The following is a 57671-nucleotide window of genomic DNA, read 5'->3' as shown; positions in this document are numbered from 1 at the left end:
GTTCGATGGCAGTATTGCGACCAGCTGCAGCTGTCCCTTTATTTACCTGATGGAAAAACAATCGTATGGAAGGATATTTTGTTGCAAGTTCTTTTAATACTCGAACTGTAGAGTCAGTAGAAAGATCATCTACAATAAGAATCTCATCTCCTTCTTCAAAGTTCTGATCAAAAATAGATTCAACGGTTTCGACTATCGTATCCTGGCAGTTATAGGCAGGAATAACAAAGCTGATATTCATATATAGGTAAGACTGTTTTACAAAAATTGCTGTAAAAGTGGGGATTGCCACTGAATAAACAAAGCCCCGAAAATATTTTCGGGGCTTTAGCAGTTGACCAGCAAATTTGTAGGGATTAAAATTATTCCCTAAATCATAACTCCAGTTTAGAAAACTCGTTTCTATTTACCTCCTCCGGGGCAATTTTTTTGTAAAAACTGAGTGTATAAAGTAACTAAGTGTCTTCCAGTTCCTTCTCCTTCATAAATGCCATGTGTACGATTCGGATAAGGCATAACTTGAAACTGTTTATTATGTTTGATCAACTCATTGATCAGCAATTCCGCATTTTGATAATGAACATTGTCATCACCTGTACCATGTATATACAGAAGATTTCCCTGAAGATTTTTAGCATAAAAGATAGGAGATCCTTTTATAAAATCATCCTGATTTTCTTGTGGAAGTCCCATATAGCGTTCCTGGTAAATATTATCATAGGAAAGCTGATTAGCAACAGCCGCAACAGCAATACCCGTTTTAAATATTTCAGGATATTGAAACAAAAGGTTTAAGGTAGATGATCCTCCGCCACTCCATCCCCAGACAGCTACACGTGCAGGATCAACATAAGGCAACTGGAGAATTTTCTTGGCAGCCATAGCCTGATCCTTAATATTTATACGACCAATTTGTCGATAAATAGCTTTACGCCACTGACGTCCTTTAGGGGCAGGTGTTCCTCTGTTATCAAAAGAGATATAGATATACCCATCATTAGACATATTGCCTCCATATAAAAAGTTTCGCTGACGCCCCCAAACATCAGTAACTGTTTGAGATGCAGGTTCACCATATACATGAAAAACAATAGGATATTTTTTGCTGGCATCAAAGTTTGCTGGTTTTACCATCCATCCATCCAGCTCTACACCTTCTTCTGTAGTGACTTTGATAAATTCAATATTAGAAGTTTTTTTTGCATCAGCAGAAATTTTTTTGGTAATATCCGCAGAAGCGTCTAAAGGCTTGTGAGTTGGTAAAGAAATCCATTCCTGGGCAGGACGAGTATAATAGTTTGAAAACTGATGGAATGCATATTTCCCATTGGGAGAGATTTCATATTCATGAGTTCCCTCTTCGATAGCTGGCGATACCTGTTGCGCTTGCCCTTTACCTGTAATAGTTACTTTGTACAAGTATTGCTGAGTGGCATTCTTAGGAGAGGCCATAAAGTAAATCACACCAGTTTTTTCATCAATCTGTTTTATTTGAATCACATCATAGTTACCAGCAGTGATCAAAGATTCTTTTTTACCATCTCTGGATATTCGATATATATGTCTCCAGCCGTCTTTCTCACTTACCCATATAAATTCTTTTCCACTATTAATCCATTCCCAGCCACTAGGATCATCATCATTCCAGCGAGATTTTATATCAATCCAAGCCTCATCTGTCTCTGTATAAATCGTAGAAGCAGTTCCTGTTTGTACATTACAGTATATCAGTTTACTGGCATTCTGCTTACGATTTAACTGTTGTAAGATAACTTCAGAAGCACCAGCCCATTCCATGCGTGGAATATAATGTTGTCTGGAATCACCAGGAACTACCATCCATGTAGTCTTACCAGAAGTAACCTCTACCACACCAATCCGGCAGGCAGATGGCATCTCACCAACCTTAGGATATTCCACAGGGATCACCTGCGAATAAATAGAATCCGTTGTGTTAAGCATGTAATAATCCCGGATTGTATTGGCATCAATCTGCCAGAAGGCAATTCGTTGCCCGTCCGGACTCCAGCGAAACCCATCTCTACAACCAAATTCTTCTTCATACACCCAGTCAAATGTTCCATTAATCAGTTTACGAGTCCCATTAGTAGATGTCAGAGCGGAACTCTTTCCTGTAGCAATATCTTCTACATATACATTGTGTTCACTTACATAGGCAACTTTAGTTCCATCAGGAGCAAACTTGGCAAACATTAAAGAAGACTGAGGACGATCTTTTCCAATCTGAGTGAGTTGCTTTGATTTTAAGTCTATGATCCAATAATCACCACGTGTTTCATAACGCCATACACGTTTTGTATTGGTAAAAATCAAAGCTTTCTGCCCGTCTTCTGATAATGTGAAGCTTTTTACAGCAAGTGGTACAGTCATACCTGTTGGAACCAATTGTTCTTTAGTTACCAATACAGTTTGTCCACCTGTAGCCAGATTGGTTAAACTTATCTGTGAATCTTCATAATCATAATAGCCATTCCCATCTTTAGACCATTGCAGCGACTGTCCTACCTGCCCCTGAATTTGAATAACTGAGAAAAAAAGAAATAGAAACAAACCTACACTTCTTCGAAAAAGAATCATATACAGCAATAAAAGTTGAAAGTTGATGAAAAGTATACTGGTGCGTAAATTACGAATAAACCTATAATAACAAGATGATGAAATGGGAAGGGCTAATTTATGGAAGTTTGAATATCTCTTGCAAACGCCTCTATGTTTACGTTTATTTCTGCAGGTTAATTTTCTGCATTACACTAAACACAGTATCAATTTTCCATTCAAGCAACTGCTCTCTAAAATGATGATTGAGCATTTTATCTATCGAGTTTCGCTCCTTGCGAGAAAAGAACTTTACTTTATATGAATTTGTCCTGACTCCATTAGCTTGACGATATACCAGCAAATGCTGCTTTTTAGGTGTCATTAAGGTATCTGCATCTTGCTGAATACGTTCAATACGTTTCTTATTGTTACCAAACAAAACTTCAAAAATATTCAGGTCCAGATACAGGTCTGCGGGTCCGTTCATAGTATAAGAGCCACTTAGTTTAAATTCAGATATATTATTATCCAGCTTTACTCCGGGAGTAAAGAATTTATCTTTGCTAAAAAGAAAATGTGCATGGACATCATTAAAGTACATATGCTCTGTTTTTTTCTTTTTCACAAAACGCAAAGCCTGTTGAAGAGGCTCTACATTGATTAATTCCATATTGCGAATCAAAGCACTGGAATAGAGAGTAGTTTGAGACAAACGGGGAGCAAACGAATTATCCAATTTGGTATGGACAGACAAATTACAATCAACATCTCCCCGTATATTATGACTATGAAGCAAATCTAGATTTAATTCATCTGCAGCCTTAAATAAACTATACAGATTTATCCGTTGCAGCTTTGCCCGCAAATGCACAGGCACTTCTTTGACTCTGTTACTCCAGTTAATAGTTCCCTGTAAGGCTATTTTCCCATCAAATGCCTTAATTCCAAAATCATCAACAATGGCATGAGTTCGGTATATACGTGTTTTAAAAGCTAACTCATATCCATTCAACTGATAATAGTGCAGTCTGTCAGATTCTACTTCAAGGTCCACCTGATAGTTTGTTGGAAATATAACCCATGGTTGATAGTTGGAATGAGGTTTTACCGAAGATATATTCTTCTCAGCCTTACCAGAAATGCGGCGTGGTAGTAAATGTCCAATTGCAGCAATCTGTTTCATCAACTTTTCAAGGTTCAGGTAGTTATATGTTAACTTAAGAGAAAAAAGAGGATCTAAAATCTGAATTGAGTTTGTTGGTTGTGATAGTAAACGAAATCGTCCACTTCCAGATGCTTTTCCATTCAAAGTCGTCTCGAATTTTAGGTCTGATATATTCACATGCTCATTGTTCTTTTGAATCTGCATCGTAAGCTTTTGAATATTCTCCTCTCCTGGTAATCGTAATTGGCTAACAGACAGAGTTACCCCTATATCTGCCCCTTGAATCAATGCCTGTAAATAAGGTGATAGTTCTTTATTTGCAGAAGGATTATAAGGTAAAGAAGAAAGAAAGTTTTTCTTATTTGATAATCTTTGTCCAATTGCACTTTTCAAATCAAGTTCATCAATTTGAATAATTCCTTTTAAGTTGCTTTGGTTAAGCTTGTTTAAATCATTCGGTAAATAAAGCTCTCCCTCAAACTTTCCTTTCTTCCAACTACCTGCCAGATGAGTGAAGTTTAAAGCAGTTTTTGTACTTTGTAAATGTGAGTTAAGATTATGTATGGTATCATTTCCGACTAACAATTCATTACACTGAACCTTTATATCTGTCTGAATAAATGGAGGAAGCAGAGTTGTATGTTGTATCAGGTTAGTGATAGACGAATGAGCAGTATGTACAAGAGTTTTCTTTTTATGGGGTAAGGCCAAAGATGACGCAACAAATAATCCTTGAAACCATTCTGTATTAACTTGTTTGGCATTTACTATGGCCACTACATTAACAACAGGATGAAACCCAACTATGTATGCTAAAAGATTTTGTATTGTTCCAGAAACTGAAACAGGCTGATTATTAATACGACCGTGCAAGTTCTGTATTTGTAATAAATTATTGGCAAACTGCATATCAGCATTTACATGAGTTGCCTGAAAAGTATTATGTCCAACCCAAGAACCATTTTGGATCGTCAAAGTACCATTCCATTTAAGTTTTTTTGAAAAATAACCAGCTATTGGAGAATGAAGAGGTCCTTCCAGAGCCATATTACCTCTAATACTACCTTGGTAAGAAGATGGATTGGGTATATCAGCAATTGTAGCCAGTACAGGAATAGCAAGGTGTCCCTGTACTGCTAATTTGATAGATGGATAGTCAAAATTTGTTACCTGTAAATTACCATCTAGTGTATTAGAATCCGTTTGACAACGAAATGAAGAAATTCGAATATAGCTGGTACGAGGTGTTTGATCTTTTCCATTATCAAGTTCACCTCTCAGATCTATATGTTTCAGCTTAACAAGGCTTTTTGACCATGCTATATTTCCATCTGTAACCACAAAAGCTAAATGTGTATGCGGACGTAAAGTAGGGCTACTTTTTCCGGTAATGGAGTAGTGAAATTTCACCTTGCTGTTGCTGGATACCTGAGCAAGATAATGTTTAAGTTTACCAGGTAACGCTTCATTCAATAATTCTGTTAATCCTAGCTGGCCCTGCAAATCTATAGCGAGTAAAACCCCTTGTTTACTGCGCTTATGAGTCCCCATTATCGAGATTGTATCCTGATGTACCTGTATAGCACTCTCATATAGAGTACCTTTTTTTTGTTTTACATTGTATACATAGTGAGCTGTAGCTGTAAATGGCCATCCCTGAAAAAGTGTTATACTCTGATTCTTTATATATTCTGATTCTCCCTGAAGTGTGCCTTTTACTAAGAGACTATCACCTGCATAACTTGCAGATAAAGAGGCATTTTTAACAAGAACAGAGAATGCACTTTGCTTATATTTATTCAGTGTGCGCACTTGCACATCTGAGATCTCAATTTGAGGAAATTCAAATCGAGCGGGAGTGGCAATAACTGATCCGGAGGTTTTACGCTTTTTGAAACGAAATCCCGTTTTATGTCCTACTGAATCAATCTCCTGATAAAAACGGATTCCTTTTAGTTGAATATTCCGGAGGGGAACTGTATCCCTCTTAATATCCTGTAGATTAACTGTAAATTTTGCCTGCTTAACTCCCAGTACCTGTAATGGAACAGAAAATGTTGTATCAACAACAGATAATTGTTCAAAAGTAAAAGTCACATGCGGAAAGTGAGAAAATAATGAAATACGAGTAGTGAAGTGTTGCAGACGCAGATCCGAATACAAAGCAAATTGTTTCCTTAAATAGGAAGCAGCTCTTTCTTCATAAAAGCGAGGTAATGTCCATAATAGAACAGCAAGGAGAGTTGTCAGAATTAACAGACAGTAAAAAAATATCCGAAAACCTTTGGCAACTGTCATAAAGATTCCTGTGATAGAGTATCCGCTTCAGGAAGCAATATCATTCAATAAAGATGAAACATACATTTTACATTCAGTATTTAGTGTCCTTTATTCATACTATAGAAACACGTACATACAGAATCTGTTGATATTTATAACGTATTACTTATACATAAAGATACAAATCACTCTCCTATCTTCTGATTAATCCCAATAACGAAAGATAGGTAATTTGACTAATAAACATAAAAAAGGATCATCTCACAATACATGATAAATATCAATTGAGAGATAATCCTTTTTATTTATTACCAATGGGAAAAGATTAATTCTTTTTATTCAATATACTCTTTAATTCATTGAGTTTAAGCAATGCTTCAATAGGTGTCAGTGTATTTACATCCACCTTTTCCAATGTATCTGCTACTCGTTGTAATGTAGGATCAGCTTCAAATAAAGTAAACTGGACATTATTTTTAGGTACTTCCCGAACACGCTCTTCAGCCTGTTGACGAATTTTGTCTGTCTCCAGATGATGCATGATTTCATTAGCCCGTAACACTACATTTTGAGGCATACCCGCCATCTGAGCTACATGAATACCAAAGCTGTGTTCACTACCTCCTTCTTTCAATTTACGCAGGAAGACTACTTTATTCCCAACCTCTTTTACGGATACGTTGTAATTTCTTATACGTGGAAAATCCTCAGCCAGTTGGTTGAGTTCATGATAATGGGTTGCAAACAGCGTTTTAGCCTTATACTTAGGATGGTTATGCAAATACTCTACAATAGACCACGCAATGGATATACCATCATATGTACTTGTACCTCGTCCAATCTCATCCATCAATACCAAACTTCTTTCACTAAGGTTATTCAGAATACTGGCTGTTTCTGTCATTTCTACCATAAACGTAGATTCACCACGAGACAAATTATCAGAAGCCCCAACCCGTGTAAATACTTTGTCTACAAGGCCAATAGTTGCTTCTTCTGCAGGAACAAAACTTCCCATCTGAGCCATTAATACAATCAAGGCAGTCTGACGTAGTAAAGCAGACTTACCAGCCATATTAGGACCGGTAATTACAATAATTTGTTGTGTTTCGTCATTAAGCAGTATGCTGTTAGGTACATAACTTTCTCCTAAGGGTAGTTGCTGCTCAATAACAGGATGACGTCCTTCTTTGATATTTACTTCTTTATTATCACGTATCTGTGGTCGTACATAACGGTTCTTTACAGCTACACGTGCAAACGAAAGTAAACAATCCAGCATAGCTAATCCAAATGCATTTTGTTGGATCTGAGCAGTATACTCACTGGCAGCCAATACCAGTTCATTGAACAATTGTTGCTCAATCTGAAAAATCTGGTCTTCTGCATTCAGAATCTTCTCTTCATATACTTTGAGTTCTTCTGTTATGTAGCGTTCTGCATTGACAAGTGTTTGTTTACGCAACCAAGTGTTTGGCACTTTATGCTTATGGGCATTACTTACCTCCAGATAATAGCCAAACACTTTATTATAGGATACTTTCAGTGAAGTAATACCTGTAGCTGCAATTTCCCGTTGCTGAATCTGCAACAGGTAATCTTTTCCTGAGAAGGCTAACTTGTGTAATTCATCCAATTCGGCATTTACACCTTCTTTTAACATCCCACCCTGATTCGTAACAGCAGGAGCATCTTCACGCAATTCTTTTTCAAGTCGTTCTACCAATGGCAAACAAGGATGCAGCCTGTCAGCCAAACGTTTTAGCTGAGGTAGTTCGCTGTTAGCTAGCCAATCCTTAATAGGGCTAATCTGAGTAAGAGATTTCTTTAACTGACATAGATCGCGTGGATTTGCCCTGCGAACAGCTACACGGGAAATAAGCCGTTCGATATCACCTACTGCTTTCATATGTTTCAATATCTCTTCCTGTAAGTCTTCATTCTGTACAAATTCACTCACTACTTCCAGACGTTCTTCTATCAGTTTCTTTTCTTTCAAAGGTAATACCAGCCATTTACGCATTAACCGGCTCCCCATAGGAGTAACCGTCTGGTCTAATACCTGAATTAAGGGTACTCCTCCCTCCTGCTGTGGATGTACAAGTTCCAGATTCCGGATTGTAAACTTATCAAGCCATACATATCGTTCTTCATCCAGACGGGCTATATGGGCAATGTGTTTAAGATTTTTATGTTCTGCTTCTGCCAGATAATGAAGTACACTTCCTGCCGCAACAATCCCTTCTGAAAGATTCTCAATTCCAAATCCTTTCAGTGAGGTTGTCTTGAAATGTTGTGTCAGTGTATTATATCCATGATCATGTGTAAATACCCAATCCTCCAGCGCATAGGTAATATATTTATCTCCGAATGCCTCAAAAAACTGGTTCTTCTGTGGCTTACAATAAAGAATCTCAGCAGGTAAGAATCCTTGTAGTAATTTTTCGATGTAATTCAGATCCCCCTGAGTGGTAAAGAACTCTCCGGTTGAAGCATCCAGAAAAGCTACACCAACTGCATCTTTAGCAAAGTAAACTGCGGATAGATAGTTGTTGCGTTTTGTATCCAGCACATTATCGCTAAAAGCTACACCAGGAGTTACCAACTCCGTTACACCACGTTTTACGAGCCCCTTGGCATATTTTGGATCCTCTAACTGATCACAGATAGCTACCCGCTGTCCTGCCCGTACCAGTTTTGCCAGATAACCTTCCAAGGCATGATGAGGAAATCCAGCCAGTGGTACTTCCGAAGCTGCGCCATTCGATCTTTTTGTAAGAACAATATCTAAAATCTTACTTGTTTTAATGGCATCATCGCCAAATGTCTCATAAAAATCCCCCACTCTGAATAATAGCAATGCTCCCGGATATTTTACCTTAAACTGGTTATATTGCTTCATCAGAGGTGTTTCTTCTGTCTTCATATTATAGGTATAGTGATTACAAGTGCAGGAACAGCAAATGCTGTACGTAATTTTTATCGTTCCATTTGTATGCTTGAAATATTAAACAGAAACTTGCAGTCTAATTATTCTTTACTTGTATGCGTAAGCTTTCAATGGATGAGCTTAACCGACCTTCGGTTGAAGCCTTCAAAAATACAAAAAAAAATCCCTTCATCCTCCTTCTTGACAATGTTCGTAGTGCTCACAATGTAGGCTCAGCCTTTCGGACTGCAGATGCTTTTGCAGTTGAAAAGATCATGTTATGCGGAATCACTGCTACTCCTCCTAACCGGGAAATTGCAAAAACTGCATTAGGGGCAACCGAATCTATTGCATGGGAGTATTCTGAAACCAGTGAAGAAGCAGTGAAAAGATTAAGAGATGAAGGCTATCTTATTGTAATACTGGAACAAACCGAAGGAAGTATAAATCTAAATCACTTTACGATTTCCTCTGATAAAAAGTATTGCTTTGTTTTTGGAAATGAAGTCTTTGGGGTAGACGAGAAATTACTTCCATTGGCAGATGTCAGTGTTGAAATTCCGCAATTCGGTACCAAACATTCATTAAATATCTCTGTCAGTGTTGGTATTGTGCTATGGGAGTGTTCTCGTCAGTTGTTATCCTAACACTACTTGACAGCAAGTTATAAGATCAAATAGAAGAAATAATATACCAATGAAGATAAAAATTACATAAATTAAGCACATTAGTTGATTAATATCATTTGCTTAACAAAGTCCTAATCAATAGATTTGCTTCGGTACATTTAGTAAAACAGCAAAGTCATTCTTCATTTAAAGCATATCCTTATGAAATCCAAGAAAGCTGGTAAAAAAGACATCGCAGCAAAAATTCTAGATAAAATTCAGGAAGTTGTAGCGGAAATCCACCCTAAAGTAGCCAAAGATATTAAAAAGTCTATTGAGAAAAGTGCAGTTAAGATAGCAAAGAAGGTTAGCAAAGGAGCAAAGAAAGTTAAGAAAGCAGAAAAGGCGGCAGAAGCTAAAATTAAAAAATCTATTAAAGCTGCCCAAAAAGCTGCCGTCAAAGCAGAACCTAAAAAAGAAACAGTTGCCAGTACACCTGCTGTGAAAACACCAGCTCCAACTGTAAAAGCAGAGAAACCTGCAACTGTAGCGCCTGTTGCAAAAGAGGTAAAAACAGAAAAGCCAGCTACTCCAGCCAAAGATAAACCAGCTCCGGTAGCAGTTACGAAGGCTAAACCAACAACTCCTGCAAAAACAACTCCACCAAAGAATACGAAGCCATCAACAGATACAACAAAAACGGCTTAATAAGTACAAAGTCCAAAGCTCGCAGGTGCGAGCTTTGGACTTTGTATAGGGTAAGTGATTATTCTTACCTGAACCAATTTAGTTAAAATGCTATTAGTTTTGTAAAGCCAATAGCATCTCCAATTTTTATCTTTTGCTATACAGATATGATACAACGTCCCTTCAACCTTCAAAAATGGATTGACGAAAATCGCCACCTTTTAAAGCCCCCAGTAGGTAATCAACAAGTATATAAAGCCAACGAAGACTTTATTGTAATGGTTGTTGGAGGTCCCAACTCCCGCAAAGACTTTCATGATGATGCCGGTGAAGAGCTTTTTTATCAACTGGAAGGAGAAATTACTTTAAAGATTGTTGAAAATGATCAGGTGGTAGATATTCCTTTAAAGGCTGGTGATATGTTTTTGCTGCCACCACATGTACCTCATTCACCCCGCCGGACAGCTGGCTCTATTGGCTTAGTAGTGGAACGCTACCGCAAACCAGAAGAACTGGATGGATTTCTTTGGTTCTGTGAAAATTGTGGACACAAACTTTACGAAGAATATACTCCTGTCAGTGACATTGTTGGACAACTGCCCGTAATAATGGACCGATTCTGGGCATCTTCAGAGTTGCGTACTTGTAAACAATGTGGAACATTTATGGAGAAACCCAGTTAGTATCTGTTGTTATAAAAGATATCTTTCAGCTATCTATTTTAAATTCCTATGCAGGTTACAGCACATACTTCATCAATCTGGACAATTAACAATTTTTTATCTGCTCAGGAGTGTGATGATTTGATAGCACTCAGCGAAAAAACGGGATATGAGGAAGCACAAGTAAGCTTATCATCAGGATCACAGATGATGAAGTCTCTCCGAAACAATTATCGGCTTATATACACAGATGAGACTTTGGCTCAACAACTCTGGGAAAAGATAAAGAATTATGTCCCTGAGCAGATAGAAGATTCTCAGGCAATAGGCTTGAATGAGCAATTTCGTTTTTATCGTTATGAAAATGACCAACGTTTCAAACGACATATCGATGGACGTTTTCACAGAAATGCTCAGGAAGAAAGTCGTATCACATTTATGATTTATCTGAACGATAATTTTACCGGAGGAGAAACCGCATTTGACAATATATCTATTTTACCAGTTAAAGGGAAAGCTTTATGCTTTATCCATGAGCAAAAACATGAAGGCTCACCAGTGACATCAGGTATCAAATATGTATTACGTTCGGATGTCATGTACAAAAGAATATAAAATCACCCTTTCTCTATGATATCCAGTATCACATATGAAAATAGTCTTGAGTTTGCTCAAAAAATGGACACCTCAGATCCATTAAGACAATTTCGCAACCATTTCCATATCCCTCTTATACACGATAAGAAAGCTATTTATTTATGTGGTAACTCTCTTGGGTTACAACCCAAAGCAGCCCGGGATACGGTTGAACAGGAAATGCTTCATTGGCAGACCCTTGCTGTAGAAGGACATTTTCTAGGCAAACAACCCTGGCTTACCTACCATAAACAATTTCGCCCTTTATTGAGTAATCTGACAGGTGCATTATCGCATGAAGTCGTAGCCATGAATAACCTGACTACGAATCTACATCTGATGATGATATCTTTTTATCAGCCTACTTCAGACAGATATCGCATTATTATGGAAGCAGGAGCATTTCCATCTGATCAGTATGCAGTAGAGTCTCAGGTGCGTTTTCATGGCTTCGATCCATCAGATGCTATTATAGAAATTAAACCAAGAGAAGGCGAACATACCCTCCGTACTGAAGATATCATTCAAGCTATAACCAATCCTGAAAACAAACCCGCATTGGTTTTATTTGGTGGCGTAAACTATTACACTGGACAAGTCTTTGACATGCAGGCTATCTCTAAAACAGCACATGAAGCTGGAGCCTATGTAGGATTTGATCTCGCACATGCTATTGGCAACGTCTCACTGCATTTACATGACTGGGGAGCCGACTTCGCGGTATGGTGCAGCTATAAATACCTCAACTCCAGCCCTGGTGGAGTTTCTGGAGCCTTTGTACACGAACGACATGCCAACAATCCTGAATTACCCCGGCTGGCAGGATGGTGGGGATATGACGAAGCCACCAGATTTCAAATGAAAAAAGGATTTATTCCTCAACATGGGGCTGATGGCTGGCAATTAGCCAATGCACCTATCTTACTGATGGCTGTTCATCGTGCTTCATTAGATATCTTTCAGGAAGCAGGTCTAGAAAATTTAAGACAAAAAAGTATTCTGTTAACAGGCTATCTGGAATTTCTTATTCAGAACGATCCTATACTCAATCAAACATTACATATCATTACGCCATCTAATCCAGAAGAACGAGGTTGTCAGCTATCAATGCTAACTACCAAAAATGGCAAAGGCATTTTTGATAAGATTACAGAAGCTGGAGTGATTGGAGACTGGAGAGAACCAAATGTTATTCGTTTATCCCCTGTACCATTATATAATAGTTTCGAAGACATTTATCAGTGTGGCGAAATTTTAAGTAGGTGTGTACGGGAAATAACTACTATATAAGTGATTGGTCAAATACTATGCATTCCAATCAGTTCTATTATTTATCTAATTAAAAATCAAATCATTGAAAAATATCACCATACTGGGAGCTGGCTTAGTAGGCTCTTTATTGGCAAGCTTATTGGCCAGAAAAGGACATCAGGTACAATTAATAGAAAAACGCCCCGACTTGCGAATTAAGAACTGGGAAGATGGACGTAGTATTAACCTGGCTATGAGTGAAAGAGGCTGGCAAGCCATGCGAGCCGTAGGTGTTGAAGAACAGGTGAAAGAATTTGCCATACCTATGTATGGTAGGATGATACATGATACTAAAGGAAACCTTGCCTTTCAACCTTATGGAAAAGATAATCAATGTATTTACGCCATTTCTCGAAGCCTACTCAATCAAACTTTAATGAATGAAGCAGAAAAGCATGGAGTACAGCTTATATTTGAACACAAATGTACCTCCATCGACTTGCAAAAAAATACATTGGAAATAACCCGTATTACACCAAATAAAGCAGAATCAGAGGAAAAATCTACTCTTCAGCCTGACTTGATATTTGGATCGGACGGAGCTTTTTCCGCTGTACGATCAGCGATGATGAAAAGACCATTGTTTGACTACTCACAGGATTATATTGAACATGGGTATAAAGAGTTAACCATTCCACCTACTGCTGATGGCAACTGGGCAATAGAGCCAAATGCACTTCACATCTGGCCTCGTGGACATTTTATGCTTATTGCATTGCCTAATCCTGATAAAACATTTACATGTACATTATTCTTTCCATGGACAGGCAATCCATCTTTTGAACAGCTTCAAACAAAAGAACAACTGCTACATTTCTTTGAAGAAACGTTTCCGGACATACTTCCTCTCATGCCGGATCTTGTTGAAGAATTTTTCAGCAATCCCACATCTGCATTACTAACTGTTCGTTGTTTCCCATGGACTTACAAAGACAAAGTTGCTCTGATTGGAGATGCAGCACATGCCATAGTTCCTTTTTTCGGACAGGGAATGAATTGCGGTTTCGAAGATTGTGTTGTATTGGATGAGATTATAGATCAATATGATAATGACTGGAATACAATTTTATCAGCCTATGAGAAATCACGTAAACCAAACTCAGATGCTATTGCGGAATTAGCTCTACAAAATTTTGTAGAGATGCGCGACAAAGTAGCAGATCCTCGTTTTCTACTTCGTAAAAAAATTGACGCTCATCTTAACCAGCTTTTTCCAGATCAGTGGATACCCTTATATACTATGATATCCTTTACTACTATCCCATATGCTGATGCATTGGAAGTAGGAAAGCAACATGATGCTATTCTGAATAAAATTATGGAAATTGAGGGAATTGAGGACAAGTGGCAAACCATTGACTATCAATCGTGGTTGGGGACAGAATAAAAAATAGGTTGTCCGAAACGAACAACCCATTCCCCTAACCAAACAAAAGTATATGAAGAAAACTTACTTTTTGCAAATGTATGTTGCCTGCATAACATTTCTGTTACTGTAATTTTAAATCTATATTATTTGTAAGATAATCATCCGGAAAGTAACCATTATGCAGGAAAAAACTTTTATTTCAGAAAAAAATTCAATAGAGTAGCAAATATTGGACTTTACCAGGATGTAGTAATATATGTCTCATTATTGCTACAGAAAGAAACAACCATCTTATACTCAATTTATTACATCCATTATATATAATAGAAGCATAATAGTAATATCCTAGAATAAATTTGAGTGTTGTACTTCTTAATAAGTTCCCATCAATAATAATGCCGCACATCTATAAATCTCACAACATTTTTAAAAGCTCAACTACCAGATTTATAGATAAATGAACTATCCACTAAAACTGATTTGTTAACAAAGAATTAAATAGTATACACAAATCTGCAACCACAGCCAACAAAACCTTTACGTAATCCATCCAATCCCTTATGGATGAAGTGTCATTAATTTTCATGTATGTTTCTCCTGTTAGATAACTTTGATTCCTTTACCTATAACCTTGCAGATTACCTGTTGCAATGTAGAGCTGAATATCATATTGTACGAAATAATGTATCGTTAGAGGAGATTATTCAACACGATTATGAAGGTATAGTTTTGTCGCCTGGTCCTGAGACCCCTCTAAAAGCAGGTAATCTCCTTCAGGTTATAGATTATTATATACACAAAAAACCAATTTTAGGAATTTGTCTAGGCCATCAGGCATTGGGACAATACTTTGGGGCAAAATTAGTCAGAGCGGAACAACCCATGCATGGAAAACTTTCGTATATACAATGTATTTCTGAAGACAAATTATTTGCAGGATTACCTGACTATTTATCTGTTGTAAGATATCACTCTTTAATTCTATCAGATTTACCTGAGGCATTGGAATTGTTGGCATGGACAGAACTGAATGAACCTATGGCATTTAAACACAAATCACTGCCTATCAGAGGCATACAATTTCATCCGGAAGCAGCACTTACCGAATATGGGTTGCAAATGATAAATAATTGGGTAAACTTTGTCCGAAATTATTGAAATATTGTCCATTTGCGCTATTTTGCGCCAAACATTGAAAGGCAAATTGCGCAAAGTTTTTGTTTATCTGCAACTATTTTCATATACTCAATTTGTCATTCATACACGATAGAATTAACGAACTGTTAACAACTGACTTATGAATTTTACCATTAAAGAATCAGCAGGATACCAGTATATTGACGAAGGCCAGGGAGAAGTACTGCTATTATTACATGGTCTTTTTGGAGCTTTAAGTAACTGGGAAGGAGTAATTAAGGGATTTTCATCCAATTATCGGGTGGTTATTCCTCTAATGCCTATTTATGAAATGCCCTATAAAGAAGCTAGTGTTGATGGGTTATCAGAATTCATTGAAGGATTTATTGCCCATAAAGATTTGCATGACCTAACCTTATTAGGGAATTCATTGGGAGGACATATAGGATTGGTATATACATTGAATAACCCCCATAATGTGAAACGACTTGTATTAACAGGTAGTTCAGGATTATTTGAAAACTCTATGGGAGGTTCTTTTCCCAAGAGAGGAAGTTATGATTATATCAGAGAAAGAGTTGGATATACTTTCTATGATCCAAATACAGCCACAAAAGAGCTAGTCGACGAAGTATTTGAGATAACCAACAGCATATCTAAATGTATGAATATTGTGGCGATTGCCAAGTCAGCACAACGTCACAACATGGCCGAAGAAATACCAAAGATCACCGTTCCTACTTTATTAGTGTGGGGTTTGAATGACACTATTACACCTCCACATGTAGCACACGAGTTTAACAGATTAATGCCTAACTCTGAATTACGTTTTATTGATAAGTGCTGTCATGCACCTATGATGGAGCAACCTTATCTATTTAACAAAATACTTACAGAATGGCTAGCTGTTGAAAAAAATATTGAGAAGGTACTTCACTGACAAGTTGAAAATCATATACCTGCGGCAAGGTTTTTGAGACATAATTCTATATATTAACAAGTAAGATAAGCAGCACTGCAATCTGGTTACATACAGTATTTGGATATGTTTTTATTAACAAATCCAGTAAATATTACGAATGAATTTTATAAGTGATAAACAACAGGAAATCAAGTAATTATTTAGTTAAGATTGTTAAAGATTAATTCTTTGATCATGCTCGCTTATCCGATAGATATTACGCCTAAAACTATGATAGCCGAAGAGTTTCTCAACCGAATGATTCCCCTTTTAAAACCTACAGACTCTACAACATTTGCGTTGGATTGGATGCAGGAGCTTCATTTGTTTCAATTGCCTGTAGTAAATGATGGTGAATACTTAGGATTAGTAAGTCAATCTATATTAGTAGAGCAACCCGCAGCAAGCCTGGCAGAAGTTCCTCTGGAAGCCCAGGAAGTATATTCATTTCGTCATGAGCCCTATCTGGATGTATTAAAAACAGCAAAGCAGAATCATTTACAAGTTATAGCTATTGTAGATACAGATCAAAGTTACGTAGGCACTATTGTAGTAGATGAAACTCTTGCTTTTTTTGCACAGTCACAGGAACAAAGTCCGGGAAGTACCCTTGTGCTTCTGATGGAAGAACGGGATTACTCTCTAACTGAGATTAGCAGGTTAGTAGAATCTAATGATGCAAAAATTGTAAGTAGCTATGTAAATACCTATCCTTATGATAAGTCTAAGATACAGCTAACCATCAAGATTAACCGGATGGATATTACGCGTATTATTGCAACATTTGAGCGCTTTGAGTATGATGTAATCGCCAAATATCAACATGAAAGTGGGCATGATGAAGACAAAGAACGTCTTGATATGTTGCTAAAATATCTTAGCATCTAATCTTTTTCAGTACTGACAATATCAAAAGTTTGTTTCATTTAGTATCCTGAGCAACATTTATACTATTAAATATCCCCAGTAATTTTTATTTGTTTATCCATTAAAGTGTATAACCAGCAGGATAAGCAATAAACCGAAATTCAGACAAATGAAGATTGTCATCCACGGAAGAAACTTTAAAGAAGAAACCAAGCCATATATTCAGGAACTTTTTGATGAACTGACAGACCGTGGTGTTGAAATACAGTTATCTGAACCATTTGAGCTTTTTTTACAAAAAATGGGTATCCAGAAGAAAGAAACGGCTATATACAGCAGCCGAAGTCAGATCATGGACGCCGATTTTTTTTTCAGTATTGGAGGAGATGGTACATTACTGGAAGCTATTACTCATATTGGCTCAAGACAAATACCTATACTTGGTATCAATACAGGTCGTTTAGGCTTTTTAGCAACTACAGCACCTGAGAAAGCAGGAAATGCTCTTGATAATCTATTTAATGGTCATTATACATTTGATGATCGAACAATGATTCATCTGGAATCAGACAGAGATCTCTTTGAGGGTTTGCCATTTGGTCTCAATGAATTTACCATAACACGACGAGACACTTCATCCATGATTACCGTACATACATTCATTGATGGAGAATATTTAAATTCGTATTGGGCAGATGGCCTTATTGTCTCCACCCCTACAGGTTCTACAGCCTATTCCTTAAGTTGTGGGGGCCCGGTTGTTTTACCACAATCTAGTAACCTGATTATCACACCAGTAAGTCCTCATAACCTAAATGTGCGTCCACTGGTGGTTTCTGACTCTAGTGTAATCTCATTTGAGATTGAAGGCAGAAGCAGATATTATTTGGTTTCACTGGATTCTCGCTCCCGTGCAGTAGACTCTACCGTTCAGCTGGCAGTACGTAAAGAGAACTTTAAAGCACGTTTGGTAAAAATGAATCATGAAAATTTCCTCTATACTTTGCGTAATAAATTGAATTGGGGGTACGACGTAAGAAATTAACGTTTTATTTGAATTTTTAAAGAATTATATTTATAAATTGCGCTTTGAAATTCAGGTATATTGATAATCAATGCCTTTGCCTCATACAAGGCATTATCATATAATAGAACGATCTATGTTTAGAAGACTTTTACTCCTATGTTTGTTCATTAGCACACTCACTGTGAGCAAATTACACGCCCAGCGATTTACAAAAAGCAAACAATACTGGAGTATTGGGGGCAGCATCAATGCAATGAACTATTTTGGAGATATTACTCCTGCGGAGAACTTTACCAGTACAGATCTTAAGTTTACCCGTTATAATATTGGTATTCATGCCATACATCGCATGACACCTCGGTTCAGCACCCGGTTTGCATTCAATTATGGTCGTCTTCGGGGAGATGATTATGAATCTCAAAAGCCTACAGATAAAAATGCCATTTTCCGTTATTTACGGAATAACTCCTTCAGAACCAGCATCTATGAACTTTCAGTTGTGGGTATGCTGGACTTAGTTGAAAACCGTCAAAGCTATCTTCGCAGACCAGAATTTGTACCATACTTATTTGGTGGTGTAGCAGGGTTCTATTACAATCCGAAAGCTCAGGAACCAGGCAATCCTGGAAACTGGGTAGCATTACAACCTTTACAAACGGAAGGAAAATCCTATTCATTGTTCCAGATAGCCATTCCATTTGGAGTAGGTTTTCGTTATAAAGCTTCCACACGTTGGGATGTATCTTTTGAAATTGGTTATCGCTATTTATTTACAGATTACCTGGATGATGTGAGTGGCAATTATGCAGATCCAGCAACATTGAAAAGCGATCTTGCCCGCAAAATGGCGAGCCGTTCCGCAGACCCAAAATCAGCAGACGGAATTGATCGTCAACTAGGAGGAGATGGGAATACTATTGGAGTGTTGGATAGAGTAGGTTATAGTATATTACCGTTTGAGAGTGGAAATATACAATATCAAGCAGTACAAGGATATGCAGCAGGAGACAAACGTGGCAGTCCAAAAGAAAAAGATTGGTATTTGATCACAGGTTTCCATATTAACTACATTCTTGTGAAAGGAGTAAGATGTCCTAAATTTAGATAAGAATTAACATAATCTATAAAACAAAAGAGGCCTAAAAGGGGCCTCTTTTGTTTTATAGTCTATACTATAACTTTACATAAACAGAAATAAAATATAGGCTCTTAAAATTTATTAATAGATTTGTCGTTGTAACTTACAAAAAGAAGCATATCTGTTGGACCAGAATTGGTTACACACAACAACTTGCTTATAGTTCATTGATCACAAAACTTAGTAAAGCGTTGGCTCATTTTCACTCAATACATTCTATTAACTCTCAATTGTATAAAATAGCGGTTAGTATATACGCAGTTTTGCTTATTTCCAGTATCAAAGTTCAAGCTCAACATATTGAAGTAGGTGGCGGTGCAGGTGCTATGCTATATAAAGGAGATATATTACCCAATATTGATCCAAGATATTCGAAACTAGGAGGTCAATTGTTTTTACGTCATACACCAGGAAAAGCTGTAAGCTTCAAATATGCAGTAATGGCTGGTAGTATTTCCGGCTCCGATGAAAAACGCAACAATGATCCACTGGCACAGGCAAGAAAGAGAAGTTTTACTAGTTCTATGCAGGAATTATCCGTTACTATGGAATATAATTTCCTGGATTATCGCAGCAATATAAAACGTATGCCTTTATCGCCTTATTTATTTGGGGGTCTGGCTCTTTTTCATTTTGACCCTGCCGAAAATAAAAAGCCCACATACTCTTTATCAGGAATTAGTATCCCGTTTGGAGTAGGATTGAAATATGTTTTATATAAAAACTGGAATCTAAATGTTGAATTCGGCGCCAGAAAGACATTTACAGATTATCTGGATAATTTAAGTGGTACAGATATTACGAATCCTACTCAAAACGGTAATCCTAAAAATAAAGATATGTACCTTTATACAGGTATCTCTATATCTTACACATTCTACAAAATTCAATGTCCTGAATTCTATTAATTCTCTTCTGACATTCAGTCTTATGCACAAATAACATATCCACAGTTTCTACCTTCCCTATTCTTATAGACAAACTATTTCTGAGACGTATTGTAAGATTTGTTAAAAAATCTTAAAAAAACCGGTATATCAGTAGATTTTAGTAAATTGCGTCATTCATTCAATTCAGATTTAGCAAATTGTAGCCAGAACGTTCATTTCTGGTTTTTGTGGATCACAGCTTCAATTATTTGTGAAAGAGAAAATTAATACAGAAAAATTACCCCTTCACATTGCAGTTATTATGGATGGCAATGGGCGATGGGCCAAAAAGCAAGGGGCAATGCGTGTATTTGGGCATAGAAATGCTGTCAAAGCCGTGCGGGATACAACAGAAGCCTGTGCCGAGCTAGGTATTAAGTACCTTACCTTATATGCATTCTCAACAGAAAACTGGTCTCGTCCTCAAGCTGAAGTGAATGCCTTAATGGAGTTGTTAGTTTCCACGATAAGGTCTGAAACAGAAACGCTGATGAAAAACAATGTGCGTTTACTTGCCATTGGAGACATTCAGAATTTACCCAAAAATTGTCAAAAAGAATTAGCTGAGGCTATTGAGATCACCAGTAAAAATACAGGTCTCTCTTTAGTTTTAGCACTAAGTTATAGTGGTCGCTGGGAGATCACAGAGGCAATCAAGCAAATTTCAACCAAAGTTGCCTCTGGAGAATTATCTGTTAATGAAATTACAGACCAAGTAATTAGCCAGCACCTAACCACCAAAAATATACCTGATCCTGAGTTACTCATTCGTACCAGTGGAGAAATGCGTATCAGTAACTTTCTTTTATGGCAGATTGCCTATACAGAAATATTCATTTGTGATACTCTCTGGCCAGATTTCAGAAGAGAACATCTGTATGAAGCAATATTAGCATATCAGCAAAGAGAGCGTCGTTTTGGAAAGATCAGCGAGCAAGTCAATGCTTGATTGACTTATATATAGTTACTGTCCCTAAAACAGACATAACCAAAATTAATTCGAGCTGACCTTTAAATACTCAACATACTCATATTTATACATAATACACCTCGCAACAGACCGAACGAGCCAAAGATTACTATATACAATCATGCGTAAAATTATTCTTCTGTTTTTCTCCTGCTGCTTTGCTGTAACTGCCTATTCGCAGATAGCCCCTTCAGGAAGTAGTACATCTAATAATGTCGATATTAACTATAATAGACCAAAAGAATATGAAATCGCAGAAATCACAGTAACAGGTATCCAGTTTCTGGACCCTAATTCTATGATATCCGTTTCTGGTCTTAAAGTTGGTGATCGCATTACTGTACCTGGTGATGATATCAGTTCAGCTATCCGGAAAATATGGGCATTAAGTCTGGTCGGAGACGTTGATATTAAAGCAACAAAAATTGAAGGTGACAAGATATGGTTAAATATCCATCTAACAGAACGAGCAAGGTTAGCAAAGTTCTCTTTTAGAGGAATACGCAAAGGAGAAAGTGATGCATTAACAGATAAAATCAAACTGATTAAAGGAAAGATCGTTACAGATGCACTTATCAAAAACACACAACTGGCAGTTCGTAAGTATTTTGTAGATAAAGGCTTCATGAACACTGTGGTGAAAGTAAATCAGGTGCGTGATACTAGCCTTCCGGGAAATTCTGTAACGCTCATTTTCAATGTTGATAAAAAACGTAAAGTAAAGATCCACGAAATTGAATTTGATGGAAATTCTATCTTCTCAGATGCTAAACTTCATAAAAAATTAAAAAAGACAAAAGAGAAAAAGATCTACCACATCTTTACCCCATCTAAATACATTGCATCTCAATATGAGGAAGATAAAGATAAGTTAGCCAAGTTCTATAGTGCCAATGGTTATCGTGATTTTCGAATTATCTCAGATACGGTGTTTGCGCATAATAGCAAAACCATTAACATTCACATGAAGATAGAAGAAGGAAAGAAATACTACTATCGAAATATATACTGGGAAGGCAACTATTTATATTCCAATGAACAACTTGCAAGCATTCTTAAGATCAAAAAAGGCGACGTATATAATGTAGAAGAACTGGAGAAACGCCTTACATTTAACCCAACTGGAGAAGACATTACATCTTTGTATATGGATTATGGGTATTTGTTCTTTAATATTCAACCTGAAGAAATTTCTGTGGTTAATGACTCTGTGGATGTATTGCTTCATATAAATGAAGGAGAACAAGCTACCATTAACAAAGTAACACTAGCAGGAAATACCCAAACCAGTGACTATGTAGTATTACGCGAACTTCGTACAATTCCTGGGCAGAAGTTCAGTCGCCGGAATATTTTACGAACACAGCAAGAACTAGGTGCACTGCAATTCTTCGATCCTCAGAAGATCACTCCAAACATTCAACCTAACCAATCTGATGGAACTGTAGATATTGAATGGCAAGTTGAAGAAAAGCCAAGTGATCAGATCCAGTTGTCCGGTGGCTGGGGAGGTGCCGTTGGATTTGTAGGTACTGTAGGCTTGACATTCAATAACTTCTCCAGTAGAAAGGTATTTGATCGTCAGGCGTGGCGACCTGTACCAAAAGGAGATGGACAACGTTTATCCTTACAGGTACAAGCCAATGGAAAATCGTTTCAGAACTATTCTGTCTCGTTCAGTGAGCCATGGTTTGGAGGTAAAAAGCCGAATACATTAAGTTTTAGTGTTTCACACTCTATTAATAGTAACAACTTTGGTAAAACACTTCAGAACTACTATGCAAGATTAGGAACCTCAGACGGATCTTATCGGGCATTACAGATCACCTCATTTACAGTAGGTCTGGCTAAAAGATTAAAAGTACCAGATGATTTCTTCTCATTGAGTACATCATTGTCTTATTTGATTTACAATAACATTAACCGATACAGCCAAACCTATTATGGAACAAATTTCCCTAGTGGTGTATCACACAACGTAACGTTTAATGCAACATTATCCCGTAGCAGCATCAGTGATTTCCAATATCCTCGTAGTGGGTCTTCAATCTCTTTAAGTGCTACATTCACTCCACCATGGACAACATTGGGAGTATCTAGTGAAAACAGTCGTCTGGTGGAGTATCACAAGTGGATGTTTGACTCACAGTGGAACATCAGCCTGATAGGTAAACTGGTATTGCATACACGTGCTCACATGGGCTTTATCGGGCGCTATCGTTCAGATGTAGGTTATACACCATTTGAACGTTTCGTATTGGGAGGTTCTGGTATGGTAGGTATGCAAGGTGGTGGATTCCTGTTAGGTCGTGATATCATTCCGCTCCGTGGTTATGATGAACAAAAAGTAGGACCATTAAATAGCAGTGGAAATGCAACAGGAGGTATTGTTTACAACAAATATGTAACTGAACTTCGCTACCCTGTAACAACAAGCCAGACAGCTACCATTTACATGCTTGGATTTATGGAAGCTGGTAACAACTGGGGATCATACAAAGAGTTTAATCCATTTAACCTGCGTCGTACAGTTGGAGTAGGTGCAAGAATATTTATGCCAGCGTTTGGATTAATTGGAATAGACTTTGGACAGGGTCTTGATCCTATTCCAGGTGTGTCAAACAACGGCTTAAAAACATTTATATTCTCTATCGGACAACAGATCCGTTAATACGGACCATAGAAAGTATTTGACTGCGGTCAAAGACTTTCTATGATAAAACACCAGTTAAAGTAGAATAAAAATACGCTGTTAACGTTAGTTAATTCGATAAATAAGCGTAAATATCCGTTTAAAGCGTATGCAAAAAATAATATTTGGTCTCATATTTGCACTATTGGTTGCATCAGATGTACTGGCACAAAAGTTTGGTTACATTGATACTGATTATATCTTAAGTAAAATGCCAGATGCTCAGAAAGTACAAGGTGAACTAGACGCTGCATCAACCAAATGGGAAAAAGAGATAAAAGATCGTCAGATGGAGATAGATAAAATGGAACAGGATTATCGGGCAGAAGAAGTCCTGTTGACAGATGCCATGCGGCAGGAAAGAAAACAATCCATTGAGAATAAACGAAAAGAGGCAATGGATTATAATAAGAAAGTATATGGCCCCGAAGGATTATTATATCTGAAAAAGAAAGAACTAATGACACCTCTTCGGGACAAAATATTTGAGGCAGTCAATAAAGTTGTGAAAACCCGAAAACTGGAATTCATGTTTGACAAAGCAGCAGATCTCATAATGATCTATGCAGACCCTCGCCACGATTATTCAGATTATGTGTTGGAAGAACTAGGGCTAGGAGATAAAGACGATAACCCCAACAAGAAAAAATAGGTCAGATAGTAATTACAATATGCCAAACCAGCAAATAATCTTTATTTATACTAAACGCTAAACCTAAAATTAGTTATTACCCTTTCACTCAATTTTAATTTATTTCCAATGAAAAAAACATTCATTATTCTTGCTTCGATGTTGTTGGCACTGGGAGGAAGCATCATCACTCAGGCACAAAACCTTAAGATTGGCTACGTTGATTCTCAATCTGTACTGGAAAAGCTGGACGAAGTAAAAGCAGCCAATGCTCAGTTACGTGAATTTGCAGCGATTAAAGATAAAGAATTGAAAAAAGATGCAGACGACTTTCAGGCAAAAGTAAAAGATGCAGAAGATAAGTTTCAATCTATGACACCTCAGATGCAGGCAGCTACACAGAAAGAGTTGCAAGCCTTACAAGAAAAAATTCAGATTAAGCAACAATCTGCACAAAGTGAAATTTCAAATAAAGAAAAACAATTATTTGAGCCTATTCAAAAACGCATTCAAGATGCTATCAAACAAATTGCAACAGATGGTAGCTATACATATGTGTTAGATAAGCAAGTATTATTTCACTCTCCTGCTACTGATGATTTATCGGATGAGGTAGTAAAGAAACTTCAAGCTACTAAACCACAAGCTGCAACTACTCCAGCTACAACAAAGCCTGCTACTACACCAGCAACCACTAAACCAACTACAACACCTAAAAAATAAGCCAGGTATTGAAGAAGGACCTAAAGAGTGAAAGATCTCTTTAAACAAAAACCACAAGATTTATTCTAATAATCTTGTGGTTTTTTTATTTTTACAAGAATGAGCAACAAATACACTTATAAATATGTTTCAGATAGACTAGACCTAACTCTTCTTTAGTCGCTTGAATGGATAGATTTTACTATGGCTTACAAATCAGAGCAACAATCCGCAGCCAAGCCTTCACTGCCAGGCCTCTTTACACATCGTAAAGATCCCTATCAGTTTATGCTCTATCTGGGATTTGGAGGGAGTAGTCTGATTTTTTTGTTATTTGTAGTATTATATATCATTCGTAAAGGCACACCAGGCTGGCTGAGTTTTAATATACCATCAATCTTCTGGATTAGTACAAGCCTTATTATTTTAAGTAGTATCACACTCCATCTAGCAAACAAAGCATTTATTCAAGATCGCTTTACTTATTACAAATGGTTACTGGCAGCAACACTTGATTTAGGTATTCTCTTTATTATTACTCAGATAATAGGCTGGCAAACATTACTGCAAGAAGGTATTGTTATCCATAAAAGTACTGCTGGCGCTTTTTTATATATTATATCAGGACTTCACTTACTACATGTTTTGGGTGGACTGGTCTTTCTAAGTATCTTATTAATCCAGGCTCTCAAACGGACTACCTATATTGATAGTTTTATTTATAGCGTCAATCCTCCCAATCAATTCCGCTTACTCCTCATTAGTCAATACTGGCATTTTGTTGACATTCTATGGGTACTACTTTTCATCTTCTTTTTGTATCAGCAGTATTTCTGAAAATCTATCTATTTTGAAATAACCGGATAAGGAGTTAATATTGTTGTTATTTACATAGTTCTCTCAACATCTTTATGTTAGCTTGTTTTCTTTTTATCAATTTTTTTTCCCTCTTTGTATTAATAACTAACAAGCTAGAGATCAAATCGTTTCGCATATCTTTTCTAATTACAACCATATTCTGGTCCACACAACTGGTTGTTGTTACTGAAGTCGTTAATCTGTTTCATTCCATAACATTAAACAGTCTCTTGTCATACTGGATTAGTTCTTCTATCTTATTTCTAGTTATATCCAGAAAAACATTTTCACCTTTATTCTTCAGATACAAGACCTATTTAGTAGCTTCTGTTAGTACACTCAGTACTTTCGAGAAGATACTTATACTATTTGTGTGTGGGTTATTATTTTCACTATTTGTAATAGGTCTAATAGTACCACCTAATACTTGGGATTCTATGACTTATCATATGGCTCGGGTTATGCACTGGGTTCAAAATAAAAGTATAGATCATTATCCTTCACATGTATTAAGGCAGCACTATCAACCTCCATTTACTGAATATATTATTCTTCATTTGCAAATCCTGAATGGAACTGATAGGTGGGCAAATCTGGTACAACTTTTCTTCTTTACCAATATATTATTAATAGTATCTTTAATTACAAAAGAACTGGGAGGGAATAAACAGGTACAAATAGTAAGTATTTTCTTAACCGCAACTATTCCAATGGCAGTATTAGAAGCCAACAGTACCCAAAATGATCTGGTAAATTCGTGTTGGGTACTTGCTAGTGTTTATTTTCTAATAAGATTACTTAAAGATAAAGAAACCGCCATTTATTTACCCATTATCTGTACTGCTTTATCAATAGGTTTGGCAGTATTTACTAAATCAATTTCTTATATATGGCTATTTCCATTTTGCCTGGGAGCTGGAATCTATTTAGTATTTGTTTGCAGGAAATTTTTACGACTAACTATATTAATAGGAACTATACTTACATCTATTCTATTTCTCAATGCAGGACATTTTTATCGGAACTATAAAATATATAAACATATATTGGGAGGCACACAGGAAGAACGGCAAGCCTACACAAATGCATCCCACACCCTTCCTAAATTGTTGTCGAACATTATCCGTAACATAGCCCTACACCTTCGTACAGACTTTTCATATTGGAATCGACTAGTCAGAGTAGTAACATTAAAGATTCACCAATGGCTTAATCTTACTATACATGAACCTAGTATCACTTATGCTGGTAGTGGGCAATTGCGAAGTTATGATAACTGGCTTGCATTTGATGAAGATACGGCTGGTAATTTTTTCCATTTCCAATTAATAGTTTTTACCTGCATTCTTATACTTGTCAATTTAAAAAAATATTCTTCTATAATTTTTAGGTACTATTTACTTGCTTGCATTTTAGGTTTCCTCTTATTTTGTATTTACCTACGTTGGCAAGAATGGCATGTTCGCTTACACCTTCCACTATTTATACTTTTCATGCCTATAAGTGCAATTATGCTCTACAACAGGGAAAAAATTATAAATTTTATAACTCCTGTTTTTTTGATTTTTTCTATCTTTTGCCTGCTATTTAATACTCATAAACCTGTATTACCACTAAAATTGAATAACTATGTTACCATATGGAACCAAAAACGTCTTAATTTATATAACAATTCGGCAACACAGTTAATAGAACTAGCGGATTATATTGTTAAAGATAGCACTCATAGAGTAGGATTAATTCTCAATGCAGATGATGGCGATTATCTATATTGGGTATTCTTAAAAAATAAATCTAAGTCTATATCAATAAATCATATAAACGTTACCAATCCATCTGGCAAAATTAAATGTTTCAATGTGATACCTCAATATATAATAGCATCTACAGATGTTGGTAAAAGTGTTACAACAGAATATGGTGTATACCAGAAAGTAAAGAATATTGGATTTTCTCATATTTACAAATTACCCAAGTGATTATAGTACGATTAAATGGAGGATTAGGAAATCAGTTATTTCAGTATGCATTAGGAAAAGCACTGTCAATATTACACCAGGCCCCTCTTAAATTAGATATTACCTGGTATAAAAAAGGAATCCGACAATATGAATTAAAATATTTTGATATAAACGAAAATATTGCAACTGAGGATGATATTTCAGCAACTACACGCATAACTCAAAGCTGGAAAAATCGCCTAGATAGGAATCTCATACAACCTCTACTACCCTATTACAAGAAGCATATTGTTGAAGAAAAACAATTCAACTTTGACCCTAATATTCTAAAAGTAAATTCATCAGCTTATCTAAATGGTTATTGGCAGAATGAAAAATACTTTAAGAGTATTGAAGCACAGCTTCGAAAAGATTTACGGTTTAAAGAACCATTAGATGAACAAAATCGTATATACTCCAATTTGATTAGTCAAAAGACTGCGATAAGCCTACATGTACGGCGTGGTGATTACGTATCGAATTCTGAGTATCAGCAGATATTCGGAACATGTGATATTGATTATTACAAGAAAGCTATCAGTTGGATTGCAGATAGGGTAATAGATCCTCACTTCTTCCTTTTTTCAGACGATATTCCATGGATTATCGAGAATCTAGATATACCATTTCCCTTTACTATTATTGATCATAACAAAGGAGATAAAAGCTATAGAGATATGCAGTTGATGAGTTTATGCAAACATCATATAATTGCTAACAGTACATTTAGCTGGTGGGGGGCATGGCTAAATCCAAGCAAAGAAAAAAAAATTATTGCCCCTAAGAAATGGACAAATGTAGATCATGAAAGATCGAATTATATAATACCTGCAAATTGGCACAAAATCTGAGAAATAGATTAATCATTATTTATCAATAAGCGATTTCCTCAGAATGCTGAATTTTAAATATTTATATATACCACCTGATATACAAAAAAATGCAGTTAGATAAAGTCATCACGCTTGCCAACAAAAAAGTTCGTTTAAAATTTTTGGCATTAGAAAGATCACTTCGTCAAAGCGGATGTAACCTTCCCATTTGGGTGATTCCTTATGATGATAACAAGTTTGAGCTGCCAGAAAACTCTATTTGGTGGGAAGATAAGTCTTTTTTCCAATGGCTGGATAGTAATAATGCACATCGACTGACAAGAAAGTACCTGTGTTTAACAGAAAAAAACTACCATTTCTTAGATACAGACATCGTAGCCTTAAAAAACCCTCAAGACATATTAATTCCTTATAATGGATTTGTAGCTTCCTGTGGACATTGGCATAGTCAGGAACAAACTTTTACCCCCGACTCTTTACAAATATTAAAAGCTAAATCCACTTCATGGCAAAGAGACTGCTTCAATTCGGGTCAGTTTGCATGTGATGAAGCAATTTATACGATTGAAACATTAAAAGAAGCATGTGTAAGGCCAGAGAGTATAAGCACATGTATAACATTCAAAGATACAAAGCATGAACAGCCTGGTTTCAATTTACTGGTCAATATTTCTCCTATATCCATCTATAATCTAAGTTTTCCTCCTGCTCTCATAGAATCCACATGGGCTGGAGACTATCCCCATGAATATTTGCCATACTGGAAAAATGAGACTTCAAAGCCCTATATTATTCACTGGGCAGGCCTGAGAGTAGATGGATCTCGCCCAATTGATGATTTATTTTTTAAGTATCTAACCCAAGAAGAGAAGCAAGAATGGTTTGACATGCTACCCAAACCAATGAAAAAACCATCTTTTATAAGAAAACAAGCCTATTTTGTCAAGAAGTTTTTAACATCTTAAATATACTTTTATTTTGACAACATTTCTTTCGGTTGTTATTACAACCTATAATAGAGCAGGTTACTTACAAAAAGTACTATATTCCCTTAAAGACCAAACATTACCGCAGGAAAAATATGAGGTCATTGTAATTGATAATGCATCTACAGATCAAACAAAAGAGATTACCAATCAATACCAAAACCAGATTACTAATCTCTTATATGTTTACGAAGGAGTACCAAGTTTGACAAAAGCAAGAAACACAGGCTGGCAAAAGGCAAGAGGTAACTATATATTCTATATTGATGATGATGCTATTGCACATGCAGATTGGCTGGCGTCTATATATACAGCATGTATAGATCAATCTAAAGATATACTTGGAGGAAAAGTTATTCCTATCTGGGAATCTCCTCGCCCGTCATGGCTTCACGATAAGCTTCTAGGTGCATTATCTATTGTTGATTATTCTTCGACCCCTCAGTTCCTTACCAAGAAGTATCCATTTGGAGTAAATATGGGATTTAGAAAGGAATTATTAGAACGAACAGGAGGATTCAATTCAAAGCTAGGCAGAAAAGGCACTAAATTATTGTCTGGTGAAGAAACGGCTCTTATAAAACAACTTCAAAAAAAAGGATGTACTGTGTATTATGATCCGGCTATTTGTGTCTATCATCATATTCAGGAAGTTCGATTACATCAAAGCTGGTTTACACAACGTTACTATTGGGGTGGCTACTCAGATGCTCTTATGTGGAGAATATTGGAAAAACCAACACCCTTTCGATGGGTAAAACAATTGTGTACATCTATATATAGTTTCCTACGTAATCCATCTCATATTTTTTATATTAGAAAAGAAACGAATAACCCGGAAGTATTCTGGTTCAAATGTATAGTGTATGCACGGATAGGCTATATTCGCGGACTATTTGACTTCAGTAAAAACTAATAGCTTGAAAACACCCGTATTATTAATAATTTTCAATCGTCCGGAAAGCTCAAATCAGGTATTTCAGGCGATTCGCAAAGCAAAGCCAAAGGAACTGTTTATAGCCGCAGATGGTCCCAGATCTGATCGGATTAATGAAGCTGAATTATGTCAGCAGACACGTGCAATAGTCAATCAGGTGGACTGGGATTGTGAAGTAAAGACGTTATTCAGAGATGAAAATTTAGGATGTGGCTTGGGGCCTTCATCTGCCATATCATGGTTTTTTGAACATGTCGAAAAAGGTATTATTCTGGAAGATGATTGTTTACCAAATCCCTCTTTTTTTACATTTTGTGAATATCTTCTGGAATATTATGCCGATAATCTGAATATTGGACAAATTACTGGCTGTAACTTTCAACATGGTCAGCAAAGGGGTCCTGCATCCTATTATTATTCAAAATACTTTCTTATTTGGGGATGGGCTACATGGAGAAATAGATGGAAGGAATATAGTTTTACTATTGAACACGCAGATTCAATAATACAAAACAAAATTATTGATCAAAAAAGCGCAACACAAATAGAAAAAGATTTTTGGTATAGAAAACTTGAAACACTCAGAGATGGGCAAAGAAAAGATGCATGGGATTATCAGTGGATGTTTGCTAACTGGTACTTAGACAGATTGTCAATAGTTCCTAATACAAATTTGATATCCAATATCGGTTTTACAGAAACAGCTACTCATACAACTAAAGTTGATGCACAGATTTCGTATCTTCCAACAGACTCTCTACAACTAATCACTCATCCATCTGTTATAGAAGAAGATAAAAAGGCAGATTATTATACGTTTCATAAATCCAAGTTTTTTCCAATTCCTACCTGGAAAGATAAATTACGTTGGACGCTAAAAAAAATATTGCCTTCAAAAGCAAAGAACGCATTAAAACAAGTGACTAAATGAAGATTGGATTCGCGGTACATTTCTTTGATTTTCGTAATGATGTCAGAAAAGTTATTCAACTTGTAAATCAACAACATGAAGTAGTACTATTTGTAAGAAAAGCCGATGAAGAGATTATTCGGCAGCATGCTGGCAATGCAGAGATACGAATAGTAGATGAACATAAAAATAGCTTTATCAATAAGATATGGGATAATTTATTCCGTTTCTTTGGAAAGCTCCCCAAAAGTCGTCAGAACTTTTACCTAATGGAGTATTTTAAGATTTCATTAAGCGAAAAAGAAAATGTGCAACAAAAAGCTTATTCGAGACTTAATCTGAGTATGAAACTCCCTCGATTTCTAAGCTATGATACTTATCTGAAAAATATCCGCTACAAACGAAATACTGAGATTGATGACATTGATCAGTTTATCTGCTTTACAGATATTAGTGATAGCTACTTTTTCTCACGTCTGATCCAGGAAAACAAAAAAGTTAAGGTGTATGTATACAGCTGGGATCACCCTTGTAAACATGTAAAATACTCAGACCAGGTACGTTATCTGGTGTGGCATGAAGGATTAAAGCAAGATCTGATTGATTTGCAGAATATAGAACCGGCCAAGATTCACATTTCGGGATCGTCTCAGTTTGCCTATGTCTATGAGTTTCTGCAACAATCACCTGCACCAAGTCCTTATGACTTTAACTATATCTACTTTGGTTGTGCAATTGGCATCCCAGCGTTAACAGTCAAAGAAATCCAGGTTATTGAGCAGATAAGTCGCTGGCTCCAGGAAATACAATCGCCTCTGAAGCTAGTAGTTCGCCCCTACCCTGTTTTGACTAACTGGAGTTATTACGAAAATCTGAAACAATTACCGAATGTAGTGCTGGATGATCAGTTTCGTTCTAAGAACCTCTCTGTTGGGGAAGAACAGATTTATGAGAAATATAATAAGATTACACATGCAGAGGCATTTATCCATTTAGGGACTACTATGGGACTTGAAGCATGCTTCATTGACACACCTTCTGTAATCCTGGACTTCCCTGAATTTTCAGGTGGAGGTATCTTATCTCTTTCTAACTTTGTTCATCAGTTTCAGAATGATAAGTATCTAATGAGCATGAATGCACCCAACATTATACACTCTGCAGAAGAATTTAAGGACTTTGTTCAAAAACTTCAAACGAACAAACAAGACTTGCTTGCCTATAACAAGCAGGTAGTAAAGCAGATTAAACTTAAAAGTTTTGGGGAATTCGCTCAGGATCTGGTAGCAGGTTAATCTATCAGCGTTTGGTATTTTCTCATACAATACACATGATCACATCCATTAAAATATTTCTTGTTGCATTCTGGAATTACGTATTCAACCGATGGATTATGTTTATTCCTTTTCATAACATACGCATGTTTTTCATCCGACGTATGCTTTTGAAAGTTGGAAAGAAAAGTAATGCACTAATGGGGTTGGAAATTCGTAAAGGAAAAAATATCTCCATTGGTGATCATTGTGTGATTAACAGAAATGTACTTTTGGATGGCAGAGGAGGTAAACTTAGTATTGGAAATAACGTAGATATTGCACAGGAAACCAATATCTGGACACTGGAACATGATGTGCATGATGATTATCATCGGGATAAAGGAGGGTCTGTAACCATTGAAGATCATGTCTGGATTGCTTCACGTGTCACCATTCTACCTGGAATCACAATCGGCAAAGGGGCTGTCGTAGCGTCAGGTAGTGTAGTCACGAAAGATGTCCCATCTATGAGTATTGTAGGAGGTATACCAGCCAAGGTTATTGGACAACGTAACAGCAAATTACTGTATCAATTGCATCACCAACCCTGGTTTCAATAATTAAGAGCAGCTTAATGAACAAAAAGATACTTTTTCTTCCAGATGCCGGGCCAAATAACCCCTTTCAGTATCAACTCATCGACTTTTTAAAGAAACATGACTTACAAGTAGCTAAAGCCCCTTCCGGGCGTTTTCTGGCTACCTGGAAGGCAATCCATACACATAAACCAGATGTGGTTTACTATGACTGGATACAAAGTTTTATTCTAGGCAAAACACTGCTTATTACACTATTGAAATGTTTCCTGTTCTGGTTTGAAATTCAATACCTTATTCATATACGAAAAACACCGATTCTCCACACACTGCATAACATGCGTAATCATGCAGGAAGATGGACAAAGATAGAGCATGTGATATATAGATATTTTTTGCGTCGGTGTTCCAGAATCAGAGTATATTCTGATTCTACCCGTTTGAAAGCATCACGATTTTTCAAGATTCCGCTGGATAAGATATATGTTATTCAGGATGTTCCTTATCATCACTACTATCCCAACACAGTTACTCAGAAAGAAGGACGCACTAATTTAAATTTTAGCGATACAGCCTTCATTTATCTCTTTCTGGGGATGGTAAAACCATATAAAGGACTGGAAGAATTAATCAAAGCATTCAAAGAGTTGGAAGGAGACGGCAATTATCTGGTTATTGCAGGAAAAGGGGATTCTGCCTTGTACGAAAAAAGTATTGAACAACAAATTAATAATCACCCACGCATTGTATTTCACAATGCATTCATTGCCATTGACCAGGTACAATACTATATGAATGCAGCGAATGTGGTAGTGCTGCCCTTCAAAAATATTGAGCACTCAGGCTCGGTTGATCTAGCCCTTTCGTTTGGTAAACCAGTCATTACCAAAGAAACCATCTTTCTACAAAAACTATTGCACCATCAACAGGAATTGTTTTTTAGAAAGGGTGGTAAAAGTCTCTTAAAAACCTTACAAAAGGCTCAAAAAATCGATGTAATGGCTGTTGGACAAAAAAATTATCAGGTAGCAGAACAATCTAATTACAAAGACCTTCTGAAGTTCTTTCGCGTATAAATTTCGGATGAATATATTTTGTGAAAAGAAATTGAGTACTTATTATGAATCTTCCGGAATATACTCAATGGCAACCACTTTCTGTTTATTCCATTCAGTCATTATTGGGTAAACTAGACTGGATCTTAGCAGGAGGGATTGCGTTAGAACAGTTTCTGGGTTATACCTATCGCCCTCATGGAGATATTGATATTCTTATTAAAAGAGAAGATCAGTCCTTACTAAAAAACTATATTTCTTCCGACCAGATCTTTGTAGCAGATGGACGGGGTCATCTTCTCCCCTATCAGGCTGATACATATTATACTCATCCTATTCAGGATATATGGATACTGGATGAAACTCACACCAGTTGGTGTCTTCAAATAATGTTGATTGATGTAAAAAATTCCTGCTGGATCTATAAAAGGAATACCCAGGTTCAATTACCCTATACAGATATCTTCTTTGAGAAAGATAGACTTAAGGTTCTAAAACCAGAAATACAACTTCTCTACAAATCCAAAACTATTCGGAATAAAGATCAACTGGATTTCGAAAAAGTGTTCCCCCAACTGGCTCCCACAGCCAAACAATACTTACAGAATTCTCTTACAATCTGTTATGGAGATAATCATCCCTGGCTACAAACAAAATAGAGAGCTATCTTTACAGATAGCTCTCTATTTTACTATTTCGTGGCAATAAAGTCATTAGGCCATTCCCAGTTCTTGTCTTAAGAATATTGCGGTATGGCTTTCTTTGTTCTTTGCCACATCTTCTGGGATTCCCTGAGCGATAATACGTCCACCGGCAGCTCCTCCTTCCAGTCCAATGTCCACAATATGGTCTGCAACTTTGATCACATCCAGGTTGTGCTCAATAATCAATACGGTATTTCCTTTGTCTGTTAGTTTGTTTAATACATCGAGCAGATGTTGTATATCCTGAAAATGCAATCCTGTTGTAGGTTCATCCAGAATATACATGGTTTTACCAGTATCCCGTTTGGAAAGTTCTTCTGCCAACTTCACTCGTTGTGCCTCGCCTCCAGACAGAGTAGTTGCATGTTGGCCCAGTGTGATATAGTCTAATCCAACATCTTTCAGCATCTGCACTTTACGAAGAATTTTTGGCTGATTTTCAAAATACTCTACAGCTTGCTCTACGGTCATATCCAGTACATCAGAGATAGACTTCCCTTTGAAGCGAACTTCCAGTGTCTGACGGTTATATCGTTTCCCTTTACATGTAGGACAAGGAACGACTACATCTGGCAAGAAATCCATCTCAATCATCTGTACACCTGCACCTTCACATGTTTCGCATCGACCACCTGCCACATTGAAAGAAAAACGACCAGGTTTGTACCCTCTGATCTTTGCTTCTGGCAACTCAGAAAACAGCAATCGGATATCTGTAAAAACACCTGTATATGTAGCAGGGTTACTACGAGGCGTGCGTCCGATAGGTGACTGATCCACTTCTATCACTTTGTCTAAATGCTCCAACCCTTCAATGGAATCGTATGGCATAGGCTCGCGACGGCTATTGTAAAAATGCCGGTTCAGGATTGGAAACAACGTTTCATGAATCAATGTTGATTTACCACTTCCCGAAACTCCTGTCACACAGATCATCTGTCCCAAAGGTAGGTTTAGTGTTACATTTTTCAGGTTATTACCTCTGGCATTATGGAGTGTCAAAAACTTACCATTTCCTTCTCTTCGTTTCTCCGGCACTTCGATTGCTTTTTTTCCACTCAGATACGCAGCCGTAGTACTTGGCTGCTTGAGAAATTCGGTTGGAGTTCCGGCAGCCACTACATGTCCGCCATGACGACCAGCGCCCGGACCAATATCTAAAATATAATCTGAATCCAGCATCATATCCTTATCATGCTCAACCACCAACACGGTATTGCCTATATCCCGAAGCTGCTGCAGGGATTTGATTAAGCGAACATTGTCACGTTGATGCAATCCAATACTGGGTTCATCGAGAATATATAATACTCCTACCAACTGTGTTCCTATCTGTGTAGCCAACCGGATACGTTGAGCTTCCCCACCAGAAAGTGTTTTCATGGGGCGGTCCAGCGTCAGATAGGTTAATCCGATATCATACAAAAATCCGATACGTTTGCGAATTTCCTTTAATACTTCTGTAGCAATAATCTTTTGTCGCTCTGTTAACCGGGTCTCTACATCACTAAACCAATCTGATAGCTTGTTAACATCCATCCAGGCTAGTTCGGCAATATTTTTATCAGCTATTTTAAAATATAAGGCTTCTTTCTTTAATCTGGCTCCATTACATTCCGGACAGGTTCGTATGGTTTTATAATCCTGTACCCACTGCATTGTCTTTTCCGAACCGAACTCCTCCTGTTGTGTCAGGTAATGAATTACCCCTTCATATTTGTACTCATACATGGTCCCGGCATGCTTCTCACTGGGTATTTTATATGTACTATCAGAACCATACAATAAATCTTTTATGGCCTCCTCTGAGTATTTGTTTAGAGGGGATGACAGTGTCAGTTTATGCTTTTTCAATACAGGCTCCAGCTTCTTAAAGAACCAGATATCTCTGTATTCTCCCAATGGAGCAATAGCACCACGGGTAATACTTAGTGAATGATCAGGTAGTACAGCAGCAGGGTCTATCTCTTCAATATTTCCTAAACCATTACAAACCGGACACCAGCCATACGGAGAGTTGAATGAAAATGTATTGGGAGCAGGCTCATCATACGACAAACCACTGGAATCCATTAAAAACTGAGAGAAAGGTTGCACATTCCCATTTTCATCCTGCATAAAAATAATTCCCTTTCCTTCTGTCAATCCTTTTCCAATGGATTGGGATAATCGATACCGATCCTTGTCTGTAACAATGATCCGGTCAATCACAATTTCTATATCGTGAATAGCATACCGATCCAGTTGCATCTTTGAAACAATATCCTGAATCTGTCCATCTACTCTAACTTTAGTATATCCTTTCTTGGCAATCTCCACAAACAACTCCCGGTAATGCCCTTTACGCCCTTTGATGATTGGCGCCAGAATAGTTAACTTTTGTCCATCGAAATGTTCAAGAATATGCTCAATAATCTGGTCTTGCGACTGACGGGTCATTTTCTCACCAGTCTGATATGAAAATGCCTCTCCTGCCCGTGCATAGAGAAGACGCAAAAAATCATAAATCTCTGTTACGGTTCCTACGGTAGACCGTGGGTTACGGGAAGTAGTTTTTTGTTCAATAGAGATAACCGGGCTTAATCCATTGATCTTATCTACATCCGGACGTTCCATATCCCCAATAAAGGATCTGGCATAGGCAGAGAAACTTTCCATATATCGCCGTTGTCCTTCGGCATAAATCGTATCAAACGTAAGAGAAGATTTACCACTCCCACTGATACCTGTCACCACAATGAGTTTGTTTCGGGGAATGGTTACATCAATATTTTTCAGATTGTGTTCGCGGGCACCATATACTTCAATGCTTTCATAGCCTACCAGATCAACTGGAGAATTTGTATGTATGTCTGTTCCGTTAGAGGATATTGCTTCTGTTAACTTTGGATTTTGTTTCTTTGCCATAATGTTCGTCTTTCAAACAAGCCAATATAAGAGACAACTATGAATTTATCAAAGAGGTTCGTATTATTATATAATTAATCCTGATACTCTATGGTTTAAGGAAAATAACCATTTAAGTTGAATTTGTCATTTTTTACAATTTTGTGGGTAAACCTAGCATTACTATTTTTAAGTAAATCCCATAAGAATATAAAGCCAGAAGTTAAAACTTACTTTCTAAAACCTTGTAGACTAGTTACTATCTTTTGATATGGAAGAACAAATACTTTTCTCTGAGAAACAATACTTCAGACAATGGTGGCTCTGGCTTATTCTTATATTTCTCAATGGTATAGCTTTATATAAACTGGTTTCACAAACCAATAAAGACAATCTCATTCCTATAGTTATTCAGACTATTCTAACCATTCTGTTCCTGATACTCCGTTTGGAGACTCAAATCAAATCTGATGGTATCTATGTACGCTTTTTTCCTTTTCATTTGCAATTCAAACACTATACCTGGAACAGTCTCAGCAAACTATTCGTCCGTTCGTATAGTCCAATTGGGGAATATGGAGGTTGGGGAATTCGAGGTATTAGAAAGAACAGAGCTTTTAACATTTCTGGTAATGAGGGTTTACAACTTGAGTTTCTAGATCATAAAAAATTGTTGATAGGCACAATGAAGTCGGAACTCATAGTTGATGTACTTACACAAGTAGGGCAATTAAAGAGATAATGCAAAAGACCCTTTATATCATTGCCGGCTGCAATGGCGCAGGCAAAACTACTGCATCCTTTACCATTCTACCTGATTTTCTGAATTGTAAAGAATTTGTCAATGCGGATGAGATTGCCCGCGGTTTATCTCCTTTTCAGCCAGAAACTGTTGCTATGGAAGCAGGTCGTTTGATGCTGATGCGAATGGATACTTTGATGAGCAACAAGGCAACATTTGCTTTCGAAACTACACTTGCTACCAAAAGTTACAAGAGTAGAATTAGGAATGCCAGAACACAGGGATATACAATTGTGTTATTGTTCTTCTGGTTGCGAAAAGTAGAACTAGCGATAGAACGGGTAAAGATACGTGTGCAGGAAGGCGGCCATAACATTGAAACAGAAACTATCAAAAGGCGTTATGTGAGTGGCCTCCGAAATTTGTTTCAAATCTATCTACCGTTAGTAGATGAAGCAATGCTGTTTGATAACTCAGAAGGTAGATATGAACTCATCGCAGAGCAAAACACAGACTCAGGAATCCATATTGCCAATGAAGAAAAATTCACAATCCTACAACAATATGAAATCGTATAAACGAACTCAAACCCAGGAAAAAATCATTGCAGGTATGAATCAGGTTTATCCCAAGCTAATCGCATACAAGAAGCGAATGGATAGTGAATTGGTTGTACTGAAAGATAATCAGATAGTAAAGATCAAACCTGAGTAACTCAAACTTGCTCCTCAAGTTTGACCTTTATTTTCTATAATTACTTCAGAATCCGGCGGATGTCATTGGCGTGCTCCAGTTTCTTATGAAACGTATCGTAGCTTCCACTTAACATCAAACCTTTGAATGTGAGGAGAGTATTGATATATTCATCCAGCACATCAATAATATTCTCACGGTTTTGCCGGAATATTGGTATCCAGGTATCAGGTGAACTCTTTGCCAGACGTACAGTAGAGTCAAAACCCCCGCTGGCCAGCTCAAAGATACGGGCTTCTTCTTTTTCTTTATCCAATACGGTTTGTGCTAAGGCAAACGAACAAATGTGTGAGATATGGGATATATACGCTGTATGCACATCGTGGGACACTGAATCCAGATAAACAATCCGCATATTCATTCCCTCTTCATATAATCGTTTGATAGTCTCTACGGCTGTGGGATCACTATCTTCTATATCGCAGAAAACAGAGCATTTACCAGCAAACAATCCTCGTATCGCGGCTTCCGGGCCAGAATACTCTGTTCCTGCCATAGGGTGTGTGGCTACATAATTCTTCCGCTTTGGGTGGTTCTTCACACTGGCCACCACCAGCTTCTTGGTAGACCCCACTTCAATTACAATCTGGTTATCTACCTGATCCAACACTTGTGGTAACAATGTCAGCAATGAATCTACAGGAGTAGCCAGAATAACAATATCCGACTGCTTAATAGCATCGGGTAATAAAAGCACTTTATCAACCAACTTTAACTCCAGAGCCTTGATTATATGTTCTGACTTGTTGTCTACTCCAATAACAGTTTCGGCAAAACCACTTTCTTTAAGTGCCAGTGCAATCGAGCCTCCAATCAACCCGATCCCCACTACAGTTACTTTCATTGCGTATTCTTAGATTTTTAATGGACAATAATGCAAAGAAAGTAAATTTGATGGTTTGGGCGATAAAAAATTATAAGAAGTCAGTAGAAGTTTTCAACAGGGAATGAACGGATTATTACTCCCGTATCACTTTGGCAGCCCGTTGCAGTGTATAAGCCAGTTCCCGTATCTTATCTCCCTGAGCACCATCCTCAATAGAAGCAGCTTCCAGCGTAAGTTTACTTAGCGTATCCATACAATCAGCAATCTTGACAGCATCCCGCTCAGGAGCAGAAAGTAAATCTTCCAGTTGTTCCAGTTGATTAGCTACTGGTATCAATCCTTCTACAGAAAGTGTATTGATCCAATCTATTACATTCCGAATAGCTAAGGTTGCCGAAACGCCGGCATCTCTGTTAAGTATCTCTATGGTAGCATCCAGGTTGGTGCTGTAGTTTTTAGACTGTTTTACAGTAGCCATATAAACGAGGTTTGGTATATACTACCTCATCTAAAAAAGCATGCCCTGCTACTATAAAAGAAAAAATCCTTCTGCAGGAAACAATAGCTTCAGCAGAAGGATCTGTAGTATAAATCAAGGATTATTGCTGTCCTATACTTTTTCTGTCATTGCCACACGTTCGGCTACTTTCCCTATACGGGAAATACCTTCGGTTAGCTGGTCTACCGTAGGCAGGAACACCACACGGAAGTGATCAGATGTATGGTAATTGAAACCAGAGCCTTGAACTACCAATACTTTCTCATCTTTGAGTACACTCATCACAAACTGTTTGTCACTCTCAATAGGACATATAGTAGTATCTATTTTCGCAAACAGATAAAAAGCACCTTTAGGAGTCACACAACTCAATCCGGGAATCGCATTAATGGCCTGCACAGCAGCATCCCGCTGCTGATATAAACGCCCGGTTGGCAATACCAGATCATCGATGTGCTGGTAACCTTCCAGTGCAGGTTTAATACAGTATTGTGCAGGTACACTGCTACACACCCGCATGGTAGCAAGTAACATCAGCCCTTCCATATAATCCTGCGCCTCTTTGGTTTTACCGCTCAGAACCAGCCAGCCAGCCCGGAAACCTGCACCAAAGTAGTTTTTGGTCAGGCCACTCATGGTAAGGCACAACACATCATCAGCTAAGGATGCAATAGAGATATGTTTGGCATCATCATACAGAATCCGGTCATAGATCTCATCGGAGAATATGATCAGATTGTGCTCTCTGGCTATTTGTAAAAGACCTTCCAGTGTCTCCCGCGTATATACTGCACCTGTAGGGTTGTTGGGATTAATAATTACCAATCCCCTGGTTTTAGGCGTAATTTTCTTACGAATATCTTCCAGATCAGGCATCCAGTCGGCCTGTTCATCACATACATAATGGACTGCATTTCCACCACACAAACGAACAGCAGATGTCCATAAAGGATAATCAGGCATAGGAAGCAGAATCTCATCGCCTCTTTCCAGTAATGCCTGTAAACTTAACATGATCAGATCACTGACACCATTTCCAATGAAAACAGTATCTTCTGTGATGCCTTGTATTCCTCTCTGTGTATAATGTTTCGCGACTGCCGCTCGGGCTTCCAGAATACCGTTTGAGGCTGCATAGCCTTGGGCTTTGGCCAGGTTATCGATAAGGGCCTGCTGAATGTGCGCCGGGGTATTGAAACCAAACGGTGCCGGATTGCCAATGTGTAATTTAATAATGGAATGACCGGCTTTCTCTAGTGCGACAGCTTGCTCATAAATGGGTCCGCGAATCTCATAATTCACGCCATTGAGATTGGAACTTCGGCTAATCATTTAAGAAGAATAAAGAATACTAAATGGGTAACTATTACTTTTTAAGAAACTATTTTAGTATTGTTGATGACTGAAAATACTGTGCCCACAGGTATAGAGGAAGTCAATTTCTTCTTATCCAAATGAAAAACAGGTAATTTCAGCTAGAAAAATTTTACAAATATAGGTATATAACCTGAGAAAGCGGCTATAACAATTTTTTTTTTCATTCGTACCAAGCTATGGTAAATCTGACAGACTTATCTATTTTTGCACCCTGCTTCAAAAATGAAATGCTGATCTGCTTTACTATCAGCCTGTATATACAAAAACAGGCTATATTTTGAAAGCTATTTAGAGACCAACTTCATGAAAGACAAATTACAAAATATACATTTTATCTCCATTGGCGGTGCAGCAATGCACAATCTGGCCATAGCGCTACATCTAAAAGGAATTACCGTAACAGGATCTGATGATGAGATTCTGGACCCATCGCGAAGTCGCCTGCAACGGCATGGGCTGTTGCCAGAGAAAGACGGATGGTATCCAGAAAAGATTCATTCAGGTATTGATGCTGTCATTCTGGGTATGCATGCCCGTGAGGATAACCCTGAATTGAAAAAAGCTCAGGAACTTGGTTTGCCAGTGTATTCTTATCCGGAGTTTGTCTATGAGCATTCTGTAAACAAACAACGCATTGTCATTGTAGGAAGCCATGGGAAGACCACTATCACCTCTCTGATTCTGCATGTATTGAAACACCTGAACCGGAAGTTTGACTATCTGGTAGGAGCTCAGATAGAAGGATTTGAGACAATGGTTCAGCTTACGGATGATGCTCCGATTATCGTTATTGAAGGCGACGAATACTTTGCCTCACCTATTCATCGTAAGCCTAAGTTTTTGTATTATCAACACCATATTGGTCTGATGAGTGGCATTGCCTGGGATCATATCAATGTATATCCTGACTTTGATGAATATGTGAAGCAATTCGAACTCTTTGCAGAGTCTACACCTAAAGCCGGCTCACTTATTTTTGATAAAAATGATGATCTGGTAACTGTAATCTGCCGTAAAGAACGTGAAGATGTAGCACGTCAGGAATATGATACCCATCCACATCGCATCAAAGAGGGTAAAACCTATCTGCTTACATCAGACAATCAGGAAATACCGGTAAGCATATTTGGTGAACACAATATGCGTAACATCAGTGCAGCTAAAACCGTGCTGGAACGGATCGGAATAGAAGAAGCTGAATTCTATCGGGCTGTTTCTTCGTTTAAGGGTGCCGCCCGCAGACTGGAGATTGTAGGTAGCAATGCCAACACTACATTCTTCCGGGACTTTGCCCATGCTCCTTCCAAATTAGAAGCTACTACACAAGCTGTAAAAGCACAGTTCCCCAAGCGGAAATTGATTGCCTGCATGGAGCTTCATACATTTAGCAGCCTGAACAAAACTTTTTTGAAAGAATATAAGGACACATTCAATAAGGCCGATGTTGCTGTTGCCTACTATAATCCTCATACAGTTGAACACAAACGACTGGAGCCTCTTAGTGAAAAAGACATCAAAATAGCATTTAACAGACCCGATCTTCAGGTATTTACGGATAGCGAAGCATTAAAAGAATTTTTGCTGAAACAAAGCTGGCAAGATACGAATCTTTTAATGATGAGTTCTGGCAACTACAACGGCTTAGATATGAAAAGCCTGAGTAGTCATATTCTTTAATTTTTTTGACTAGAACCCTTAGTGCCATACAAAGGTTCTGCATGAAAACAGCCTGCAAGATGCATTCACAGATTCATCGTGTAGGCTGAAGTCTAATCTGGTATCTAAAAAAATACACATGCATTCTCTAAAGCTAAAAAAACCGGTTGCATTTTTCGACATCGAATCCACAGGAACTAATGTTGTCAAAGATCGAATTGTGGAGATCAGTGTACTCAGAGCACTTGTTAATGGTGAAACGAACATCAAAACATGGCGCATCAACCCTACCATCCCTATTCCTCCTGAGAGCAGTGTGTTTCATGGCATCTATGATGAAGATATCAAAGACAAGCCGACCTTTAAGGAAGTAGCCCATGATATATTCCGGTTCTTTGAAGGAGCTGATCTGGGCGGGTTTAATGTATTACGTCTGGACATTCCGCTGCTGGTTGAAGAATTTCTACGGGTAGAACTTGATTTTAACCTGGACAGCCGCAAAATCATTGATGCCCAGAAGATATTCCATCTGATGGAACCCCGCAGTTTACCAGCTGCCTATAAATTCTATTGCCAGAAAGAACTTGAGAATGCCCATAGTGCAGAAGCAGATACAGTGGCTACATTTGAAGTCCTGTGTGCTCAGGTAGAACGCTACAATGGAGTGGCAATTAAAGATGAAAACGGCAAAGAATATACGCCTGTACACAACGATATGCAAAAGCTGCATGAGATCACTGCCCATAAGCTGGTAGATCTGGCAGGTCGTATGGTAATAAATGACAAGGGACAGGAGATTTTTAACTTTGGTAAACACAAAGACAGACTGGTTACAGAAGTGCTTGATAAGGAACCTGCCTTTTATGACTGGGTGATGAAAGGGGATTTCCCACTGGATACCAAGCGTAAACTGACTGAGATTAAACTGCGGAACAGTTTCCGCAGAAGATAAAAAAAAGAAGACCAGAGTTGGCTCTGGTCTTCTTTTTATCATTCCATCTGTCTCATTTAGAAATTCCTCGACCAGAATTTGTCTATTGATATTTCCATTACTTAGCTTGCAGCATGGTAGTTCTTTATCACACCATGACATGATCACCAAAAACAATTGCTCCTGATCCTTATTATCTCATAACTTTTTCAACTTTGAGAATTTCAGAAAAAATAGCCCTGTTATTCTTATTTATTTTTTATCCTTTATGCCCTCTTGAAAGGACTATACTTTCTTCCTTATCTTGTCCCATTTTATTTTCTCAAATGAAAAAAAGCAGTGAAAGGCACTGGCAATCAGAAGCGCTATGGCTATTTCGTCCAGAAGAAAATCCTTGCCATGAGTGTGTCAGCCTAGTCTGATTCATTAGCTGGGTGGCTTTGGTAAGTATGGGTAGCCTCTGGGTAGAGTTTAACCCGTTGATAATCAGTAGAGGTAAGATGGGCAAGAATTTTAGCTGGAAACTCTTCTAAAGAATAGGGAAATAGAGGGTGATATATAGTATATATATAGTATATATATAATATTACTACGCACGGGACATACGGACTAATCCTACCCATCCTACCTATATTGATTATCAACGGGTTAAACTCACCCATAATATTACCCATCAATTACCCAAGGTTACCCAATGACAAATTGTGACAATCCAAAAACCTGTAGGGGCACCCCTTGCGGCTTATCGTGTCCCATATCTTTTGTGGAAACAAAGAAAGTTTCTGGCGCAAGCGTCCGCTCAATACTGTCAACTTAAGGAAGTTTATTTCTTTTTTTTCATCTTTCTTTATTGTCCTTCTGAAAGAATCTTGTGACAAATAGAGCTACGTTTCCTTTCTGAGAGAAAAGAATTATTTCCAAATCGGACGCCCGTCTTGCCACGCCTGTCCCGCCAACGGCAGGAAGATTCCTCCAGAAGGACAGGTGAGGTAGTTTGAGTGGTTTTCTTACCTTGACTGCATTGAGCGGAAGCTGCTCTCAATATGGGCACGGGTGGACACCGTACCAGTGACTTTCTTTGTTTCCAGAAAAAACCACAAACAGAATAAGCGTCCCAGCTCCCTGAAAGACAGGAAAAGGTATATCAAGAAATAGAACAAAAAGAAGTAAAATCTTTTCAAGGATGCAGTCAAAACCGTCAACTCAGCCTATTAAGCCCTGAGACTTAGCACTTTACTTAAAAAACAGAAAAATCCTACAAAAACCTGGTATTCCATGATTTTTTCTTTGAATAATCTCAAATTTGCATGTCTTTTTTTTGTATCTTGTAGAGTACTAAAATACTTACATAGAGGACTTCAACCAGATCATTATATGCCACGTTATCACACGAATACAACAGCCATTCGCAAATACAAATCTGACTATTATGGACTGATGGTCTATGAAGCCCGCCTGAATCACGAACTATTCCGAATGGGACAGCGCATCAAAGCTATTCAGCAAGATGAAAAACAATCTCTTGCAGACCAAACTCTTCTCACTAAGCTGTTGGCACATGCCACTCAGCACAAGGATGAACTCGAAGCCCAACCTGCTTCCAAAGAACGTGACAAGCAACTCAAAAAAGCAGAAAAAGAGTATAAAGAGGTCAATGCCCAATACAAACGTAATGAGTACCATCTGGCTGTACTGGAAAAGAAAAAAGATAAGGACAATGCAGCTAAGTATGTTCTCAAAGAACTAAAGCGCGATGCAGTACGTATTCGTATTAAAACAGCCTACGATAGCTGGAAAAGACTGGAACAGGAAGAGCAGTATGAGTTTATGGATTTTGAACTATTCAAAGCCCTACACTTTGTAAAACAAGTACAATCCTCTCAAAAACAATCGATTACACCAACCTACAAAGCTAAACTCAGTCGTTCAGGTAGTTCTGCAACACCTGCTTCACCAGTATATGCAGCCGTTGCCTCTACATCCAGATATAGCTATACCGTAAGCACATCACCGCGATTTGACTCCGTAGGGAGCTCTATACTCAATCGTTTCACAAACACGGTATCTCTCCGCACTTCTTCCAGACAGTCTACCGCTGATGTGGCATCCGTGGCGGCAGTCTGATTATAGACCATACTACTTTCAGATTTCATTTCAATTTTCTCTAGATTCCACTAGAGACAGGTATACTTTTGCCTTCCCAAAGGCCGTAAGAAAAAATATACGCTGTTACTATTTACATATTACAAAACTTTTCCTAGTTTTGCGCTCCATTTGCTTCCGTAGTTCAATGGATAGAATGTCAGATTCCGGTTCTGATGATAGGGGTTCGACTCCCTTCGGGAGCACTAAAATGCCTTAAATTTCGTCAATTTAAGGCATTTTTATTTTTGTGTAAAGTAAAGTGTAAAGTGCTTTTACTTTTTAGCCTTCATTCCCACTAAGTCAAAGAACATTATCCCTCAAAGTTGAGGAATCAGGATGACTCACTTTTGAGCCATCAAATATTTATCTATTCTTGTCTGCTTTCTTTTGTCTGCTTTTACGAGCATACCCATACCCTTCTTTCTCTGCAACAGCGTCAATCTTCTTTTTGGCATTGTTAGGCAAGAATCCAAACCGATGCATTTTCGTTAGTAGCTCCTCGCAGTCAAAGCAGTAAACCTCTACCGTGTATTGCTTCTTTCGTTTGGGATCATACTCACCAATATTTTTGAATAGACACTGAAACAGGCAGTAGTTGTCCCCTGTAATCATTACGGTTACAGGAAACGACAACGGATTAGGTAGCAAAGCTTTATCAGGTTTAAACTGTATCAGAAGATTATGTCTACCGTAATTGTCTTCTATAATCTGATAGACAACGACTGCCTTACGCAGCAGCCTTTTCAGGTCCAGCAATGTGTTTATGTGCTAAATCAGGAGATTGTATGAAACTATTCAACACACCATCAATTAACTTAACCCTGCGAGCAAATGTGTGAAATCCATATGTTCTTTCGCCTACTGTACTTGCCATTAGCCTACCAATTTTAGGGAATGACATCTCCAAACGGGCATATTACTTAGAGAACTTCGATTTATGTTGGGACTATTTGAATGAAAATCGAAATCTTTTAAAATAGTAAAATCTGAAATCAAATTTTATCTCCGTGAAACGGTAGTAAAAAGCAGATTGCTTTTTTATCTCCCGATTTTATCGGATAAAAAATAAGACAGATAACTAAATGACAATTCACTAGATTATTAATTTGCAATTTCACCCTTTTACTTAACAATATGGCGATTTCTAATGATGTTATCCAAGATGCGAAACAATTACAAAAACAGTTTAAACTAACTGATTTTGAAGCTTTATCCTTAGCAATACAGGCAGAAAGAAATTTAATTTTAGAGAGGGGTTTATTAGTTAGTCCGGATAATAGTTATCCGACTGGACTTGAAGCAATCGCGATTGCATTAGGTTATACAAGATAATAGACGGGACAATAAAGTCCCGCGATTTCTTAATGGAGAACCGACAAGTATTTAGCAGTTTGAGTAGGAAGCTAAGGACTGTAACTAAAAGGGAAGCAGTTTTAAGGTTTTATACAGGAAGTTAATATCCATTTTATCTTTAAATATCCAAAACACAATTAATGAGAAAAGACAGAATATAAGAGAATTTATAATGCGACCTTTGAGTCGGATTGAGTATATATAGAGAATGGTCGACTCTGGCATTTCATCAGCTTTAATAATGTTTAGTCCCGTTTTAATTTCTACATTCTTAATTGTCTTGTTCTTTGTAGCCTTTCCTTGTGTAGTTTTGATTAACATGTCTTCTGCATTTTAACGTTCCCTATTTTCCAACAACGAGTTATAAAGCAAATTACTAAATCCTATAATCGCATAGGCGAATATATACAATCAAACAATTAGACACAAGAAAACATCAATATAATTTATACTATCTATAAGGAACATAGATAATGCTTATATCTAAATAGGAAACAGTTTTAAAACCTTGTGTAGGAAGCTAAAGTTGTAAGGTCCCCCAAAATTCAGACAGGGATTAAATCGAAAAATGTACTAGCTTTATTAACCGACTTCTCTTGTCCTTATGAAAAAGACCCGTTTTACCGAACCCCAAATTATCAAGATCCTCAAGAAGGCATAGAGAAGATCCTAGATGAATACTGAAGAACCTGTGTGTAGAAAAAAATCACAATGATTAACGTTTTAGAATTAATACATAAAGCGTTCTAACCTATATAAAATGAAAAAGTATTTACTGTTATTATTTCTAGTATCCTGTTCTTCTCCTAAGGTTGAGGTGACTGCTTCGTTAGTAACAATGCCTCCGCCTCCTTTTCCAGAGTACCCTATTGAAGTAAAGTTTGTTGGAACTGTTGAGCCAGTAAGGCTTTATCTAAAAGAAAACCTTAAGAACTGGGCTTCCTATAAGCCCTTAATGGATACAGTTGATAATAAAGAAATGCCAAGGGTCAAATATATAGTTAAGCATAGTTATTCAACAAAAAAAATAAAGGCAAAAGGATGAAGATTGCATCCGAATTCTTTCTGGATGAATATGGACAGGTTATCAAAATGTCTCCAGTAGAAAATAAGTAAACTCCTCTTTATCCCATAAACACAAAAGAAGCCTCAGTATGTACTGAGGCTTCTTTTGTTTAGTAGGTATTTAAACAATGGGAAAACACCCTAAAAATACCCCCTTTGTGGTATTGCACAACTATTACCCTTTACAGATATTGCATTTCTCCAGATTAAGATTGTAGTTTTTTTACACGATTTATAGTCTGATATTTTTTTAGAAGTCTTAATGCCTTCAATTTACCTTACAAACGCCTTAATTCCTTTTTTTCAATAGGTTTCTATTGAATCCTCAGTAATTGTACATCTAATCCTATTCTTGTTTCATGAGTGATTTTATTGATCTGATCAAAGTGATCGGAGAAAAGGTATCTCGTCTTAAAGACCAGATTCAAACCGAAGAGGCAACCAAGAACGCATTTATCATGCCCTTCATTTCTGCATTAGGGTATGATGTATTTAATCCGATGGAAGTAGTACCAGAGTTTGTAGCAGACATTGGTATTAAAAAAGGAGAGAAAGTTGATTATTGTATCTTCAAAGATGGAACACCAGTCCTGATCGTCGAATGTAAATGGCATGGAGAAAAACTGGATGTACATAACTCACAGCTACATCGCTACTTTCATGTAACCAAGACTCGTTTTGCCATGCTCACCAATGGCATTATCTACCGTTTCTATACTGACCTGGAAGAACCTAATAAAATGGATGAAAGTCCTTTTCTGGAATTCAACATTACAGATCTGAGGGAAAGTGTAATCAGTGAGTTAAAGAAATTTCACAAATCAGTCTTTAATGTAGAGGAGATTTTAAGTTCTGCCAGTGAGCTGAAATATTCACGGGAAATCCGTAGCATCCTTTCCAGCCAGTTGGTTTCTCCTTCTGAGCCCTTTGTTAAATACTTTGCTTCTCAGGTCTATAATGGACGACTGACGCCTAAAGTGATTGACCAGTTTAGTTCTATCGTTCGCAAGACATTTGCTCAGTTAATCAATGATAGTATCAATGAACGATTAAAGAATGCATTAACTACAGAGGCAACCCAACCTACGATAGAAACTCCTGCAGCTCAACCTCAACCAGCAGAACAACCCATTGTAGAGGATAAAGTAAATAAGGTGATTACTACACAGGAAGAGATTGAAGCCTTTTTTGTAGTAAAATCTATTTTGCGAGGCAGTGTACGAAGCCAACGTATTACCTACCGTGATGCTCAGAGTTATTTTGCAATCTTTATGGATGATAACAACCGTCGTCCGGTATGTCGCCTGTATCTGGAAGGAAAGAAATATATTGGACTATTTGATGGAGAAAAGAAAGAGAACCGACTTCCAATAGATACATTGGAAGATATTTACACGTATTCCTCACAGTTAACAGAAGCAGCGCTGAGATATCCTGATGATGTAAAGAATTAAATTCTCATAAATAACAAAGCCCTGTAGACAGTGCTATGGGGCTTTATTGCTTATCAAACTTATCCCAAATCCTGGCATTTGGATAATATAGCCTCAAAAATAAGAGCAGGGAAAGGATGATAAAAAAAGGGAATACCTTTAATGGAGGCTCATATGTTTCCGAACCTATATCAATAACGGATCTTCCCGGCTTATCAGGATCGTATCTTATAGTAAAGTTATCTCCTATATCATAGCCGACTAATACTTGATTGTTTGTAGCCAGATAACAGTCTGTTAAATCAATACAATATCTAACTGAGTAAACGTTTTTGAAACGGATATCTTTAAATTTTTTAGAAACAACTTTACCAGTAGTTATTTTCGTATAATATCTACATATCTTATAATAATCTTTTACTGAAATAATAAAACCTAAGGTACTTATTCCCCTCATAATACTGAACACAAGTAGAACTTTAAATTTTGAAGGCATTTTGGGTTTACTGAAGATAATGACATTAATGAGTCCCTCAAATAAAAGGTAACCTTTGTCTTTTTATCCTGTTATTTCGTGCCTATTTTCGTGTATTCTCCCACAAAAATGAAACACAGCGAATACAACTCTTACTTTGAACCCTTGGCTCATCAGCATACTTAAGAATTGGGCTTCCAGTGGCAAGGTTCCAAAGACATACATTAGAGGCAAGTTTTCCAGGAAGGTAATAGAGCAGCGAATACAGATGCAACATGTTCCCTCCGCTATTGAACTCACGCAGGATATGTTGAAACCAAAGGTTGAGAAGAAATATTAATACAAGTAAGTATAGACTGTGTGTTTCCTTTTGAGAGCAAATAGCATTAATGGTGATTGTTCTATATCTCATCCATGAAAAAACTGCTCTGCCTTGTTATAAACTTGTATCTATTTATTGGCTGTACCACCAAACAACAGGAAAAACAAAATGCACAAGCAATAAGTGAAGCCAAAGTTCACAAAGATATCCATTACCTATTAACTCATCCCAGTCCCGTTGATACAGTAAGAGAATTTCAAATTTACAGTTATCAACCTATTCATACTCACTTGGATTCTTCAATAACATGCTTATTGGAAGCTGAAAGGAGTTATAATGAAATCAATCAGTATATTCAAAAGATTAGGCCTTCGGAACCGATGGAAGATAAAAACCCTGAAGTAATAAGTCGATTGTACCAATCTATTGCTGATTCAGTTCTGTCCAATAAAAATTGGCTCATCAAACACAATAAAATAGATTCTATATGTACGAAATACTTTTCTCATCAATGCAGAATCAATAATCGGGACTCTACTTTGGTGATTACTACTAATGCTAATGATAGCATACTCCGTTTTGATCCTCCACAAAAACAAAAGTAAATAGTGTGGTTTCAGAGCTTTCCAAATTGCACTCAGACCACCGTCACAGTCACAAAGCGTATATATATAGGTAAATTCAGTGATTTATTATCTAACCGCTGGAAAAGGGTATCTGTATGACCATGTAGCCTAGTTTAAGAAGTTCCTTATCTTTATATACAAAAAAGGCGGGTTGCCCGTACGGATACAAAAATGCAAATACGCTATACAGCAATAGAGAAGTTTGGTCCTCATAATGGTGAAAGTTGGATTAACTATGTAGCATGGTCTAAGCTATGCCATTTACAAGAGGTAATCTCGTTAGATCCCATGCTTTGTCCTTCTATCGTAGAGGCCGATTTTGAAAAGGATAATGAGTATTTGATTTGGGAAAACTTTACTTCAGACCAATATTCAGATCTGAATTACCTAAAAGTTAAGTTGAAGGATACAGACAATTCTCTTTATCATATTCTAGCTGTAGTCAAAGAACCTGAACAAGGCTGTGAAAGGATAGCTTTAGCTAACGCTGAATTTATAGGTTATGATTTAGTAGATACAGAAGGAAGCGCTAGTGCTTTAACCAATTGCGGTGGATTTGAGGAAACATTTTCTCCTAAGGACCTTAATGTTTATGGTTTGATTCCCTTTTATGAGAAAGCTTACTCAATACGAGAGGCATTAATAAAGAATAATCCGGACGAGCACCATGCAGACTGTTACGTATGGGCAATATGGCGAATCAAATAGTAGAGATCCACTTGGCACCCAAAAGCAAGCATATTCTTAAACTCACTACTCTGGACTGATCAGATATGATAGTATCCCAAAAGTGTCTTGTCACGAAAATGGGACACATGAACCTTTCTACTTTATATGCCAATAGAACTGCCACTAAAAATTCACATCAAGTTTGTACCAGATCAAATCAGAGCCATATATCAAATAGGATGGGACAAGGGTATACAGTTATTTAATAAGATTCATAGTGTATATGCAGTTATCTTTAAACTATTGTTTGGTGTGACTGCTATTTTATTTCTACTTACCTACTTTTATCCTGTTTGTCTACAAATAGGAATACTCGCTCTGATTTTGGGCATGTGCGTGTATATACCCCATTATAACGCAAAGTGTAAGATTCTATCAGCACAAAGTCCGAAAAAGAAGGCTGTCGAAGATTGGATTGCCCACAAATCAAAAGTGAAAAGTTACATTCTGGAGATAGACGATTTACAGGTAACGCTTTATGAGGATACAGTTCCTCATATATTTTCTTGGAGTACTTTTCAACAATATCTCATTTCAGAAACCTTTATTATTCTCTCAGACACTCATCTCAATGAGTCCCAGAGTTTATTGTTGCCCAAAGCAGGAATGACAGCCGAAGAATATAGGTTATTGTCTGAAATTATCGAGCAGAAAATGGAGGATAAAACACGTTTGACTATGTCATCCTAAACAAATTTGAGTACCATTCGAATTGCACTCAGAACACTTTACCAAACCATATATATGCACTTTGACCTGGGAAGGTGGTCTAAATACAGGTTAACCAACCCTTGCACATTTGCAGAATTAGTTTTGATTTTCCACTTTTTCATTTTTAATGGGTGAACTCTCTGCTTTTTTGACTCCATTTACAATAATGTTCGTAAAGTAGCATTTTGCACCTGTAGCAACATTCATGTCTTCTACATTCTGCATGTGAAAATGCAAATGAGGTTCGGTCGAATTACCCGAGTTTCCGCACTTACCTAACAAATCACCTTGTCTGACCATTTGGCCTTCCTTTACCAGGATTGAATGCTTCTGAAAATGAGCATACACAATGAATTCGTTCTTACTTGTTTTTAAGATAACAGTGTTACCCGTAACAAACAGTGGATTTACTGTACCAGGAACGTTATCATTAATGCCGTCAACTACCATTATGACCTGTGCATCACACACGGCAAGAATCTCTTTTCCAAATGCATAATAATCCTGATTTGTCTTACTATCAGTTCTGTAAGACTTGCCAGTTGAGTCAGTAACAATAAAGTCAAAGGCACCTTTTTGCATGGCGACCTCCACGTGATAATTGAGTTCTTTTGTATCCCCACCCCAAAGCACTGTCCACCTACCTTTAAAGGGTAGGATTAGTTTTGATAGATTCCGGTTTAGTTTAGGAAGATTGGCTGGCATGTAAGGCTGCAACAGAAGTCCATTAATTTGACTGTTGTTGAGTGAAATATAGAAGGAATAGACCCTTCTTTCAAACTGGGCCTTATAAACAGCATAGGACGATTCATAACTTTCAAAGTTGGTCGACACCATCTTACCTGAAACACTTTTTGTTGCACTTAGAAAGTCTACTGTTTTATCTATGGGTATTTGCGCTTTCATATCAGATGAAAACAGAGAGAAAATACTGTCGTATTTGCCTTCATTGAAGAGGGACTTAAAATGTAAAACAGCCTTTGTGTATTTGGGGTCTTCTTTTGGCGCTTGAGCATGAGCGACAGACACCAAAAGAAATAATAACGGATATAGTATACGAATAAACATTCAGTCTGACAATAAAGATGAGTTGCTTACTATTTGTAAAAAAACCGAGAGAACTACTGATTCTATGCCATTAATGAGAAAAGGTGCTGATAGTAACCGTGTATATTGTTTTCATTGGATCAAGGCTATACTTTTACTTTTATCTATCCCCAAAGTGTCCTGTCCCGAAAATAGGACCCATAGACAAGCTTTTCAAAATTCAATATAGAATAAGATCGCATATCGTATGGAAACAAAGCCAAAAGAAAAACAAAAGCTGGAAGATTCTCAGGATGAACTTAAACCGTTAGCGGTTATATGTCTTCTGTATACCTTAGGATTGATATGCTATATTTTCATAATGGCGAGTATAAGTCCCCAATCCAAATTTTTCGGCTATTACACCCAGCTTTTTTCAGCACGGTGTTCTTTTTTTATTTTACGATTAAAAGCAGAGAAGGCAGGTTTACAGCTGTTATGATGGTATTTTTTGCCCTGATACTCTTGCTTGTATTTCTGATGTATGTTGTCTGGTCGTTTAGAGACGGTTTTTTCACTCCAAAGGGAGAGGACCCATGGTGAGACAAGGTAGGCTTTCGTAAATTCTAAAATCTCACAAATAAGTAGGATCCTTTATCTGCCTCTGATCATATCAGACCCAGGTAAAAGTAAATGTCAATACATCGACGTTTCTCATAAGGAAAAAATATACTATAAGGCATCAACTCCCCTCAATTTGAGGGTATTTGATAGACTATCTATCCGGTTTGCCTAGCTCTTAACTCAACAAGCTTATGAATAGTTTCATTGATAGCTTCTACTACCTTTCCATTAATGTTGGTAATGCCTCCAGTAAAATAGAAACATATATGTGTGTCTTCATATGTCCATACCCTGCCTTGACCTTCCAATATATCGGGTATCTTTATAAATAGAGGCGGATTAAGCAAAGCTGCTACTTGTTTATCTGTAAGCAGATGCCCTCTATTCCTTACTGTAAGCATGATCCCAATTGAGGTATGAGAGTCAATGATCTGATCAGAAAAGATTTCTTTTACAGGAATAGGACCACCTTCAATACTAATATCCAACACCTCAAAATAGATTTCCTTTTTACCTGCTTTTATTGTAATTGTCTGGCCTTGATAGTCGTAAATGTGAGTCATATCTCTTACTTGTGTCTGTTCTTATGCAAAGAAAGATTTACTCTCATAACGAAAGCGAAAAAGATAACAAATGATTAGAGCAGCGAAAAACGAATCCAAAAATCCTTCTCGTATAGAAAAAATAGCTCTTTACACTACAAACAGGCATCATTTTTTAGCCTGTCTGGTTTTCATTTGATTTATCATCGCAAAATGACAGAAGCAAAAACATTTGAACTCTTATATACTACCTGGACAAGATCCACAGACCATAAAATCATACGCTGCATATTCAATGAGCCAAAAGAGTACGAAATTTATGAAGTAAGTAATGAAGGAGTAGATAAACCATTTGACGAAGGTAGCTTCACTTTACAAAATAGTAATGGAGAGATGCATATTATACTTCTTTCAAAACATTTTCTCCAGCCAATATATACTATTGAAGATGTCACTGAAACACAACTTGTGTTATCCACTGTAAATGAAGACAGCAGAAAACATGCAGAACTAGCACTAGATGCAGATGAAAATCGCCTTATTACTTTTAAGAAATAGGATTAAACAAAAATACGCCTGACAAAACAGACAATACAAACGGAGCATAGAGCCCCATTGGATATTATCTGATTCGTGTTATTACTAAAAAACCCTAGCAAATAAAGTCGAAAGCTTTCTTAAGTTTATCCATTGTTTAAAAGGTAAAGGTTACAAGACCAGAAATCAGTAGTAGTTGAATGTGTAAGTAAGAAGATCCAACATAAAAGCCCAAGAAATATATAACAAATGAAATACTACGTATACCTTCTACTCATCTTATATAGTTGTACACCCAAAGATCAATCCCAGCAAGATATGTTACCAACAAGCATTTCAAATTCACCAAAGCCTAAACTCGATTTTCAAAAGGACAAGGATTTTTACCAGCCAGGAGATACACTACATCTGGTCATTTCTTTCCCTACGGAGTTGTATAATCAATATTCTCTGACTTCCATTGAGGCCTACAACCATCCTTTGCCTATTGACAATAATACAGCAAGAATGAATTTTATTGTTGATTGCGAGATAGATCCGGAAATGGATGTACCAACTCAAAACAGAATACAAAAGGAAATACGGTTTGATGTTACCTATTTCAATAAGCAGCAGAAAGATTCAAGTTACTATATGGAGACTGTAACCTATGAGGTAAATTGTGGAGGAAAGTTATAGTGATACCTATCCTAACAAATAGGCTATTGGTTGTGATCTTATTTACTTACTCTGACACCTGTTTTACTCTATTTTCTCTGTCTCGAACTATTGTGTCTTGTATATTACAGTCATAGCATAGGTAGTACAGGAAATAGTAACACTTTATTGCTTTCAGATTATCACACAACAAAATGATAATCAGGACAGTATGGTAAAGTCAGTAACTTTTAGCTGACTGCTGGACAAACGGAATAAAAGCGAGGCAGTAGTAGTTATCAATGTGTGAAAAAAGAAGAAAAACTACTCCCATCGCTTTTGAACAAATTTAAGAAGGATTTGCCCAAAAGCCAACAAACCC

The 57671-nt window shown here is 37.3% G+C and carries 53 protein-coding genes and 1 tRNA gene (1 of these 54 running past the window's edge); 41 read left to right on the top strand and 13 right to left on the bottom strand.

The features are described 5' to 3' along the window. The 4 genes from QNI15_RS18105 to mutS form a co-directional block, all read right to left on the bottom strand. Window positions 1–241 carry the start of a glycosyltransferase family 2 protein gene (locus QNI15_RS18105; protein ID WP_313997329.1) on the bottom strand. Its footprint begins 692 nt before the window's first position, so only the first 241 of its 933 coding nucleotides appear in the window; its start codon is at window positions 239–241; the stop codon falls past the left edge of the window. Between the two features lie 161 nt (window positions 242–402). After that, on the bottom strand, window positions 403–2598 hold the full coding sequence (locus QNI15_RS18100) for a S9 family peptidase (protein ID WP_314032877.1): 2196 nt from the start codon (window positions 2596–2598) through the stop codon (window positions 403–405). A gap of 142 nt (window positions 2599–2740) precedes the next feature. Continuing rightward, on the bottom strand, window positions 2741–6022 hold the full coding sequence (locus QNI15_RS18095) for an AsmA-like C-terminal region-containing protein (protein ID WP_314032876.1): 3282 nt from the start codon (window positions 6020–6022) through the stop codon (window positions 2741–2743). Between the two features lie 307 nt (window positions 6023–6329). Next, window positions 6330–8930: a DNA mismatch repair protein MutS gene (gene mutS / locus QNI15_RS18090; RefSeq protein ID WP_313997323.1), complete on the bottom strand. Its 2601-nt coding sequence runs from the start codon at window positions 8928–8930 to the stop codon at window positions 6330–6332. 119 nt (window positions 8931–9049) lie between these two features. Here mutS and QNI15_RS18085 point away from each other — a divergent pair, with 119 nt between their 5' ends. The 26 genes from QNI15_RS18085 (at window position 9050) to QNI15_RS17960 (ending at window position 35350) form a co-directional block, all read left to right on the top strand. After that, the gene (locus QNI15_RS18085) at window positions 9050–9580 is read left to right on the top strand and encodes an RNA methyltransferase (RefSeq protein WP_313997321.1); all 531 of its coding nucleotides are present in this window, start codon (window positions 9050–9052) and stop codon (window positions 9578–9580) included. Window positions 9581–9763: 183 nt separating this feature from the next. Continuing rightward, complete coding sequence (locus QNI15_RS18080) at window positions 9764–10249, top strand: hypothetical protein (RefSeq protein WP_313997319.1); 486 nt, start codon at window positions 9764–9766, stop codon at window positions 10247–10249. A gap of 146 nt (window positions 10250–10395) precedes the next feature. Continuing rightward, a complete protein-coding gene (locus QNI15_RS18075; RefSeq protein ID WP_313997317.1) occupies window positions 10396–10911 on the top strand; it encodes a 3-hydroxyanthranilate 3,4-dioxygenase in 516 nt (171 codons plus the stop codon). Between the two features lie 48 nt (window positions 10912–10959). Next, the gene (locus QNI15_RS18070) at window positions 10960–11505 is read left to right on the top strand and encodes a prolyl hydroxylase family protein (RefSeq protein WP_313982784.1); all 546 of its coding nucleotides are present in this window, start codon (window positions 10960–10962) and stop codon (window positions 11503–11505) included. Window positions 11506–11520: 15 nt separating this feature from the next. Then, a complete protein-coding gene (gene kynU / locus QNI15_RS18065; RefSeq protein WP_314032874.1) occupies window positions 11521–12816 on the top strand; it encodes a kynureninase in 1296 nt (431 codons plus the stop codon). A gap of 64 nt (window positions 12817–12880) precedes the next feature. Further along, window positions 12881–14224, top strand: a complete 1344-nt coding sequence (locus QNI15_RS18060) for an FAD-dependent oxidoreductase (RefSeq protein WP_313997313.1) — start codon at window positions 12881–12883, stop codon at window positions 14222–14224. Between the two features lie 570 nt (window positions 14225–14794). Next, window positions 14795–15364 carry an anthranilate synthase component II gene (locus QNI15_RS18055; protein WP_313997311.1) on the top strand — a complete coding sequence of 190 codons (570 nt, stop codon included), beginning with the start codon at window positions 14795–14797 and terminating at the stop codon, window positions 15362–15364. A gap of 139 nt (window positions 15365–15503) precedes the next feature. Beyond that, window positions 15504–16283, top strand: coding sequence for an alpha/beta fold hydrolase (locus QNI15_RS18050; protein ID WP_313997309.1), 780 nt, complete (start codon window positions 15504–15506; stop codon window positions 16281–16283). 252 nt (window positions 16284–16535) lie between these two features. Next, window positions 16536–17192, top strand: a complete 657-nt coding sequence (locus tag QNI15_RS18045) for a CBS domain-containing protein (protein WP_314032873.1) — start codon at window positions 16536–16538, stop codon at window positions 17190–17192. A 148-nt stretch (window positions 17193–17340) separates the two neighbouring features. After that, window positions 17341–18216 carry an NAD kinase gene (locus QNI15_RS18040; RefSeq protein ID WP_313982774.1) on the top strand — a complete coding sequence of 292 codons (876 nt, stop codon included), beginning with the start codon at window positions 17341–17343 and terminating at the stop codon, window positions 18214–18216. A gap of 163 nt (window positions 18217–18379) precedes the next feature. Further along, window positions 18380–19306: a DUF6089 family protein gene (locus QNI15_RS18035; RefSeq protein ID WP_313997305.1), complete on the top strand. Its 927-nt coding sequence runs from the start codon at window positions 18380–18382 to the stop codon at window positions 19304–19306. Between the two features lie 197 nt (window positions 19307–19503). Further along, window positions 19504–20244, top strand: coding sequence for a type IX secretion system protein PorG (gene porG, locus QNI15_RS18030; protein WP_313997303.1), 741 nt, complete (start codon window positions 19504–19506; stop codon window positions 20242–20244). 232 nt (window positions 20245–20476) lie between these two features. Beyond that, window positions 20477–21214 (top strand): isoprenyl transferase, encoded by a 738-nt coding sequence (locus QNI15_RS18025; protein ID WP_313997301.1) that lies wholly within the window; start codon window positions 20477–20479, stop codon window positions 21212–21214. A gap of 142 nt (window positions 21215–21356) precedes the next feature. Continuing rightward, the gene (bamA, locus tag QNI15_RS18020; RefSeq protein WP_313997299.1) at window positions 21357–23906 is read left to right on the top strand and encodes an outer membrane protein assembly factor BamA; all 2550 of its coding nucleotides are present in this window, start codon (window positions 21357–21359) and stop codon (window positions 23904–23906) included. A 130-nt stretch (window positions 23907–24036) separates the two neighbouring features. Beyond that, entirely contained in the window at window positions 24037–24579 is a 543-nt protein-coding gene (locus QNI15_RS18015; RefSeq protein WP_313997297.1) for an OmpH family outer membrane protein, read from the top strand. A 108-nt stretch (window positions 24580–24687) separates the two neighbouring features. Further along, a complete protein-coding gene (locus QNI15_RS18010) occupies window positions 24688–25281 on the top strand; it encodes an OmpH family outer membrane protein (RefSeq protein WP_313997295.1) in 594 nt (197 codons plus the stop codon). Between the two features lie 183 nt (window positions 25282–25464). Beyond that, window positions 25465–26097: a cytochrome c oxidase subunit 3 gene (locus QNI15_RS18005; RefSeq protein ID WP_313997293.1), complete on the top strand. Its 633-nt coding sequence runs from the start codon at window positions 25465–25467 to the stop codon at window positions 26095–26097. A 458-nt stretch (window positions 26098–26555) separates the two neighbouring features. Then, window positions 26556–28097, top strand: coding sequence for an ArnT family glycosyltransferase (locus QNI15_RS18000; RefSeq protein WP_313997291.1), 1542 nt, complete (start codon window positions 26556–26558; stop codon window positions 28095–28097). Further along, the gene (locus QNI15_RS17995) at window positions 28094–28969 is read left to right on the top strand and encodes an alpha-1,2-fucosyltransferase (RefSeq protein WP_313997288.1); all 876 of its coding nucleotides are present in this window, start codon (window positions 28094–28096) and stop codon (window positions 28967–28969) included. Before QNI15_RS18000 ends, QNI15_RS17995 begins: the two co-directional genes overlap by 4 nt. Before the next feature lie 89 nt (window positions 28970–29058). Beyond that, complete coding sequence (locus QNI15_RS17990; protein WP_313997286.1) at window positions 29059–29916, top strand: hypothetical protein; 858 nt, start codon at window positions 29059–29061, stop codon at window positions 29914–29916. A gap of 13 nt (window positions 29917–29929) precedes the next feature. Then, the gene (locus tag QNI15_RS17985; RefSeq protein ID WP_313997284.1) at window positions 29930–30853 is read left to right on the top strand and encodes a glycosyltransferase; all 924 of its coding nucleotides are present in this window, start codon (window positions 29930–29932) and stop codon (window positions 30851–30853) included. A 4-nt stretch (window positions 30854–30857) separates the two neighbouring features. Then, window positions 30858–31805, top strand: a complete 948-nt coding sequence (locus QNI15_RS17980; RefSeq protein WP_313997282.1) for a nucleotide-diphospho-sugar transferase — start codon at window positions 30858–30860, stop codon at window positions 31803–31805. Then, on the top strand, window positions 31802–33079 hold the full coding sequence (locus QNI15_RS17975; protein ID WP_314032872.1) for a hypothetical protein: 1278 nt from the start codon (window positions 31802–31804) through the stop codon (window positions 33077–33079). Before QNI15_RS17980 ends, QNI15_RS17975 begins: the two co-directional genes overlap by 4 nt. Before the next feature lie 35 nt (window positions 33080–33114). Further along, complete coding sequence (locus QNI15_RS17970) at window positions 33115–33660, top strand: acyltransferase (protein ID WP_313997278.1); 546 nt, start codon at window positions 33115–33117, stop codon at window positions 33658–33660. Between the two features lie 14 nt (window positions 33661–33674). Continuing rightward, window positions 33675–34712 carry a glycosyltransferase gene (locus tag QNI15_RS17965; protein ID WP_314032871.1) on the top strand — a complete coding sequence of 346 codons (1038 nt, stop codon included), beginning with the start codon at window positions 33675–33677 and terminating at the stop codon, window positions 34710–34712. A gap of 44 nt (window positions 34713–34756) precedes the next feature. Beyond that, window positions 34757–35350, top strand: coding sequence for a hypothetical protein (locus QNI15_RS17960; protein WP_314032869.1), 594 nt, complete (start codon window positions 34757–34759; stop codon window positions 35348–35350). A gap of 54 nt (window positions 35351–35404) precedes the next feature. On the opposite strand, the gene uvrA is transcribed toward QNI15_RS17960, so the two are convergent. Continuing rightward, window positions 35405–38302, bottom strand: coding sequence for an excinuclease ABC subunit UvrA (gene uvrA / locus QNI15_RS17955; RefSeq protein ID WP_314032868.1), 2898 nt, complete (start codon window positions 38300–38302; stop codon window positions 35405–35407). Window positions 38303–38552: 250 nt separating this feature from the next. Between uvrA and QNI15_RS17950 the strand changes: the two genes are divergently transcribed. The 3 genes from QNI15_RS17950 to QNI15_RS17940 are packed head-to-tail and all read left to right on the top strand — an operon-like array spanning window position 38553 to window position 39737. After that, window positions 38553–39023, top strand: a complete 471-nt coding sequence (locus QNI15_RS17950) for a hypothetical protein (RefSeq protein WP_314032867.1) — start codon at window positions 38553–38555, stop codon at window positions 39021–39023. Next, the gene (locus QNI15_RS17945; RefSeq protein ID WP_314032865.1) at window positions 39023–39601 is read left to right on the top strand and encodes a zeta toxin family protein; all 579 of its coding nucleotides are present in this window, start codon (window positions 39023–39025) and stop codon (window positions 39599–39601) included. Before QNI15_RS17950 ends, QNI15_RS17945 begins: the two co-directional genes overlap by 1 nt. Further along, the gene (locus QNI15_RS17940; protein ID WP_314032864.1) at window positions 39588–39737 is read left to right on the top strand and encodes a hypothetical protein; all 150 of its coding nucleotides are present in this window, start codon (window positions 39588–39590) and stop codon (window positions 39735–39737) included. Before QNI15_RS17945 ends, QNI15_RS17940 begins: the two co-directional genes overlap by 14 nt. A 40-nt stretch (window positions 39738–39777) precedes the next feature. Here the strand turns inward: QNI15_RS17940 and QNI15_RS17935 are convergent, their stop codons facing one another. The 3 genes from QNI15_RS17935 to QNI15_RS17925 all read right to left on the bottom strand — a co-directional run bounded on the left by QNI15_RS17935 (window position 39778) and on the right by QNI15_RS17925 (window position 42433). Further along, complete coding sequence (locus tag QNI15_RS17935) at window positions 39778–40620, bottom strand: prephenate dehydrogenase (RefSeq protein WP_313997265.1); 843 nt, start codon at window positions 40618–40620, stop codon at window positions 39778–39780. Window positions 40621–40735: 115 nt separating this feature from the next. Further along, on the bottom strand, window positions 40736–41080 hold the full coding sequence (locus tag QNI15_RS17930; protein ID WP_313982737.1) for a hypothetical protein: 345 nt from the start codon (window positions 41078–41080) through the stop codon (window positions 40736–40738). 132 nt (window positions 41081–41212) lie between these two features. Continuing rightward, entirely contained in the window at window positions 41213–42433 is a 1221-nt protein-coding gene (locus QNI15_RS17925; protein WP_314032863.1) for a pyridoxal phosphate-dependent aminotransferase, read from the bottom strand. A 348-nt stretch (window positions 42434–42781) separates the two neighbouring features. Here QNI15_RS17925 and QNI15_RS17920 point away from each other — a divergent pair, with 348 nt between their 5' ends. The 4 genes from QNI15_RS17920 (at window position 42782) to QNI15_RS17905 (ending at window position 47413) form a co-directional block, all read left to right on the top strand. Then, entirely contained in the window at window positions 42782–44155 is a 1374-nt protein-coding gene (locus tag QNI15_RS17920) for a UDP-N-acetylmuramate--L-alanine ligase (RefSeq protein WP_314032861.1), read from the top strand. A 118-nt stretch (window positions 44156–44273) separates the two neighbouring features. After that, window positions 44274–45086, top strand: coding sequence for a 3'-5' exonuclease (locus QNI15_RS17915; RefSeq protein ID WP_314032860.1), 813 nt, complete (start codon window positions 44274–44276; stop codon window positions 45084–45086). A 1353-nt stretch (window positions 45087–46439) separates the two neighbouring features. After that, entirely contained in the window at window positions 46440–47189 is a 750-nt protein-coding gene (locus QNI15_RS17910) for a hypothetical protein (RefSeq protein WP_314032858.1), read from the top strand. A 152-nt stretch (window positions 47190–47341) separates the two neighbouring features. Further along, window positions 47342–47413: transfer RNA gene (locus QNI15_RS17905), tRNA-Arg, on the top strand. Window positions 47414–47573: 160 nt separating this feature from the next. Here the strand turns inward: QNI15_RS17905 and QNI15_RS17900 are convergent. Continuing rightward, window positions 47574–47966 carry a hypothetical protein gene (locus tag QNI15_RS17900; RefSeq protein ID WP_313997251.1) on the bottom strand — a complete coding sequence of 131 codons (393 nt, stop codon included), beginning with the start codon at window positions 47964–47966 and terminating at the stop codon, window positions 47574–47576. Then, window positions 47938–48084, bottom strand: coding sequence for a hypothetical protein (locus QNI15_RS17895; RefSeq protein ID WP_313997249.1), 147 nt, complete (start codon window positions 48082–48084; stop codon window positions 47938–47940). The genes QNI15_RS17900 and QNI15_RS17895 overlap by 29 nt, the downstream gene beginning before the upstream one ends. A 260-nt stretch (window positions 48085–48344) precedes the next feature. Between QNI15_RS17895 and QNI15_RS17890 the strand changes: the two genes are divergently transcribed. The 3 genes from QNI15_RS17890 to QNI15_RS17880 all read left to right on the top strand — a co-directional run bounded on the left by QNI15_RS17890 (window position 48345) and on the right by QNI15_RS17880 (window position 51082). Beyond that, window positions 48345–48542: a hypothetical protein gene (locus tag QNI15_RS17890; protein WP_313997248.1), complete on the top strand. Its 198-nt coding sequence runs from the start codon at window positions 48345–48347 to the stop codon at window positions 48540–48542. Between the two features lie 781 nt (window positions 48543–49323). Beyond that, window positions 49324–49608, top strand: coding sequence for a hypothetical protein (locus QNI15_RS17885; protein ID WP_314032856.1), 285 nt, complete (start codon window positions 49324–49326; stop codon window positions 49606–49608). A gap of 379 nt (window positions 49609–49987) precedes the next feature. Continuing rightward, complete coding sequence (locus QNI15_RS17880; RefSeq protein WP_313997244.1) at window positions 49988–51082, top strand: type I restriction endonuclease; 1095 nt, start codon at window positions 49988–49990, stop codon at window positions 51080–51082. A gap of 43 nt (window positions 51083–51125) precedes the next feature. On the opposite strand, the gene QNI15_RS17875 is transcribed toward QNI15_RS17880, so the two are convergent. Continuing rightward, window positions 51126–51557, bottom strand: coding sequence for a DUF3592 domain-containing protein (locus tag QNI15_RS17875; protein WP_313997242.1), 432 nt, complete (start codon window positions 51555–51557; stop codon window positions 51126–51128). Between the two features lie 393 nt (window positions 51558–51950). Here QNI15_RS17875 and QNI15_RS17870 point away from each other — a divergent pair, with 393 nt between their 5' ends. The 3 genes from QNI15_RS17870 (at window position 51951) to QNI15_RS17860 (ending at window position 53903) form a co-directional block, all read left to right on the top strand. Continuing rightward, the gene (locus QNI15_RS17870; protein WP_314032854.1) at window positions 51951–52463 is read left to right on the top strand and encodes a hypothetical protein; all 513 of its coding nucleotides are present in this window, start codon (window positions 51951–51953) and stop codon (window positions 52461–52463) included. A 192-nt stretch (window positions 52464–52655) separates the two neighbouring features. Next, window positions 52656–53192 (top strand): hypothetical protein, encoded by a 537-nt coding sequence (locus QNI15_RS17865; RefSeq protein ID WP_314032852.1) that lies wholly within the window; start codon window positions 52656–52658, stop codon window positions 53190–53192. Between the two features lie 126 nt (window positions 53193–53318). Next, complete coding sequence (locus tag QNI15_RS17860; RefSeq protein ID WP_314032850.1) at window positions 53319–53903, top strand: YcxB family protein; 585 nt, start codon at window positions 53319–53321, stop codon at window positions 53901–53903. Window positions 53904–54020: 117 nt separating this feature from the next. Here the strand turns inward: QNI15_RS17860 and QNI15_RS17855 are convergent, their stop codons facing one another. After that, complete coding sequence (locus QNI15_RS17855) at window positions 54021–54992, bottom strand: peptidoglycan DD-metalloendopeptidase family protein (protein WP_314032848.1); 972 nt, start codon at window positions 54990–54992, stop codon at window positions 54021–54023. A gap of 737 nt (window positions 54993–55729) precedes the next feature. After that, the gene (locus QNI15_RS17850) at window positions 55730–56137 is read right to left on the bottom strand and encodes a hypothetical protein (protein WP_314032847.1); all 408 of its coding nucleotides are present in this window, start codon (window positions 56135–56137) and stop codon (window positions 55730–55732) included. 192 nt (window positions 56138–56329) lie between these two features. On the opposite strand from QNI15_RS17850, the gene QNI15_RS17845 reads away from it, so the two are divergent. After that, window positions 56330–56674 carry a hypothetical protein gene (locus tag QNI15_RS17845; RefSeq protein WP_313997231.1) on the top strand — a complete coding sequence of 115 codons (345 nt, stop codon included), beginning with the start codon at window positions 56330–56332 and terminating at the stop codon, window positions 56672–56674. Between the two features lie 297 nt (window positions 56675–56971). After that, window positions 56972–57331 carry a hypothetical protein gene (locus tag QNI15_RS17840; RefSeq protein WP_314032846.1) on the top strand — a complete coding sequence of 120 codons (360 nt, stop codon included), beginning with the start codon at window positions 56972–56974 and terminating at the stop codon, window positions 57329–57331. Window positions 57332–57671 lie beyond the last annotated feature (340 nt).

Source organism: Xanthocytophaga flava, assembly GCF_030068545.1.
In the GTDB taxonomy this organism is placed as follows: Bacteria; Bacteroidota; Bacteroidia; order Cytophagales; family 172606-1; genus Xanthocytophaga; species Xanthocytophaga flava.
This window is presented reverse-complemented; position numbering and strand designations above follow the sequence as displayed.

Excerpts from the sequence above, each read along its gene's own strand:
- QNI15_RS17850 (WP_314032847.1), bottom strand. The coding sequence starts at position 56,137 with ATGACTCACATTTACGACTATCAAGGCCAGACAATTACAATAAAAGCA.
- bamA (WP_313997299.1), top strand. The coding sequence starts at position 21,357 with ATGCGTAAAATTATTCTTCTGTTTTTCTCCTGCTGCTTTGCTGTAACT.
- QNI15_RS17920 (WP_314032861.1), top strand. The coding sequence starts at position 42,782 with ATGAAAGACAAATTACAAAATATACATTTTATCTCCATTGGCGGTGCA.
- QNI15_RS18075 (WP_313997317.1), top strand. The coding sequence starts at position 10,396 with ATGATACAACGTCCCTTCAACCTTCAAAAATGGATTGACGAAAATCGC.
- QNI15_RS17950 (WP_314032867.1), top strand. The coding sequence starts at position 38,553 with ATGGAAGAACAAATACTTTTCTCTGAGAAACAATACTTCAGACAATGG.
- QNI15_RS17855 (WP_314032848.1), bottom strand. The coding sequence starts at position 54,992 with ATGTTTATTCGTATACTATATCCGTTATTATTTCTTTTGGTGTCTGTC.
- QNI15_RS17890 (WP_313997248.1), top strand. The coding sequence starts at position 48,345 with ATGGCGATTTCTAATGATGTTATCCAAGATGCGAAACAATTACAAAAA.
- QNI15_RS17970 (WP_313997278.1), top strand. The coding sequence starts at position 33,115 with ATGATCACATCCATTAAAATATTTCTTGTTGCATTCTGGAATTACGTA.
- QNI15_RS18070 (WP_313982784.1), top strand. The coding sequence starts at position 10,960 with ATGCAGGTTACAGCACATACTTCATCAATCTGGACAATTAACAATTTT.
- mutS (WP_313997323.1), bottom strand. The coding sequence starts at position 8,930 with ATGAAGACAGAAGAAACACCTCTGATGAAGCAATATAACCAGTTTAAG.
- QNI15_RS17845 (WP_313997231.1), top strand. The coding sequence starts at position 56,330 with ATGACAGAAGCAAAAACATTTGAACTCTTATATACTACCTGGACAAGA.
- QNI15_RS18005 (WP_313997293.1), top strand. The coding sequence starts at position 25,465 with ATGGCTTACAAATCAGAGCAACAATCCGCAGCCAAGCCTTCACTGCCA.
- QNI15_RS18095 (WP_314032876.1), bottom strand. The coding sequence starts at position 6,022 with ATGACAGTTGCCAAAGGTTTTCGGATATTTTTTTACTGTCTGTTAATT.
- QNI15_RS17880 (WP_313997244.1), top strand. The coding sequence starts at position 49,988 with ATGAGTGATTTTATTGATCTGATCAAAGTGATCGGAGAAAAGGTATCT.
- QNI15_RS17965 (WP_314032871.1), top strand. The coding sequence starts at position 33,675 with ATGAACAAAAAGATACTTTTTCTTCCAGATGCCGGGCCAAATAACCCC.
- QNI15_RS18050 (WP_313997309.1), top strand. The coding sequence starts at position 15,504 with ATGAATTTTACCATTAAAGAATCAGCAGGATACCAGTATATTGACGAA.
- QNI15_RS18045 (WP_314032873.1), top strand. The coding sequence starts at position 16,536 with ATGATAGCCGAAGAGTTTCTCAACCGAATGATTCCCCTTTTAAAACCT.
- QNI15_RS17865 (WP_314032852.1), top strand. The coding sequence starts at position 52,656 with ATGCAAATACGCTATACAGCAATAGAGAAGTTTGGTCCTCATAATGGT.
- QNI15_RS18080 (WP_313997319.1), top strand. The coding sequence starts at position 9,764 with ATGAAATCCAAGAAAGCTGGTAAAAAAGACATCGCAGCAAAAATTCTA.
- QNI15_RS17935 (WP_313997265.1), bottom strand. The coding sequence starts at position 40,620 with ATGAAAGTAACTGTAGTGGGGATCGGGTTGATTGGAGGCTCGATTGCA.
- QNI15_RS17915 (WP_314032860.1), top strand. The coding sequence starts at position 44,274 with ATGCATTCTCTAAAGCTAAAAAAACCGGTTGCATTTTTCGACATCGAA.
- QNI15_RS17875 (WP_313997242.1), bottom strand. The coding sequence starts at position 51,557 with ATGCCTTCAAAATTTAAAGTTCTACTTGTGTTCAGTATTATGAGGGGA.
- QNI15_RS17975 (WP_314032872.1), top strand. The coding sequence starts at position 31,802 with ATGAAGATTGGATTCGCGGTACATTTCTTTGATTTTCGTAATGATGTC.
- kynU (WP_314032874.1), top strand. The coding sequence starts at position 11,521 with ATGATATCCAGTATCACATATGAAAATAGTCTTGAGTTTGCTCAAAAA.
- QNI15_RS18055 (WP_313997311.1), top strand. The coding sequence starts at position 14,795 with ATGTTTCTCCTGTTAGATAACTTTGATTCCTTTACCTATAACCTTGCA.
- QNI15_RS17870 (WP_314032854.1), top strand. The coding sequence starts at position 51,951 with ATGAAAAAACTGCTCTGCCTTGTTATAAACTTGTATCTATTTATTGGC.
- QNI15_RS18040 (WP_313982774.1), top strand. The coding sequence starts at position 17,341 with ATGAAGATTGTCATCCACGGAAGAAACTTTAAAGAAGAAACCAAGCCA.
- QNI15_RS17960 (WP_314032869.1), top strand. The coding sequence starts at position 34,757 with ATGAATCTTCCGGAATATACTCAATGGCAACCACTTTCTGTTTATTCC.
- QNI15_RS18000 (WP_313997291.1), top strand. The coding sequence starts at position 26,556 with ATGACTTATCATATGGCTCGGGTTATGCACTGGGTTCAAAATAAAAGT.
- QNI15_RS17990 (WP_313997286.1), top strand. The coding sequence starts at position 29,059 with ATGCAGTTAGATAAAGTCATCACGCTTGCCAACAAAAAAGTTCGTTTA.
- QNI15_RS17840 (WP_314032846.1), top strand. The coding sequence starts at position 56,972 with ATGTTACCAACAAGCATTTCAAATTCACCAAAGCCTAAACTCGATTTT.
- QNI15_RS17910 (WP_314032858.1), top strand. The coding sequence starts at position 46,440 with ATGCCACGTTATCACACGAATACAACAGCCATTCGCAAATACAAATCT.
- QNI15_RS17895 (WP_313997249.1), bottom strand. The coding sequence starts at position 48,084 with ATGGCAAGTACAGTAGGCGAAAGAACATATGGATTTCACACATTTGCT.
- QNI15_RS18015 (WP_313997297.1), top strand. The coding sequence starts at position 24,037 with ATGCAAAAAATAATATTTGGTCTCATATTTGCACTATTGGTTGCATCA.
- QNI15_RS17930 (WP_313982737.1), bottom strand. The coding sequence starts at position 41,080 with ATGGCTACTGTAAAACAGTCTAAAAACTACAGCACCAACCTGGATGCT.
- QNI15_RS17860 (WP_314032850.1), top strand. The coding sequence starts at position 53,319 with ATGCCAATAGAACTGCCACTAAAAATTCACATCAAGTTTGTACCAGAT.
- QNI15_RS17945 (WP_314032865.1), top strand. The coding sequence starts at position 39,023 with ATGCAAAAGACCCTTTATATCATTGCCGGCTGCAATGGCGCAGGCAAA.
- QNI15_RS17885 (WP_314032856.1), top strand. The coding sequence starts at position 49,324 with ATGAAAAAGTATTTACTGTTATTATTTCTAGTATCCTGTTCTTCTCCT.
- uvrA (WP_314032868.1), bottom strand. The coding sequence starts at position 38,302 with ATGGCAAAGAAACAAAATCCAAAGTTAACAGAAGCAATATCCTCTAAC.
- QNI15_RS18010 (WP_313997295.1), top strand. The coding sequence starts at position 24,688 with ATGAAAAAAACATTCATTATTCTTGCTTCGATGTTGTTGGCACTGGGA.
- QNI15_RS18100 (WP_314032877.1), bottom strand. The coding sequence starts at position 2,598 with ATGATTCTTTTTCGAAGAAGTGTAGGTTTGTTTCTATTTCTTTTTTTC.
- QNI15_RS17925 (WP_314032863.1), bottom strand. The coding sequence starts at position 42,433 with ATGATTAGCCGAAGTTCCAATCTCAATGGCGTGAATTATGAGATTCGC.
- QNI15_RS17940 (WP_314032864.1), top strand. The coding sequence starts at position 39,588 with ATGAAATCGTATAAACGAACTCAAACCCAGGAAAAAATCATTGCAGGT.
- QNI15_RS18085 (WP_313997321.1), top strand. The coding sequence starts at position 9,050 with ATGCGTAAGCTTTCAATGGATGAGCTTAACCGACCTTCGGTTGAAGCC.